Origin of the sequence: Actinomadura coerulea (assembly GCF_014208105.1) — a bacterium.
Lineage (GTDB): Bacteria > Actinomycetota > Actinomycetes > Streptosporangiales > Streptosporangiaceae > Spirillospora > Spirillospora coerulea.
The window spans coordinates 2035630-2091137 of sequence record NZ_JACHMQ010000001.1 but is presented as its reverse complement, the minus strand read 5'-3'; the positions used below and the strand labels follow the sequence as shown (position 1 = coordinate 2091137).

The 55508-nt window shown below is 74.4% G+C and carries 61 protein-coding genes (2 of these 61 only partly in view); 32 read left to right on the top strand and 29 right to left on the bottom strand.

The window, feature by feature from the left end; genetic code table 11:
- The 3 genes from BKA00_RS09685 to BKA00_RS09675 all read left to right on the top strand — a co-directional run.
- Positions 1–73, top strand: partial view of an ACP S-malonyltransferase gene (locus BKA00_RS09685; protein ID WP_185024595.1) — the end only. 959 nt of this gene lie to the left of the window's left edge; only the last 73 of its 1032 coding nucleotides appear in the window; its start codon lies beyond the left edge, outside the window; the stop codon is at positions 71–73.
- Positions 70–1884 carry an acyl-CoA dehydrogenase family protein gene (locus tag BKA00_RS09680; protein ID WP_185024594.1) on the top strand — a complete coding sequence of 605 codons (1815 nt, stop codon included), beginning with the start codon at positions 70–72 and terminating at the stop codon, positions 1882–1884. Before BKA00_RS09685 ends, BKA00_RS09680 begins: the two co-directional genes overlap by 4 nt.
- A 142-nt stretch (positions 1885–2026) precedes the next feature.
- Positions 2027–2602, top strand: coding sequence for a TerD family protein (locus BKA00_RS09675; protein WP_185024593.1), 576 nt, complete (start codon positions 2027–2029; stop codon positions 2600–2602).
- Between the two features lie 79 nt (positions 2603–2681).
- On the opposite strand, the gene BKA00_RS09670 is transcribed toward BKA00_RS09675, so the two are convergent.
- Together BKA00_RS09670 and BKA00_RS09665 are read right to left on the bottom strand one after the other, a co-directional pair.
- On the bottom strand, positions 2682–3101 hold the full coding sequence (locus tag BKA00_RS09670; protein ID WP_185024592.1) for a RidA family protein: 420 nt from the start codon (positions 3099–3101) through the stop codon (positions 2682–2684).
- A gap of 7 nt (positions 3102–3108) precedes the next feature.
- Complete coding sequence (locus BKA00_RS09665) at positions 3109–4896, bottom strand: class I adenylate-forming enzyme family protein (RefSeq protein WP_338072111.1); 1788 nt, start codon at positions 4894–4896, stop codon at positions 3109–3111.
- Positions 4897–5081: 185 nt separating this feature from the next.
- Between BKA00_RS09665 and BKA00_RS09660 the strand changes: the two genes are divergently transcribed.
- Both BKA00_RS09660 and BKA00_RS09655 read left to right on the top strand, forming a co-directional pair.
- The gene (locus tag BKA00_RS09660) at positions 5082–5861 is read left to right on the top strand and encodes an HAD-IIA family hydrolase (RefSeq protein WP_185024591.1); all 780 of its coding nucleotides are present in this window, start codon (positions 5082–5084) and stop codon (positions 5859–5861) included.
- A 42-nt stretch (positions 5862–5903) separates the two neighbouring features.
- Positions 5904–6527, top strand: a complete 624-nt coding sequence (locus BKA00_RS09655; protein WP_185024590.1) for an IMPACT family protein — start codon at positions 5904–5906, stop codon at positions 6525–6527.
- A gap of 21 nt (positions 6528–6548) precedes the next feature.
- Here the strand turns inward: BKA00_RS09655 and BKA00_RS09650 are convergent, their stop codons facing one another.
- The 3 genes from BKA00_RS09650 to BKA00_RS09640 form a co-directional block, all read right to left on the bottom strand.
- A complete protein-coding gene (locus BKA00_RS09650; RefSeq protein WP_185024589.1) occupies positions 6549–7340 on the bottom strand; it encodes an alpha/beta fold hydrolase in 792 nt (263 codons plus the stop codon).
- A 307-nt stretch (positions 7341–7647) separates the two neighbouring features.
- Positions 7648–8607: a GlxA family transcriptional regulator gene (locus tag BKA00_RS09645; protein WP_185024588.1), complete on the bottom strand. Its 960-nt coding sequence runs from the start codon at positions 8605–8607 to the stop codon at positions 7648–7650.
- A 7-nt stretch (positions 8608–8614) separates the two neighbouring features.
- Positions 8615–9181, bottom strand: a complete 567-nt coding sequence (locus tag BKA00_RS09640) for a cysteine hydrolase family protein (protein WP_185024587.1) — start codon at positions 9179–9181, stop codon at positions 8615–8617.
- 181 nt (positions 9182–9362) lie between these two features.
- Between BKA00_RS09640 and BKA00_RS09635 the strand changes: the two genes are divergently transcribed.
- The 4 genes from BKA00_RS09635 (at position 9363) to BKA00_RS40985 (ending at position 12954) form a co-directional block, all read left to right on the top strand.
- Positions 9363–10664, top strand: coding sequence for a carboxylate-amine ligase (locus tag BKA00_RS09635; RefSeq protein WP_185024586.1), 1302 nt, complete (start codon positions 9363–9365; stop codon positions 10662–10664).
- Positions 10665–10678: 14 nt separating this feature from the next.
- The gene (locus tag BKA00_RS09630) at positions 10679–11968 is read left to right on the top strand and encodes an iron-containing redox enzyme family protein (RefSeq protein WP_221493084.1); all 1290 of its coding nucleotides are present in this window, start codon (positions 10679–10681) and stop codon (positions 11966–11968) included.
- A gap of 16 nt (positions 11969–11984) precedes the next feature.
- Positions 11985–12686: a HemK2/MTQ2 family protein methyltransferase gene (locus BKA00_RS09625; protein WP_185024585.1), complete on the top strand. Its 702-nt coding sequence runs from the start codon at positions 11985–11987 to the stop codon at positions 12684–12686.
- 103 nt (positions 12687–12789) lie between these two features.
- Positions 12790–12954: a CDGSH iron-sulfur domain-containing protein gene (locus BKA00_RS40985; RefSeq protein ID WP_221493748.1), complete on the top strand. Its 165-nt coding sequence runs from the start codon at positions 12790–12792 to the stop codon at positions 12952–12954.
- A 41-nt stretch (positions 12955–12995) separates the two neighbouring features.
- Here the strand turns inward: BKA00_RS40985 and BKA00_RS09615 are convergent, their stop codons facing one another.
- The 6 genes from BKA00_RS09615 to BKA00_RS09590 all read right to left on the bottom strand — a co-directional run bounded on the left by BKA00_RS09615 (position 12996) and on the right by BKA00_RS09590 (position 18290).
- Entirely contained in the window at positions 12996–13238 is a 243-nt protein-coding gene (locus BKA00_RS09615) for a hypothetical protein (RefSeq protein ID WP_185024583.1), read from the bottom strand.
- A gap of 107 nt (positions 13239–13345) precedes the next feature.
- Entirely contained in the window at positions 13346–14422 is a 1077-nt protein-coding gene (locus BKA00_RS09610) for an NAD-dependent epimerase/dehydratase family protein (protein ID WP_185024582.1), read from the bottom strand.
- 171 nt (positions 14423–14593) lie between these two features.
- The gene (locus BKA00_RS09605) at positions 14594–15373 is read right to left on the bottom strand and encodes a methylated-DNA--[protein]-cysteine S-methyltransferase (protein WP_185024581.1); all 780 of its coding nucleotides are present in this window, start codon (positions 15371–15373) and stop codon (positions 14594–14596) included.
- Positions 15370–16089, bottom strand: coding sequence for an RNA polymerase sigma factor (locus BKA00_RS09600; protein ID WP_185024580.1), 720 nt, complete (start codon positions 16087–16089; stop codon positions 15370–15372). The genes BKA00_RS09605 and BKA00_RS09600 overlap by 4 nt, the downstream gene beginning before the upstream one ends.
- An 81-nt stretch (positions 16090–16170) precedes the next feature.
- The gene (locus BKA00_RS09595) at positions 16171–16836 is read right to left on the bottom strand and encodes a response regulator (RefSeq protein ID WP_185024579.1); all 666 of its coding nucleotides are present in this window, start codon (positions 16834–16836) and stop codon (positions 16171–16173) included.
- Positions 16833–18290, bottom strand: coding sequence for a histidine kinase (locus tag BKA00_RS09590; protein ID WP_230298841.1), 1458 nt, complete (start codon positions 18288–18290; stop codon positions 16833–16835). Before BKA00_RS09590 ends, BKA00_RS09595 begins: the two co-directional genes overlap by 4 nt.
- Positions 18291–18420: 130 nt before the next feature.
- Here BKA00_RS09590 and BKA00_RS09585 point away from each other — a divergent pair, with 130 nt between their 5' ends.
- Both BKA00_RS09585 and BKA00_RS09580 read left to right on the top strand, forming a co-directional pair.
- A complete protein-coding gene (locus BKA00_RS09585) occupies positions 18421–20190 on the top strand; it encodes a histidine kinase (RefSeq protein WP_185024578.1) in 1770 nt (589 codons plus the stop codon).
- Positions 20187–20855: a response regulator gene (locus tag BKA00_RS09580; RefSeq protein ID WP_185024577.1), complete on the top strand. Its 669-nt coding sequence runs from the start codon at positions 20187–20189 to the stop codon at positions 20853–20855. Before BKA00_RS09585 ends, BKA00_RS09580 begins: the two co-directional genes overlap by 4 nt.
- Positions 20856–20875: 20 nt before the next feature.
- On the opposite strand, the gene BKA00_RS09575 is transcribed toward BKA00_RS09580, so the two are convergent.
- The 4 genes from BKA00_RS09575 to BKA00_RS09560 all read right to left on the bottom strand — a co-directional run bounded on the left by BKA00_RS09575 (position 20876) and on the right by BKA00_RS09560 (position 24401).
- Entirely contained in the window at positions 20876–21700 is an 825-nt protein-coding gene (locus tag BKA00_RS09575) for an ABC transporter permease (protein ID WP_185024576.1), read from the bottom strand.
- A 3-nt stretch (positions 21701–21703) separates the two neighbouring features.
- Positions 21704–22621 (bottom strand): ATP-binding cassette domain-containing protein, encoded by a 918-nt coding sequence (locus BKA00_RS09570; protein ID WP_185024575.1) that lies wholly within the window; start codon positions 22619–22621, stop codon positions 21704–21706.
- A gap of 208 nt (positions 22622–22829) precedes the next feature.
- Entirely contained in the window at positions 22830–23591 is a 762-nt protein-coding gene (locus BKA00_RS39775) for a phosphatase PAP2 family protein (protein WP_185024574.1), read from the bottom strand.
- Between the two features lie 111 nt (positions 23592–23702).
- On the bottom strand, positions 23703–24401 hold the full coding sequence (locus BKA00_RS09560) for a DedA family protein (protein WP_230298840.1): 699 nt from the start codon (positions 24399–24401) through the stop codon (positions 23703–23705).
- A gap of 140 nt (positions 24402–24541) precedes the next feature.
- Between BKA00_RS09560 and BKA00_RS09555 the strand changes: the two genes are divergently transcribed.
- The 3 genes from BKA00_RS09555 (at position 24542) to BKA00_RS09545 (ending at position 28220) form a co-directional block, all read left to right on the top strand.
- On the top strand, positions 24542–25180 hold the full coding sequence (locus BKA00_RS09555) for an HAD family hydrolase (protein ID WP_185024573.1): 639 nt from the start codon (positions 24542–24544) through the stop codon (positions 25178–25180).
- Positions 25181–25273: 93 nt separating this feature from the next.
- Positions 25274–25744 (top strand): helix-turn-helix transcriptional regulator, encoded by a 471-nt coding sequence (locus BKA00_RS09550; protein WP_185024572.1) that lies wholly within the window; start codon positions 25274–25276, stop codon positions 25742–25744.
- An 85-nt stretch (positions 25745–25829) separates the two neighbouring features.
- Positions 25830–28220: an ATP-binding cassette domain-containing protein gene (locus BKA00_RS09545; RefSeq protein WP_185024571.1), complete on the top strand. Its 2391-nt coding sequence runs from the start codon at positions 25830–25832 to the stop codon at positions 28218–28220.
- Positions 28221–28496: 276 nt separating this feature from the next.
- Here the strand turns inward: BKA00_RS09545 and BKA00_RS38760 are convergent, their stop codons facing one another.
- Entirely contained in the window at positions 28497–29543 is a 1047-nt protein-coding gene (locus BKA00_RS38760) for a tyrosine-type recombinase/integrase (protein ID WP_338072110.1), read from the bottom strand.
- Positions 29544–29624: 81 nt separating this feature from the next.
- Here BKA00_RS38760 and BKA00_RS09535 point away from each other — a divergent pair, with 81 nt between their 5' ends.
- Positions 29625–30083: a hypothetical protein gene (locus BKA00_RS09535; RefSeq protein ID WP_185024569.1), complete on the top strand. Its 459-nt coding sequence runs from the start codon at positions 29625–29627 to the stop codon at positions 30081–30083.
- Positions 30084–30119: 36 nt separating this feature from the next.
- A complete protein-coding gene (locus tag BKA00_RS09530) occupies positions 30120–30824 on the top strand; it encodes a DUF72 domain-containing protein (protein WP_185024568.1) in 705 nt (234 codons plus the stop codon).
- On the opposite strand, the gene BKA00_RS09525 is transcribed toward BKA00_RS09530, so the two are convergent.
- Together BKA00_RS09525 and BKA00_RS09520 are read right to left on the bottom strand one after the other, a co-directional pair.
- Positions 30814–31917 carry a serine hydrolase gene (locus BKA00_RS09525; protein WP_230298839.1) on the bottom strand — a complete coding sequence of 368 codons (1104 nt, stop codon included), beginning with the start codon at positions 31915–31917 and terminating at the stop codon, positions 30814–30816. The two genes, BKA00_RS09530 and BKA00_RS09525, sit on opposite strands and share 11 nt — an antisense overlap.
- Positions 31902–32423, bottom strand: coding sequence for a pyridoxamine 5'-phosphate oxidase family protein (locus BKA00_RS09520; protein ID WP_185024567.1), 522 nt, complete (start codon positions 32421–32423; stop codon positions 31902–31904). The genes BKA00_RS09525 and BKA00_RS09520 overlap by 16 nt, the downstream gene beginning before the upstream one ends.
- Positions 32424–32990: 567 nt before the next feature.
- Between BKA00_RS09520 and BKA00_RS09515 the strand changes: the two genes are divergently transcribed.
- The 3 genes from BKA00_RS09515 to BKA00_RS09505 all read left to right on the top strand — a co-directional run bounded on the left by BKA00_RS09515 (position 32991) and on the right by BKA00_RS09505 (position 36051).
- Complete coding sequence (locus BKA00_RS09515) at positions 32991–33428, top strand: nuclear transport factor 2 family protein (protein ID WP_230298838.1); 438 nt, start codon at positions 32991–32993, stop codon at positions 33426–33428.
- Between the two features lie 44 nt (positions 33429–33472).
- Entirely contained in the window at positions 33473–33997 is a 525-nt protein-coding gene (locus tag BKA00_RS09510) for a GNAT family N-acetyltransferase (protein ID WP_185024566.1), read from the top strand.
- 1088 nt (positions 33998–35085) lie between these two features.
- Positions 35086–36051 (top strand): zinc-binding dehydrogenase, encoded by a 966-nt coding sequence (locus BKA00_RS09505; RefSeq protein ID WP_338072109.1) that lies wholly within the window; start codon positions 35086–35088, stop codon positions 36049–36051.
- A gap of 448 nt (positions 36052–36499) precedes the next feature.
- On the opposite strand, the gene BKA00_RS09500 is transcribed toward BKA00_RS09505, so the two are convergent.
- Complete coding sequence (locus BKA00_RS09500) at positions 36500–36967, bottom strand: GNAT family N-acetyltransferase (RefSeq protein WP_185024564.1); 468 nt, start codon at positions 36965–36967, stop codon at positions 36500–36502.
- A 737-nt stretch (positions 36968–37704) separates the two neighbouring features.
- Between BKA00_RS09500 and BKA00_RS09495 the strand changes: the two genes are divergently transcribed.
- From BKA00_RS09495 to cydC, 5 genes are all read left to right on the top strand, one after another.
- Positions 37705–38841: an MFS transporter gene (locus BKA00_RS09495; RefSeq protein WP_185033929.1), complete on the top strand. Its 1137-nt coding sequence runs from the start codon at positions 37705–37707 to the stop codon at positions 38839–38841.
- 122 nt (positions 38842–38963) lie between these two features.
- On the top strand, positions 38964–40214 hold the full coding sequence (locus BKA00_RS09490; RefSeq protein WP_185024563.1) for a cytochrome ubiquinol oxidase subunit I: 1251 nt from the start codon (positions 38964–38966) through the stop codon (positions 40212–40214).
- A gap of 13 nt (positions 40215–40227) precedes the next feature.
- The gene (locus BKA00_RS09485; RefSeq protein ID WP_185024562.1) at positions 40228–40971 is read left to right on the top strand and encodes a cytochrome d ubiquinol oxidase subunit II; all 744 of its coding nucleotides are present in this window, start codon (positions 40228–40230) and stop codon (positions 40969–40971) included.
- A gap of 9 nt (positions 40972–40980) precedes the next feature.
- Complete coding sequence (gene cydD / locus BKA00_RS09480; protein ID WP_230298836.1) at positions 40981–42600, top strand: thiol reductant ABC exporter subunit CydD; 1620 nt, start codon at positions 40981–40983, stop codon at positions 42598–42600.
- Complete coding sequence (gene cydC / locus BKA00_RS09475; RefSeq protein ID WP_230298835.1) at positions 42597–44315, top strand: thiol reductant ABC exporter subunit CydC; 1719 nt, start codon at positions 42597–42599, stop codon at positions 44313–44315. Before cydD ends, cydC begins: the two co-directional genes overlap by 4 nt.
- Here cydC and pdxR read toward each other — a convergent pair.
- Positions 44264–45835, bottom strand: a complete 1572-nt coding sequence (pdxR, locus tag BKA00_RS09470) for a MocR-like pyridoxine biosynthesis transcription factor PdxR (RefSeq protein WP_230298834.1) — start codon at positions 45833–45835, stop codon at positions 44264–44266. The genes cydC and pdxR overlap by 52 nt on opposite strands.
- 28 nt (positions 45836–45863) lie before the next feature.
- Between pdxR and BKA00_RS09465 the strand changes: the two genes are divergently transcribed.
- Entirely contained in the window at positions 45864–46697 is an 834-nt protein-coding gene (locus BKA00_RS09465; RefSeq protein WP_221493082.1) for a class I SAM-dependent methyltransferase, read from the top strand.
- 47 nt (positions 46698–46744) lie between these two features.
- On the opposite strand, the gene BKA00_RS40350 is transcribed toward BKA00_RS09465, so the two are convergent.
- The 9 genes from BKA00_RS40350 to BKA00_RS09420 form a co-directional block, all read right to left on the bottom strand.
- On the bottom strand, positions 46745–47257 hold the full coding sequence (locus tag BKA00_RS40350) for a gas vesicle protein K (RefSeq protein WP_230298833.1): 513 nt from the start codon (positions 47255–47257) through the stop codon (positions 46745–46747).
- The gene (locus BKA00_RS09455; protein ID WP_230298832.1) at positions 47254–47460 is read right to left on the bottom strand and encodes a gas vesicle protein; all 207 of its coding nucleotides are present in this window, start codon (positions 47458–47460) and stop codon (positions 47254–47256) included. The genes BKA00_RS40350 and BKA00_RS09455 overlap by 4 nt, the downstream gene beginning before the upstream one ends.
- The gene (locus tag BKA00_RS09450) at positions 47457–48350 is read right to left on the bottom strand and encodes a GvpL/GvpF family gas vesicle protein (protein ID WP_185024560.1); all 894 of its coding nucleotides are present in this window, start codon (positions 48348–48350) and stop codon (positions 47457–47459) included. The genes BKA00_RS09455 and BKA00_RS09450 overlap by 4 nt, the downstream gene beginning before the upstream one ends.
- Positions 48347–48739 carry a gas vesicle protein gene (locus BKA00_RS09445; RefSeq protein WP_420829671.1) on the bottom strand — a complete coding sequence of 131 codons (393 nt, stop codon included), beginning with the start codon at positions 48737–48739 and terminating at the stop codon, positions 48347–48349. The genes BKA00_RS09450 and BKA00_RS09445 overlap by 4 nt, the downstream gene beginning before the upstream one ends.
- Positions 48740–48745: 6 nt before the next feature.
- Positions 48746–49003, bottom strand: coding sequence for a gas vesicle protein GvpO (gvpO, locus tag BKA00_RS09440; RefSeq protein WP_185024559.1), 258 nt, complete (start codon positions 49001–49003; stop codon positions 48746–48748).
- Between the two features lie 10 nt (positions 49004–49013).
- Complete coding sequence (locus tag BKA00_RS09435; RefSeq protein ID WP_185024558.1) at positions 49014–49265, bottom strand: gas vesicle protein GvpG; 252 nt, start codon at positions 49263–49265, stop codon at positions 49014–49016.
- Between the two features lie 6 nt (positions 49266–49271).
- Positions 49272–50060: a GvpL/GvpF family gas vesicle protein gene (locus BKA00_RS09430; protein ID WP_185024557.1), complete on the bottom strand. Its 789-nt coding sequence runs from the start codon at positions 50058–50060 to the stop codon at positions 49272–49274.
- Entirely contained in the window at positions 50057–50491 is a 435-nt protein-coding gene (gvpJ, locus tag BKA00_RS09425) for a gas vesicle protein GvpJ (protein WP_185024556.1), read from the bottom strand. Before gvpJ ends, BKA00_RS09430 begins: the two co-directional genes overlap by 4 nt.
- 202 nt (positions 50492–50693) lie before the next feature.
- A complete protein-coding gene (locus tag BKA00_RS09420) occupies positions 50694–51101 on the bottom strand; it encodes a hypothetical protein (protein ID WP_185024555.1) in 408 nt (135 codons plus the stop codon).
- Between the two features lie 226 nt (positions 51102–51327).
- Here BKA00_RS09420 and BKA00_RS09415 point away from each other — a divergent pair, with 226 nt between their 5' ends.
- The 7 genes in view from BKA00_RS09415 to BKA00_RS09385 are tightly spaced (at most 14 nt apart) and all read left to right on the top strand, a layout consistent with a single transcriptional unit that may run on beyond the window.
- A complete protein-coding gene (locus tag BKA00_RS09415) occupies positions 51328–51909 on the top strand; it encodes a hypothetical protein (protein ID WP_185024554.1) in 582 nt (193 codons plus the stop codon).
- Positions 51906–52172 (top strand): monovalent cation/H+ antiporter complex subunit F, encoded by a 267-nt coding sequence (locus tag BKA00_RS09410; RefSeq protein WP_221493081.1) that lies wholly within the window; start codon positions 51906–51908, stop codon positions 52170–52172. Before BKA00_RS09415 ends, BKA00_RS09410 begins: the two co-directional genes overlap by 4 nt.
- Positions 52173–52186: 14 nt before the next feature.
- Positions 52187–52480, top strand: coding sequence for a monovalent cation/H(+) antiporter subunit G (locus BKA00_RS09405; protein WP_185024553.1), 294 nt, complete (start codon positions 52187–52189; stop codon positions 52478–52480).
- A gap of 7 nt (positions 52481–52487) precedes the next feature.
- Positions 52488–52919: a DUF4040 domain-containing protein gene (locus BKA00_RS09400; RefSeq protein WP_230298831.1), complete on the top strand. Its 432-nt coding sequence runs from the start codon at positions 52488–52490 to the stop codon at positions 52917–52919.
- Positions 52916–53638, top strand: a complete 723-nt coding sequence (locus BKA00_RS39770) for an MnhB domain-containing protein (protein ID WP_185024552.1) — start codon at positions 52916–52918, stop codon at positions 53636–53638. The genes BKA00_RS09400 and BKA00_RS39770 overlap by 4 nt, the downstream gene beginning before the upstream one ends.
- Positions 53635–53988 carry a sodium:proton antiporter gene (locus tag BKA00_RS09390; protein WP_185024551.1) on the top strand — a complete coding sequence of 118 codons (354 nt, stop codon included), beginning with the start codon at positions 53635–53637 and terminating at the stop codon, positions 53986–53988. The genes BKA00_RS39770 and BKA00_RS09390 overlap by 4 nt, the downstream gene beginning before the upstream one ends.
- Positions 53985–55508, top strand: partial view of a complex I subunit 5 family protein gene (locus BKA00_RS09385; protein ID WP_221493080.1) — the 5' portion only. Its footprint extends 300 nt past the window's final position; only the first 1524 of its 1824 coding nucleotides appear in the window; it begins with the start codon at positions 53985–53987; the stop codon falls past the right edge of the window. The genes BKA00_RS09390 and BKA00_RS09385 overlap by 4 nt, the downstream gene beginning before the upstream one ends.

Below are 55508 nucleotides of genomic sequence, written 5' to 3'. Positions count from 1 at the left end.
CCCCCGCCACGGGCTGACCGGCAAGGCGGCCCCCGGCGTCACCCCCACCGGCGAGCGAAAGGACCCCTCGTGACCTCCGACGCCGACGACCTGCGGCAGTTCGTGCACGGCTCCTCCCTCGACGCCAAGACGCGCGCGCGGCTGGAGGAGGCCGTCCCCGAGGAGTTCTTCACCGTCCCCGGCGGGCTCACCGCGCCCGGCCGGCACGCGCTCACCTACGAGCGGCTGCGCCGCGCCGGGCTGGCCGCGCCGCCCGCCGGTGAACTGCTGGCCGACCCGCCGGCGCTGTGCGCGCTGCTGGAGCGCGCCGCGATCGCCGACCCGCCGCTGTTCCACATGATGCTGCTGCACTACACCCTCGCGCTCGGCCCGATCCTGCGGTTCGGCGCCGGGCAGGAGGAGACGCGGCCGCTGCGCGAGTCGCTGGAGACGATGGACTCGTTCGGCACGCTGCTGATGACCGAGGTGGGACGCAGCAACAGCCATCTGTCGCCCCGCACCGTCGCCCGCCACGACCCCGCCACCGGCGGGTTCGTGCTCAGCACCCCCGACGCGCAGGCCGCCAAGTTCCCCACCAACACCGCTCACCCGGACCTGCCCAAGACCGCCGCCGTCTACGCCACCCTCGTCCACGGCGGCCAGGAGCGCGGCGTGTTCGTGTTCGCCGTGCCGCTGCGCGGCCCCGGCGGCGCCGTCCCGCCCGGCGTGCGGATCGTCCCGGCGTCCGAGACCACCGGCCTGCAGATCGACTACGCCGCCGTCCTGCTGGAGGACGTCCGTGTCCCCTACGGGGCGTGGCTGCGCGACGGAGCGTCCATCGGCGCCGACGGGGCCTTCCACGACCCGCACGGTCCGGCGGCGGCGCGCCTGACCCGCTCGATGGGCATCGCCCCGCCGGTGTGGCGGGGCGTCGTGTCGGCCTCCGCCGCGATCACCCGGGCGGCCGCCGGGATGCTGCTGGCCCACTCGGCGGGCCGCTCCACCCTCGGCCGGCTGGCGCCGCGCCGCCCGCTGACCGACTACCGCAACCAGCAGGAGGCGGTGCTGGGGGCGCTGGCGTCCGCCTACGCCCTCACCGCCGTCGCCGCCCACGTCACCACCCCGCGCCCCCCGGACCACGCGGCGGGCCTCGCCGGGGACGCGGCCGGGGACGAGGGCGGCGGCCCGGCGACCGCGTGGGCGCCGTGGTCGGCGGTCGACCGGGACCTGGCGCTGCTGAAGGCCGCCGCGACGGTCCAGGCGCAGGAGACGGTGTCGGCGTGCCGGCTGCACAGCGGCGCCCCCGGGTTCGCCGCCGTCGAGCGCCTCAACGCCTACCGGGGCCTGACGCACGCCTACCAGAACGCCGGCGGCGACAACGAGCTCATCCTCTACGACACCGCGCGCGCGATGGCCGACCGCGACCGCTACGTCCCGCCCGAACCCGAGCTCGGGCCGCCCGACGACGGCGACCTGGACTCCCCGAGCGTGTGGCTGTTCCTGGCGCGCGACGCCGAGCGCCGTACGCGCGACCGGCTCGCCGGACGGGTCCAGGCGGCCCTGCGCGAGGGGCAGGACGCCTTCACCGCCTGGAACGGCAACCTGGCGCTGGCCGAGCGGACCGCCACCGCCTGCGCCGACCGGATCATCCTGGAGATCCTCGCCGCGGCCGCCGGCGCCGGGCCGCGGGCGCTCGGGCCGGTCCTGCGCCTGCACGCGCTGGACCGGCTGGAGCGCCGCGCCGCCGTCCTGCTCAACGAGGGGGTCGTCCCGCCGGGGATCCTGGACGAGCTGTGGGCCGCGCGGCGCCGCACCTGCGACGAGCTGGCGCCCCGCGCGGAGGAGCTGGCCGCCGCGTTCGATCTTCCCGCCCCCGTCACCGCGCCCGCCGCGTTCCTGGCCTGAGGGGGTACATACGGGAAGAAACGGCACGCCACGCCGCGAATTCGCCAAGGAGGCGGGGGAACCGGCGCAAGGTGACTACCGTTCTCGTTAGACAGACCGCACGCGGGCGACGACGCCCGCAGCCGATACGGAGGTAGACACAGTGGGAGTCAGTCTGAGCAAGGGCGGCAACGTCTCGCTGACCAAGGAGGCCCCCGGACTGACCGCCGTCGTGGTTGGTCTGGGGTGGGACGTGCGGACCACGACCGGTACCGACTTCGACCTGGACGCCAGCGCCCTGTTGTGCTCGGCGGAGAACAAGGTCCTGTCGGACCAGCACTTCGTGTTCTTCAACAACCTCAAGAGCCCCGACGGTTCGGTCGAGCACACCGGCGACAACCTCACCGGTGAGGGCGAGGGCGACGACGAGGCGATCAAGGTGAACCTGAGCACCGTCCCCGCCGAGATCTCCAAGATCGTTTTCCCGGTGTCGATCTACGACGCCGACAAGCGCCAGCAGAGCTTCGGCCAGGTCCGCAACGCCTTCATCCGCGTGGTGAACCAGGCCGACAACAGCGAGATCGCGCGCTACGACCTGTCGGAGGACGCCTCGACCGAGACCGCGATGGTGTTCGGCGAGCTGTACCGCAACGGCGCCGAGTGGAAGTTCCGCGCGGTGGGCCAGGGCTACGCCTCGGGCCTGTCGGGCATCGCCTCCGACTTCGGGGTGAACGTCTGACCGTCCGCGCACGTGGACGGGGCGCCCCCGGGCCGGGGGCGCCCCGTCGCGCGTCCGGCCGGGGTCCCGGGCGGGACCGTCAGCCGGCGGGGACGACGGCGAGGGCCTCGATCTCCACCAGCAGGTCGTCGCGGACCAGGCGCGACACCTCGACCAGAGACGCGGCGGGCGCGACGCCCTTCGGGACGAACTCGGCGCGCACCGCGCGCACGACCGGGGCGCCGCCGGCGTCGCGCAGGAAGTAGCCGAGCCGCACGACGTGCTCCCAGCGGGCGCCGGCGGCGGTGAGCGCGGTCTCCAGGTTGGCGAACACCTGTCGGGTCTGGGCCTCCAGGTCGCCGGGGCCGACCAGGTTCCCGGCCGGGTCCAGCGGGATCTGGCCGCTGATCACCACGAGCCGGCCCGGCACGTCGACGGAGACGGCATGGCTGTATCCGGGCCCGGGCGCCAGGCCCGGCGCGTCGATCTGGCGGTGGGCGGGGGCCGGTTCGTCGCTCATCACAAGATCACGATACCGGCGGGCGGCCGAGCAGCTCCTCGCGCAGCCGCGTCTTGAGGATCTTGCCGCCGGGGTTGCGGGGCAGGCCCTGCTCGCGGAACCACACGTGCGCGGGCACCTTGAACGCGGCGATCCGCCCGCCCAGGAACTCCCGGAGCCCGCTCGCGGACACCGCGGCGCCGGGGCGCGGCACGACGACCGCGCCGACCTCCTCGCCGAGCACCTGGTGGGGGACGCCGATCACGGCGCAGTCGGCGACGGCGGGATGCTCGTACAGGGCGGCCTCGACCTCGGCGCAGTAGATGTTCTCGCCGCCGCGGATCAGCATGTCCTTGGCGCGGTCGACGATGTAGACGAACCCGTCGTCGTCCAGGCGGGCCAGGTCGCCGCTGTGGAACCAGCCGTCCGCGAACGCCGCGGCGGTCGCCTCCGGCCGGTTCCAGTAACCCTTGATGACGTTGGGCCCCTTGATGAGCAGCTCGCCGACCTCGCCGGCCGGCAGCTCCTCCCCGGCGGGCCCCACGACCCTGACGTCGCAGACCGCGACGGGCGGGCCGACGCTGTCGGGCCGCTCCAGGTAGTTCACGCCGCCGTTGTAGGTGGTGACCGAGGAGGTCTCGGTGAGGCCGTAGCCGTTGCCGGGCATCCGCTCGGGCAGCCGCTCCCTGATCTTGTCGACGAGGGCGGGCGCGGCCGGCGCGCCGCCGTAGCTGACGCCGGTGAGGCTGGAGGTGTCGAACTCGGCGAAGTCGGGGGAGGTCAGGACCTGCCAGGCCATCGTCGGCACGCCGCCGAACCCGGTGACCCGCTCCCGCTCGATCAGCTCCAGCGCCCTTCGGACGTCCCACTTGTACATCAGCACCACGGTGCCGCCCTGCAGGGCGCTGGACACCAGCACCGAGTGGCAGCCGGTGGCGTGGAAGAACGGGACGCTCAGCAGCGTCACGCGCGGCTGCGGCGCCGCGAGCTCCTCGACCGTGCGGCCGGCCCGCACGCCCGCCGACATGATCCCGTAGGCGAGGCTCACGGGGTTGCCGGCGATGTTGCGGTGCGTGCCGAGGGCGCCCTTGGGCCGTCCGGTGGTGCCGGAGGTGTAGAAGATCGTGGCCTCGTCCTCGGGGCCGAGCGGCACGTCGGGCAGCGGCATATCGGGCAGAGCGCCGCCGGGCGGGGACGCCTCGGAGGGCGCGGCGGGCGGGCCGCCTGCGGCGTCCTCGAACGCCTCGGCGCCCGCGGGCACGGCGCCGTCCGCCCGCGCGACCAGGCACGCCACGCCCAGGCCCGGCAGGACGCCCGCGAGCCGCTCGGCGCGCCCGGCGTCGGCGACCAGGACCCTGGCGCCGCTGTCGGCCAGCCCGTACTCCAGTTCCGCGGCGCTCCACCAGGCGTTCAGGGGGACCACGACGGCTCCGGCGACGGCGGCGCCGAAGAACGCCACCGACCACTCGGGGTAGTTGCGCATGGCGATCGCGACCCGGTCGCCCTTGGCGATCCCGTACCGGTCGACGAGGGCCCGCGCGAACGCGGCCGCCCGCGCGTGGTGCTCGGCGAAGGTGAGCCGGTCGTCCCCGTAGACGAGGAAGTCCTTGTCGCCGTGGAGGCGGGAGAGCTCCAGGACGTCGCGCAGGGTGTGCGGGGCGTTCTTCCACACGCGGGTCCGCACGCCGCGGATCCGCGCCTCGGCCATCTCGAACGGCTGCCCCGGCGCCGTCATCGCCGCCCGGACCTCGGCGATGCTCGCCAGCGGCCGCCCGGGGCCCTCCTCGTCCCGGTGTTGCACGTCCCGGTCCTGCACGTCGCGCCTCCCGCGGGTGGGCGCACCGCCGGGCGGCCCGTCCGCCGAACACGATTCGGTGCGCCGTTTCCGAAAATGTATGGTCCACGTCACACCCGGGTCAACGCCCCGGCGACGCGGGGCCCCGGGCGGACCGGTGCGGGCCGACGGTCCCGAGGAAGATCCCTGCCTGCGACAATGGGGGCATGACCGAGCGCAAGCCGATCGAGTACTGGTTGTCGGACATGGACGGCGTCCTGGTGCACGAGGGCCGTCCCGTCCCCGGCGCCGAGGAGTTCGTCCGCCGCCTGGCGGCGTCCGGAAAGCCGTTCCTCATCCTGACCAACAACTCGATCTACACCCGGCGGGACCTGTCGGCCCGCCTGGCGGCGGCCGGGCTGGCCGTCCCGCCCGAGGCGATCTGGACCTCGGCGCTGGCCACCGCCCGGTTCCTGGCCGACCAGCGGCCCGAGGGGTCGGCCTACGTGATCGGGGAGGCGGGCCTGACGACGGCGCTGCACGAGGCGGACTTCGTCCTCACCGACATCGACCCCGACTACGTGGTGCTCGGCGAGACCCGCACCTACAGCTTCTCCCAGATCACCCGCGCGATCCGGCTGATCGAGGGCGGCGCCCGGTTCGTGGCGACCAACCCCGACCCGATCGGCCCGTCGCCGGAGGGCTCGCTGCCGGCGTGCGGCGCCGTCGCCGCGATGATCACCCGGGCGACGGGCGTGGAGCCCTACTTCGTCGGCAAGCCGAACCCGCTGATGATGCGCACGGCGCTGAACGTGGTCGGCGGGCACAGCGAGAGCACCGCGATGATCGGCGACCGCATGGACACCGACATCGTCGCCGGCGTCGAGGCCGGGCTGGAGACGATCCTGGTGCTGACCGGCGTCACCCGCAAGGACGAGATCGCCCGGTTCCCGTTCCGCCCGCACCGCGTCGTGTCCTCCATCGCCGACCTCATCGACCTGGTCTGACCCGCCCGCCCGCCCGGCCGCCGCCGTAGACTCGCAGGCGCCATGCGCACGATCAGACAGGGCGGCTCGGTGGAGCTGGAGGTCCGCAGGTCCCGGTTCGTCTGCACGCTCGCCCGCGCCGCCGACGAGGCGGAGGCGGCGGCGTTCATCGCCGCGCACCGGCGCGCGCACCGCGACGCCACCCACAACTGCACCGCCTACGTCGTCGGCGAGCACGGCGAGATCACCAGGAGCGGCGACGACGGCGAACCGGCCGGGACGGCGGGCATCCCGATGCTGGAGGTGCTGGTGCGGCGCGGGCTGACTGGCACCGCCGCGGTCGTCACCCGCTACTTCGGCGGGGTGAAGCTCGGCGCGGGCGGCCTGGCGCGCGCCTACGGGCAGGCGGTCGCCGACGCCCTGGACGCCGTCGGCGTCGTGGAGCTGCGCCCGGTCGTGACGGTCACCGTCGGCGTGGACCACGCGCTCGCGGGGCGGTTCCTGGGCGACCTGCACGCCCGCGGGCACCAGCCCGGCGACGTCCGCTACGGGACGGGCGTGCAGGCCGACGTGGCGGTTCCCGTCCAGGAGCTGGAGGCGTTCGAGGCGTGGGCCGCGCAGGTCACCGCCGGGCGCGCCTGGACGCGGCGCGGCGCGCCCGGCCACATCGAGGTGCCCGTCCCCTGACGGGGCGCGGGCCCGGGCCGCTCAGCCGGTGAGGAACTCCTCCAGGGCAGGGGCGAGCGCGGCGGGGTCGACGTCGTGGGTCTGGCCGTGCAGGGTGCGGTGCGTCCCGGCGGGCAGGAGCTCGGCGGTGCGGTGCGCGATGTCGCGCATCCAGGCGGGGCTGGCGCCGCCGTCCAGCACCAGGGCCGGGACCGGGACGCTCGCGAGCAGGTCACGCGGCAGCTCGGCGCCCGTGGCGGCGTCGTCCATGACCGCCGAGTCGTAGGCGAGGGTGGGCGCGAGCTCCTCCAGCGCGGGCCACATCGGCGCGCCCCTCATCTGGCGGACCGTCTCCTCCGGCATCCCGACGACGGTCATGAACAGGGCGAGGGCGTCCCCGCGGCGCCCGTCGGCGAGCAGGCCGGTCAGCTCGGTGCTGTAGGCGCGGGCGCGGGTGAGGCGGTCGTCGTGGGCGGGGTTGAAGGGCGGCTCGAACAGCGCGAGCCGCGTGATGGGCAGGCCGTGCGCGGCGGCGCGCAGCGCCAGGACGGCGCCGGACGACATCCCGTACACCGCGGCGGACCCGCCGGCGGCCTCGATGACGGCGGCCAGGTCCTCGATCTCGCGTTCGACGGCGTAGGGCGGGGTGTCGCCGCTGTCGCCGCGTCCCCGGCGGTCGTAGGTGAGGACGGTGCGGCGCGGGGCCAGCAGCCCGGCGAGCGCGGCGCCCGAGCCGCGGTCGTTGAGGGCGCCGCCGACATGGATCAGGGCGGGCCCCTCGCCGGTCCGGTCGATGGCGATGCGGGTGCCGTCCTTGGAGTGCGTGATGTCCATGAGGGGTTCCTTCCCAGATGGCTGGCTTTGCGTGGCCGCTCGTCCCCAGCGACGAACGCGCCGAGCCCCGGCGGACACCTCCCGGACGATCTTTTCGGCGGGGCGGTCTGCCGGTGCGGGTGGGCTGGGCGAGGTTGCGGGCGCCGGGGCGCCGGTGGGGGTGCTGCTGAACGGGCTGGTTGCGGGCCGGGTGTTCGGCGTGCTGCTGGGGGCTCTCGTGGCGGCGACGGCGGTGCTGGTGCTGGTGCGGCGCCCGGACGGGCCGTGGGGCTGGCCGGGGCGCGGGGCCGGTCGAAGGGGCGCCGGGTCAGGGGCTGGCGCGCAGGCGGCGGAGCATGCGGGCGTCGGTGAATCCGACGGCGCGGGCGGCGGCGTCGGTGGTGGCGCCCTGCCCGATGAGGTGCTCGGCGCGTTCCAGGCGCAGTTCCTGCTGGTAGCGCAGCGGGGTCAGGCCGGTGGCGGCGGTGAAGCGGCGGGTCAGGGTGCGTTCGCTGACGCCGGCCTCGGCCGCCAGGGCGTGCAGGGGCAGGGGACGGGCGAAGCGGGCGTCGATGAGGTCCTGGGCGCGGTGGACGGCGTCGCTGACGTGGGCGCGGTGCCGCAGCAGGGCGCTGGCCTGGGGTTCGTCGCCGTTGCGGCGCGCGTACACGACCATCGCGCGGGCGGTGCGGGCGGCGGCGCCGGCGCCGTGCCGGGAGGCGACCAGGTGCAGGGCCAGGTCGATGCCGGAGGCGATGCCGGCGGAGGTGATGACGCGGCCGTCGGTGACGTACAGCACGTCGCGCACGACGGTAGCGCGCGGGTGGCGGCGGGCCAGGGCGTCCTGGAGTTCGTGGTGGGTGGTGCAGCGGCGCCCGTCCAGCAGCCCGGCGTGGGCGAGGGCGAAGGCCCCGGCGCAGACGCTGGCGACGGTGCCGCCCGCGGCGTGGTGGGCGGCCAGGCGGCGCGCGGCGCGGGCGGAGACGGGCGCGGCGTGGGGCCGGGCGTCGCCCCAGCGCCATCCGGGGACCACGGCGATGTCGCCCGGGGCGAGGTCGGGCCAGTCGGTGGACGCCTGGAGGGGGACGCCCTGCGCGGTCGGCACGGTCGCGGGCGCGCCGGGGCAGGGCGGCGCGGTCTCCCGCGGGTCCACGGGTGCGGGGTGGTCGGCGACGTAGGCGAGCCGGTAGGGCAGGCCGGCGTCCGCGGCCATGCCGAACACCTGGGCGGGCCCGGCCAGGTCGAGCAGATGCAGGCCGGGCACCAGCAGGAAGACGACGCGGGTCACGATCCGGTCAGCGTACCGGGGCGGGCGCGAGGTCGTCGAGCGAGGCGATCGCCGCGAACCGCCCGGCCAGGGCGTACTCGGTGCGGGCGATGATCTGGTCGGTGGGCAGGGTGGCGGGGTCGGCGAGGATCTCGGCCAGGGCACGGCCGGGCGGGGCGTCGCGGTGCTCGATGGGGAAGGTGGCGGTGGCGTCGGTGACGAAGGTGACGCGGTAGCCGAGGTCGGCGGCCAGGCGGGCGGTGGTCTCGCAGCACTGCTCGGTCTGGATGCCGCAGACGGCGACCTCGCCGACGCCGCGCTCGGTGAGCAGCTGCTGCAGGCCGGTGGTGGTGAACGCGTTGCGGGAGGTCTTGGTCATGACGGGTTCGCCGGGCTCGGGGGCCAGGCCGTCCATCAGGCGCACGTGGCCGAGGCCGGGGTCGAACGCGCCGCCGCTGCCGGGTTCGGCGTGCAGGATCCACACGACCAGGTCGCCGGCGGCGCGGTCGGCGATGTCGGGCGCCGAGACCGCCTCCCAGTTGGGGCGGCGGCGGAAGGACTCTTGGACGTCGATGACGAGGAGCGCTCGGTTCATGGGGTCGATCCTGGCCGGGCGCGGCGGCGCCGGACAGGCACCATCGCGGCGTGATGCGGAACGATCCGGTCAGCGCGGCCGGCGAGGGCGGCGTAAAGGATCTCGGGCGGGGGAGGGAGGGGACGGTCTGGGCGGGAATCCCCCGAGGTGAGGGGGTCTGTGCGAGTGAGGGGGACTCGGTATGGGCGGAGGCGTTGGGGGGCACGCGCCGGGCGTCAGTCTCGGGGTGGAGGAGGAGTTCCTGCTGGTGGACGCGCTGTCGGGCGAGTGCGTCGGGCACGCCGAGGACATCCTGGAAAGGGCCGGGCCGCACCGGTGGCGGGCGTCGGGCGGGTCGTTCCACACCGAGTTGCTGGGGTCGCAGGTGGAGGCGGTGACCGGGGTCTGCCACGACCTGGCGGGCCTGCGCGCGCAGCTGCGGTACGGGCGGGCGCGGCTGGCGGAGGCGGCGCGGGAGGGCGGCGCGCTGCTGGTGGCGTCGGGGACGCCGGTGCTGGGAGGCAGCCCGCCGCAGGCCGCGCGGGGCGAGCGGTTCGCCGCCATCGTGTCCGCCTACGGCGACGTGGTCGAGGACTACCAGGCGTGCGGCTGCCACGTGCACGTCGGCGTCCCGGACCGGGAGTCGGCGGTGGCGGTGGTGAACCACCTGCGGCCGTGGCTGCCGGTGCTGGTGGCGCTGGCGGCCAACTCGCCGTTCGACCGCGGGCGCCCGACCCGCTACGCGGCGCGCCGGATGATGGAGATGGCGCGGTTCCCGGGCGCGGGCGTGCCGCCGTGGTCGGCGTCGGCCGCCGACTACGACGCGCGGGTCGCGGCGCTGGTGGAGTCGGGCGCCCTGGTGGACGCGGCGATGACGTTCTGGCTGGCGCGGCCGTCGCCGCGGTGGCCGACGGTGGAGGTGCGGGCCGGGGACGCCGCGGCGACCGCGGACGAGGCGGTGCTCCAGGCGGCGCTGGTGCGGGGCCTGGTGGCCGCCGCGCTGGCGGAGCTGGCGGCGGGCCGGGAGGCGCCCCGGGTGGACGGGCAGGTGTGCGCGGCGGCGCTGTGGAACGCGGCCCGGCACGGCCTGGACGGCGCGATGGTGGACCCGGTGTCGCGGCGCGCGGTCCCGGCGTGGCGGCTGCTGGACGGCATGGTCGCCCGCGCGGCCCCGGCCCTGGAGGCGGCCGGGGACCTGGACACGGTGTTCACGCTGGTGGAGGGAGTGCGCCGCGCGGGGACGGGCGCCGACCGGCAGTGCCGGGCGGCGCGGCGGGGCGGGCCGCGCGCGGTGGTGGACATGCTGGTCCGGCAGACCGAGTCCGGCGGCCTGGCCCCCGAGGGCACGGGGCCCGGTACGGGGCTTGGCGGCGGGCCGGGCTCCGCGGGCGGGCCGGTGGACGGGGCCGTCGAGGGGCCGGGGGAGCCGCCGGGCGCGACTCCGGGGGCGAAACCGGGCGTATGGGACGCGGGTGAGCGGGTACCGGAGCCGGACGCCCCTTGACGACGGAGGATGACATGACCGTTCATCAGGACCGACCGCCCTCTCGCGGTCCCGAGCCCGGCCCGGGGACCGGCCGCGGGACCGCACCCGCGCCGGGCGCCGGGCCGGACGCCGCGTCGGGTCCCGTGCGGGGTTCGGCGTCCGGTTTCGGATTCGGGTCGTCGCTCGGTCCCGTCCGGGCGCGCGCGGACCGGGCCCCGGCGCTGCCGGCGCCGCACGGGCCGCTGTCGCGGGCCGTGGCGGGCCTCCTGGCCTCGGGCCCGCCCCCCGGCCCCCTCCGCGATGACCCGCCGGGCGTTCCGGGGCTTGCCGGGCTGGTCGCCGAGGCGCGGTCCTGCGACCCCTACGGGGAGGATCTGCAGCTGGCGCTGCACACCTGCTACGAGCTGCACTACCAGGGGTTCGCGGGCGTGGACCCGGACTGGGAGTGGGATCCGGGGCTGCTGCGGCTGCGCGGGGCGATGGAGGCGGTGTTCCTGGCGGCGCTGCGCCGCGACGCGTGGCGGGCCGCCGGTCCGGAGGCGGCCGGGGACGTGCAGGAGGCGCTGGAGGAGCTCCTGGTCGAGCCGGTCGACGCGCGCGGCGTCTCCCACCATCTGCGCGACGAGGGCACCTGGGGGCAGATGCGCGAGTACGCGGCGCTGCGGTCGGTGTACCACCTGAAGGAGGCCGACCCGCACGCGTGGGTGATCCCCCGGCTGCGGGGCCGGGCCAAGGCGGCGCTGGCGGCGGTGGAGAACGACGAGTTCGGCGGCGGCCGTGCGGAGATGACGCACCAGGGCCTGTACGCCGATCTGCTGGACGAGCTGGGCCTCGACCCGTCCTACGGCGCGTACGTGGACGCGGCGCCGGCGGTGATGCTGGCGACGGTGAACATGATGTCGCTGTTCGGGCTGCACCGGTCGCTGCGGGCCGCGCTGGTGGGGCACTTCGCCGCGGCGGAGATCACCACGGCGCCGTCGGCGCGGCGGATGGCGCGGGCGCTGGAGCGGCTGGGCGCCGGTCCGCGCGCCCTGCTGTTCCACACCGAGCACATCGAGGCCGACGCCGTCCACGAGCAGGTGCTGCGCCACGAGGTGATCGGCGGGCTGCTGGAGGCCGAGCCGGGCCTGGCGGGGGACGTGGTCCTGGGGGTCCGCGCGACGGGTCTGCTGGAGGGCCGGTTGGGCGACCATCTGCTGGGGTGCTGGCGGGCGGGCCGCTCGGCGCTGCGGCGCCCGCTCGCCGATGCGGTGGACGCGGGCCCCGGGATCGGGGCCGATGTGGTGGGTGACGCGCCGGCGGCCGCGCCGGTGGCCGGGTGAAGGGGGAGGGCGGGCGATGATGCTTTTCAGGCCGCCGGGCGTGTACCGGCCGCAGGCCGACACCTCGCTGCTGACGCGGGCGCTGCTGAGGTCGCTGTCGCGGGCGGGGGCGCCGCCGGGGGCGCGGGTCCTGGAGCTCGGCACCGGGACGGGCGCGGTCGCGCTGGCCGCGGCGCGGGCGGGCTGCCAGGTCGTCGCGGTGGACGCCTCGTCGCAGGCGGTGCTGGCGGCGCGGGTGAACGCGCGGATGCGGGGGCTGCCGGTGCGGGTGCTGCGCGGGGACATGTTCGCGCCGGTCGCGGGGGAGCAGTTCGACGTGATCGTCGCCAACCCCCCGTACGTGGCCGGGGAGATCGACCCGGAGTCGGTGCGGGGGCGGGCGCGGGCGTGGGAGGCGGGCCCGGACGGCCGGGTGCTGCTGGACCGGATCTGCGCGCAGGCCCCCCGGCATCTGTCGCCGTCGGGGACGCTGCTGGTGGTGCATTCGGCGCTGAACGGGGTGGCGGCCACGCTGGTGGGGCTGCGCCGCGCGGGGATGCGGGCGTCGGTGGTGGCGCGGCACCGCGAGCCGTTCGGGCCGGTGATGCGGCGCCGCGCGGACGTGCTGCGGGCGCGCGGCCTGCTGGTGGACGGGCAGCGGCACGAGGACCTGGTGGTGGTGCGCGCCGACCGGATGGAGGAGGAGGCGGGCGATGAGCGCGACCAGTGGGCTGCCTGAGGCCCGGCCTGAGACCCGGCCTGAGACCCGTTCGGCGGCAGCGGGCCGTCCCGGGGATCCGGCCGGGGAGGGGCCGGGCGGCCGGGAGCGGCGGCGGGTGCGGATGGTGCCGGGCGGGCCGGTCCTGGTGGAGGGGCCGGTGGAGGTCGTGATGGAGGACGGGTCGACGGCGGTGTCGGACCGGTGGCTGGTGGCGCTGTGCGCGTGCCGCCGCAGCCGCGCGTACCCGTTCTGCGACACCAGCCACCGCCGGCGCCGCCGCGACTGACGCGGGCGGCGGGCCCGCCGCGCGCCGTCGCGCGCGGCGGGTCAGCCGCCGAGGCTGTCCAGGGCGGTGTCGAGCCGCTGGGCGAGGGCCTCGATCTGCTCCTCGTTGGCGCCGGTGTCGAGTTCGGCGATGACGGCGTCCCGCGTCGTGATCACCATGGCGTCCTCGTCGCCGCCGGGGCCGGCCGGGACGACGGCGGCGCGTCCGCCGACGACGACGAGTGCGGCTCCCCGGTCGGTGGAGGCCAGCAGGGTGTGCAGGTGCTCGGCTGTGATCGTCGGCATGGGGTGACCTCCGGTTCGGTTGGGCGGCGGATCGGCGCCCGGCCGTCGGGCCGGACCGCGCCGCCGGTCGTGGCGAGGTGGTGGCGGGGCTGGCGGTCGGGGAGCGGTCAGGGTTTGCGGCCGACGCCGGTGGCGAACTCGTGGCCGCGCAGCCGCCCGCCGGTCTCGGGGGACAGCGGCGGGGTGTCGCGGCCGGCGCCGGTGCGCAGCCCTTCCAGGAACTCGGTGATCGCTTCGCGGGCGGTGTGGCGGGGCGTCCAGCCGAGTTCGTCGCGGGCCCGGGCGGTGTCCATGAGCGGGATCTGCAGGGCCAGGTCGAGCAGGGCGGGGGAGGCGGGCACCAGGTGCAGGTTCCAGGCGGCGGCGAGCGCGGCCCGCACGCCCCGCGCGGGCACCCGCACGGTCCGGGCGCCGAGCAGGTCGGCGAGCTCGGCGGCGTCCAGGGCGGGTTCGGCGGCGAGGTTGAAGGCGCCGCGGGCCCGGCCGGTGGCGGCGAGCCGGAACGCCTGCCCGGCGTCGGCGGAGTGCAGGACCTGCAGCCGCAGGCCGGGCAGGTCCGGCACGACCGGGATGAGGTCGGGGCGGGCCAGGCGGCCGGGCAGCAGCGGCCCGGCGAACAGGCGGCGCTGCTCGCTGGCGCTCTGCCGTTCGAAGATGAACCCGGGCCGCAGCCGCACGACGCGGCAGTCGGGGTTGGTGGCCTCGAAGGCGTCCAGGAGCCGTTCGACGTAGGCCTTCTCGCGACTGTAGGCGGCCTCGGGCCATCCGTGGGTGGGCCAGGACTCGTCGACGGCTCGGTCCTTGGGGCCGGGGGAGTAGGCCCCGACCGAGGAGGAGTACACCAGGGCGGGCACGCCCGCGCGGGCGGCGGCGTCGAAGACCCGGGCGCTGCCGACGGCGTTGGAGTCCCAGGTCACCGCGGGCCGGTGGGTGGGCTGGAACAGCCAGGCCAGGTGGATGACGACGTCGGCGCCGCGCATCAGCGGGACCAGGTCGGTGTCGGTGACGTCGGCCTCGGCCCAGCGCAGCTTGCCGGTTCCGGCGGGGTCGGCCTCGCGGGCGGCGCCGGGGCCGGGTTCGCGGCGGGCCAGTCCGATGATCTCGGTGACGGCCGGGTCCTCGGCGAGCGCGCGGACGGTGCTGGTCCCGATGTTGCCCGTGGCGCCGGTGACGACGACGCGCATGGCGATCTCCCCCCTCGTCGGCGGTTCGCCCGCGGGTTCGTCCCCGCAGGTGGACGGCCCCATTCCCGTCCCGCGCCGATGTATGCCCGCCGCGGCGCCGCCCGCCGCCCGGACCCGCGCCGTCCCCCGCGCCGCCGGGCGGTCAGGCGGGGCGGGGTCAGGCGGGCACGGTCAGGCGGGCACGGCGTCGCCGGGGCGGCAGTGCAGGCACGGCCGGTATCCGGCGGCGCGCGCGGCGGCCAGGTCCCGGAACCCGTGCCGGTGGCCGGGGGTGATCCGGCGCGCGTCCGCGCAGGTGGGGTAGCACACGATCCCGGTGGTGTCGGAGCCCACCAGCCGCACGCCGCGCCGCGCCAGTTCGGTCACCTCCTCGACGTCGACGTCCTCGGCGCGCAGCAGCCGTTCCTTGGCGCGGGCGCCGAACACGTAGTCGCCCAGGGATCCGTCCGAGCGGGTCACGCGGTGGCAGGGGATCAGCAGCGGGACGGGGTTGCGGCCCAGCGCCGACCCGACGGCGCGGACGGCCTTGGGCCGTCCGGCGTGCCGGGCCACCCACGCGTAGGGGCGGGTCTGGCCGCGGGGGATCCGCGCGGCGGCGCGCAGCACGGCGGCCTCGAAGTCGCTGAGGCCGCGCAGGTCCAGGCGCAGCGTGCCGAGCCGGCCGGTGCGCAGGGCGGGCAGCAGCCCGGGCGGGGGCCGGTCGGCGGGCAGCAGCGGCCGGGCGAACCGGGTGCGGAACGCCTCGGCGAACTCCCGCTCGTCCATGCCGGCGCGCAGGTAGGCGACGCCGTGGTCGGTGAAGGCGACCTGGAGGCCCTCCAGGGGTCCGGGGACGTGGAGGCGGCGGGCGGCGATGCGGTCCAGCAGGGCCGGGGGCGCGTCGGCGGCCAGCTCCGCCAGTTCACCGGCCAGCGGGTCGGGTGTGCCGCCGGCGGGGTCGGTGCGGTTCATCGGTCGCCCCCTTTCTGCTCGGGGTGGGCTGCGCTCCGGGCTGGTGTGGTGCGGGCTGGCGCTGTCTGGTCGGGTGCTGTGCGGTCGGGGTCGGTGGTTCCGGGTGCGGCGCGCAGGGCGCGCAGGCGGGCCAGGCCGCGGGAGATGTGGGATTTCACGGTGCCCTCGGGCAGGTCCAGGACGGCGGCGATCTCGGCGACGGGCAGGTCGGTGACGTGCCGCAGCACGACCGCGGCGCGCTGCTGGTGGGGGAGCCGGGCGAGCAGGCCGGCCAGTTCGCGGCCGGTCTCGTGGCGGGCGGCGGCGTCCTCGACGCCCTCGCCGGGGTCGGGCGGGTCGGGGGCGTCCTCGATGGGGCCCGGCGGCGGGCGCCGCGCGGCCGTGCGCAGGCTGTTGCGCCACACGTTGGTCAGGATCGTCAGCAGCCAGGCCCGGGGCCGCAGCTCGGCGACGCGCGCCGCGTCGTAGCCGACGAGCGCGCGGTAGGCGCGCAGGAACGCCTCGGCCGACAGGTCCTCGGCCTCGGCCCACCGCCCGCACAGCCGCAGCGCGGTGGAGAACACCGCACCCCGGTAGGCCTCGTAGAGGGCGGCGAACCCTTCGTCGAGGTCGCGGGCGAGGGCGGCGGCGACCCGCGCCCCGGCGGTGTCGCCCGCCGGGGCGTCCCTGCCGTCGCCCGCGGGGGCGTGGGTGAGAGCTTCGTCCGTAACCGTCACATCCGTTCAACACCGCCGTGACCGGCCCGGTTGCGCTCCGCCGGGACGGCCGTGCGGTCGGGCCGTGCCGGGGGCGGATGGTCAGCCGAGCCAGCCGGGGCGGATCATTCCCGTCTCGTAGGCCAGCACCACCAGCTGGGCCCGGTCGCGGGCGCCGAGTTTGGCCAGGATACGGCTGACGTGGGTCTTGGCGGTGGCGGGCGACAGCACCAGCCGCCCGGCGATCTCCTCGTTGGACAGGCCCGCCGCGACCAGCCGCAGCACCTCGCTCTCCCGGTCGGTCAGCGAGTTGAGCTCGGCGGCGGGCGGCGGCGCGGTGATCCGGGAGGCGAACTCGGCGATGAGCCGGCGCGTCACCGTGGGCGCCAGCAGCGCGTCGCCGCGCGCCACGACCCGCACCCCGTGGATCAGCTCGGTCGGTTCGGTGTCCTTGACCAGGAACCCGCTGGCCCCGGCCTTGATCGCGCCGTAGACGTAGTCGTCCAGGTCGAACGTCGTCAAGATCACCACACGGACGTCGGCGAGCCGGGGGTCGGCGATGATCCGCCGGGTGGCCTCCAGGCCGTCCAGGACGGGCATGCGGATGTCCATCAGCACCACGTCGGGCCGCAGCTCGCGGGCCCGCGCGACGGCCTGCTCGCCGTCCCCGGCCTCGGCGACGATCTCGATGTCGTCCTCGCCCTCCAGGATCGACCGGAACCCCGCCCGGACCAGTGTCTGGTCGTCGGCCAGCATCACCCGGATCACGCGTTCTCCTCTGTCTCGCCCAGTGCGCTCATATCGTCCTTGCCGTCCTTGTCCTGCCGGTCGCGGGCAGGGGGTGGCCCGGCGGCGTCGAGCGGCAGCCGCGCCCACACCCGGAATCCGCCCGCCGGGCCGGGGCCGGCGTCCAGTTCCCCGCCGACCGAGGCCGCCCGTTCGCGCATGCCCCGCACCCCGTTGCCGCCCGCGCCGCCCGCGGGGTGCGGGGGCGGGCCGGTGCCGTCGTCGTCCACCCGCACGGTCACCTCGCCGGGGAACACCCGCACCTCGACCGTGACCGCGGCGGCCCCCGAGTGCCGGACGGCGTTGGTCAGCGCCTCCTGCACGATGCGGTACCCGGCCAGCCCGACCGGGGCCGGCAGGTCACTCAGCGCCGCCGTCCCCGGCGCGCCGGGGACGGGCAGGTCGCCGGCGCGGCGGACCGCCAGCCCGGCCGCGGCGGTCTGGTCCAGCAGCTCGCCGACCCGCGCCAGCGACGGGGGCGGCGCCACCGGCCGCTCCGCCGCGCCGGGCCCCTCGTCCTCGGCGTCGACCTGCCGCAGCACGCCCAGGACCCCGCGCAGCTCCCGCAGGGTCTCCTTGCTCGCCGCCTTGATCGCCTCCAGCGCCGTGTAGGCGCGGTCCGGGTCGTCGCGGCGGTGCAGCGCCGCCCCCGCCTGCACGTTGATCAGCGAGATCTGGTGGGCGAGCACGTCGTGCAGCTCGCGGGCGATGCGCAGCCGCTCGGCGACCGCGCGGCGCCGCGCCTCGGCCTCGCGGTCGCGTTCGGCGGCGGCGGCGCGCCGCTCGGCGGCCTCGGCCAGGGCGCGGCGGCCGCGGACGTACTGCCCGATCGCCACCGTGATCAGCAGGCCCAGCGACAGCGACGCCACGCCGCGGGCGTCGGTGATCGCGTCGGGGTCGTCGCCGCTGCCCCGCGCCGACGCCGCCGCCAGGAATCCGGCGTTGACGACGATGACCGCGCCCAGCGGCACCGCCAGCCGGCACTCCACGGCCGCGTTGAACAGCGCCAGCCACAGCACGCCCGCGACGGGCCCGTCGGGGTACCCCAGCGGGTAGTACAGCGGCGGCACCACCACGGCGACGACCAGGACCGCGACCGGGTGGCGGCGCCGCCACGCCAGCGACACCGCCGCCGCGGCGATCAGCGCCAGGCCGCCCGGCCACAGCGGCCGGTCCCCGGGCTTGACCGCCGCCTCGGTCATCGCGACCGACACCACCAGGACCGCCGCCGCCAGCAGGGCGTCGGCCGCCCGCCCGCGCGGCCACCGCGCCCGGCCCGGCGCCCGGCCCGCGATCCTGCCGACGATTCCGGCCCGGGAGGCGGACCCCTGCGGAGGCGCCTGCGGAGGCGCCTGCGCGGGGCGCGGGGTGTCCTCGGCCGCGCCCCGGCCGCGCGCGCCGGGCCGGCGCCGGGGGCGGGGCGGGGTCGCTGTCACGCGCCAACCGTAGTTCAGCCCCGGCCCGCCCCGCGCCCCCATCGAAGATCGTCCCCGGGTGGTTGCGGCCGCCCGCGCCCCTGACTTTCGTCAGTAACGGCCCAGTTCACCGGCCAGTAGCGTGGGCGCCGTGAACGACTCCGCGGCCCCCGGTCTCCCGACGACGCCCGCGCCGCCTCCGCCCTCCCGCCTGCGGGCGCTGGTCCGCCGGCCGTCCCGCGCCGCGCTGGTCAAGGACGTCCTGCTGTACGGGGTCCTAGCGCTCCCCGTCCTGGGCGGCATGCTCTCCCCGCCGCAGCCCGCCCGGGCGTCGTGGTGGCTGCAGGCGGCCGGGCTCGGCGTGCTGGCCGCCGCGATCGCGGCGGGACGCGCCTGGCCGGCCCCGGCGCTGCTCACCGTGATCGCGCTGACCCTCGTCCACGGCAACTTCGTGTTCGCCATGCCCGTCCTGTCCTACCTGGCGGGCCTGCGCAGCGCCCGCGCGCAGCCGCTGCTGTGGGGCTTCCTCGGGGTGTTCGTCGGCGGGGCGCTGCTGTCGGCGGTCCGCGGCACGCAGGTCACCGCCTGGTTCCCCTCCACCGTCTGGCTCGTCCTGCTCGGCGTCCTGCCCTGGCTGGTGGGCCGCTACTGGCGCCAGTACCAGGAGCTGCTGCGCGCCGGATGGGAGCGCGCCGAGCGCCTGGAGCACCAGCAGCGCATCGTCGCCGAACGCGAACGGCTCCGCGAGCGCGCCCGCATCGCCCAGGACATGCACGACTCCCTCGGCCACGAACTGGCCCTGATCGCCGTGCGCGCCGGCGCGCTGGAGGTCGCGCCGGAACTGGGGGACCGGCACCGCGCCGCCGCCGCCGAGCTGCGCACCGGAGCCGCCGACGCCACCGACCACCTCCGCGAGATCATCGGCCTCCTGCGCGACGACGCCGCCGACGCCCCCTCCGGCGCCCCCTCCGACGCGGCGGGGTCCTCGGCGCCGCCGGCGCGGCCCGCCCGCGAGAGCATCCCCGACCTGGTCGACCGCGCCCGCGCCTCCGGCGTCCCCGTCCACCTCACCGGCGACGCCGACGCCCACGCCGGGCTCGGTCCGATGGCCGCGCTCACCGCGCACCGCGTCGTGCAGGAGGCCATCACCAACGCCGCCAAGCACGCCCCCGGCGCCGCCGTCACCGTCGCCCTCGCCCGGACCGGCACCGGCGGGACCACCGTCACGGTCGCCAACGACCCGCCGCCGGACGGGCCGCCGCTGCTGCCCTCCGGCGGCCGCGGCCTGGCCGGCCTCACCGACCGCGTCCGCCTGCTGGGCGGGACCCTGCACGCCGCTCCCACCCCGGCCGGAGGGTTCCTCGTCACCGCCGACATCCCCGCCGCCCCGGACCCGGCCGCCGACCGGTCCCCGGGAGCGCCGACCGCGCGGGACGCGCTGCGCGCCGCCCTCGGACTCACCCCCGCGGCCTCCGCGCCCGCAGCGGGGGAGTGGCCCTCCGAATCGGCCCGGCACCTGGCCAGCGAGCGCCGCCGGGTCCGCCGCGGACTGATCACCGCGATCGCCGCCCCCACCGCCCTCATGGCGGTCCTCGGCGCGATCATGGCCGGGTACTACGTGTTCGTCACCCTCAACTCGGTGCTGCTGCCCGCCGACTACGGGGCGCTGGCCGTCGGCGACCCGCAGCACCGCGTCGAGCGGGCCCTGCCGCCCATGCAGACCCTCGACACCGGCACCGTCCGCGCCGCCGTCCCCGAACCCGCCGGCGCCGACTGCCGCTACTACCGGCCCGACGCCAACGTGCTCGGCGTCGGCCGCATCTACCGGCTGTGCTTCGCCGGCGGCCGCCTCATCGCCAAGAACGACTACGACACCCACCAGCTGGGCGCCCAGCGCGCCCGCGACCAGGAGGACCAGTGATCCGGGCACTGCTCGCCGACGACGAGGCGATGATCCGCGCGGGCGTGCGCGCCATCCTGACCGCCGACCCCGGCATCGAGGTCGTCGCCGAGGCCGGCGACGGCCGCGAGGCCGTCGACCTGGTGCTGCGGCACCGACCCGCGGTCGCGCTCCTGGACATCCGCATGCCGCGCCTGGACGGCCTGGCCGCCGCCGCCGAACTGCGCCGCCTGGCCCCCGCCACCGGCGTCGTCATGCTCACCACCTTCGGCGAGGACGAGTACATCGCCCGCGCCCTGGCCGGCGGCGCCAGCGGCTTCCTGCTCAAGTCCGGCGACCCCCGCGAGCTGATCGCCGGGGTCCGCGCCGTCGCCGGCGGCGCCGCCTACCTGTCCCCGAAGGTCGCCCACCGCGTCATCACCCAGATCGGCGGCGGGCGCCTGGACGGCCGCGCCCGCGCCCGCCGCCGCATCACCGCGCTCACCCCCCGCGAGCGGCAGGTGCTGGCGCTGCTCGGCGCCGGCCTGTCCAACGCCGAGATCGCCGGGCGGCTGCACGTCGTCGAGGGCACCGTCAAGGCCTACGTCAGCGCGATCCTGACCCGCCTGGACGTCCGCAACCGCGTGCAGGCCGCCGTGCTGGCCTACCAGGCCGGACTCGTCGACGGCATCGAGGACCCCGCCTGACCCCGGCACACCCCCGGCCCTCAGGCGTCGCGGCGGCGCAGCACCACCACGCCGCCGCATACCGCCGCCGCCGTCCACGCCACCAGGATCACCAGCCCCACCGCCTGCGGGTAGGGGCCCTCCCCGGACATGAAGTACCGGCCGGCGCTGCTGGGCAGGGAATCCGACACCTTGCGCGCCGGCCCCGACTCGTCCCCGCCGCCCAGCAGCATCGGCACCACCAGCAGGAACAGGAACGCCGTCGTCAGCGACGCCGCCGTACTGCGCAGCATCGCCCCGACCGCCAGCACCAGCACGCTCACCAACGCCAGATACACCCCCGATTGCACCGCGTCGGCGGCGAACTCGGCGGCCCGCAGCCGCCCCCACCGCCCCAGGACCGGATCGGCGACCACGGTCCCGGCCGCGTTCAGCGCGGCCCCGAGCGGGAACGCCACCGCCGCGACCACCACCGCCTTGGCGCCCAGCATCCGGCCCCGCGGCGGCACCCACTGCAGCGTCGCCCGGATGCTGCCCGTCGCGTACTCACCGGTGACCACCAGGATCGCCAGGGCCAGCACGACGAACTGGACCATGTCCAGCGCCCCGACCGCCACACCGCTGACCGACACCACCCCCATGTCGTCACCGGGAAGCGCGTTGGTGTTGTTGGACACCGTCGAGGTCGCCAGCGTGAACGCCATCACCGCCATCAGCGCCACCGCCGACGCCAGCCCCCACCAGGTGGACCGCACCGACCACAGCTTCGTCCACTCCGCGGCGACCGCACCGCGCCACCCGCCGCCCGCGCCGCGGGCCGTCCCCGCGCCGCGCCCCTCGACCGTCCCCGCCCCTGTGACCGCCATCGCTCAGACCCCCGTCCCCGGCATGGCACCGAACTCCACGCTCGCACCCGTCAACTCCATGTACGCCTCCTCCAGGGACGCCTCCACCGCGCCCAGCTCCAACACCGGCACCCCCGCCTCGAACGCGACCAGCCCGACGCGCTCCACCGCCAGCCCCGCCACCCGAAGCTCCTCCTCGCCGGAGCGCCGGACCCGCCCGCCCGCAGCCGTCAGCCGGTCCGCCAGCACACGCGCGCGCGGGCTGCGGACCCGCACCGCGCCGCCCGACCCCGCCGCGATCACCTCGGCCATCGGCGCGTCCGCCAGCAGCCTGCCCTTCCCGATCACCACCAGGCGGTCCGCCGTCAGCTGCATCTCGCTCATCAGGTGCGACGACACCAGCACCGTCCGGCCCTGCGCCGCCAGCGACCGCATCAGCCGCCGCACCCACAGCACCCCGTCCGGATCCAGCCCGTTGACCGGCTCGTCGAACATCAGCACCCCCGGATCGCCCAGCAGCGCACCCGCGATCCCCAGCCGCTGCCGCATCCCCAGCGAGAACGTCCCCGCCCGCCGGCCCCCGACCGCCTCCAGCCCCACCATCGCCAGGACCTCCTCCACCCGGCCCCGCGCGATGCCGTTGCTGCGCGCCATCGCCAGCAGATGCGCCCGCGCCGACCGCCCCGGGTGCACCGCGCCCGCGTCCAGCAGCGCCCCCACCTCCCGCAGCGGCCGCCGCAGCTCCCCGTACCGGCGGCCCCCGACCAGGGCCTCGCCCGCGCTCGGACGGTCCAGGCCCACCACCATCCGCATCGTGGTGGACTTCCCGGCGCCGTTGGGGCCGAGGAACCCCGTCACCTTCCCCGCCGCCACCTCCAGCGACAGCCCGTCCACCGCCGTCCTGTCCCCGAACCTCTTCGTCAGGCCCCGCAACGTGATCACCTGGGTCCTCCCTTCCGTCCCGGGCGACGCTAGAGAGCGGGGGAGGGCCCGCACACCGGCCGGACGCCACCCCCCGGCCCCGACTTTCGTCAGGAACCCGGCATCCGCCGGGCGGGCCTGTTCCCGTCGGCGCATGCGAAAGGGCCGCCCCGGGCGGCGCCGAAGCGCCGTCCGGGACGGCCCGTGAGATCCTGCCCGGCCGGTCCGGTCAGCGGAGGGGGCCCCGGCGCGGCGGCACACCGCCCATCACGTCCGGCATCGTCACCGACGCGTCGTCCATCGGAACGGCCGCGCCCACCATCGGCGCCGCCGCGGCCGCGGGCCGCGGCGACCCCAGCGGCACCTCCAGACCCGGGCCCCGCGGCGCCACCGGGCCCGGCCCGAGCAGCACCGCACCCGCCGCCACGCCCCGCAGCGCCTCCACCAGCGGCCGCGCCGCCAGCACCAGCACCAGCGCCGCCGCCGGCGCCACCACCACGCCCACCAGGAACCCCGCCGCCACGTCGTGCGGGTAGTGCACGCCCACGAACACCCGCGAGAACGCCATCAGCGCCGCCAGCGGCAGCACCAGCGGCGCCATCGCCCGCCACGCCACCACGATCGCCGCCGCCGACGCCGCCGCGATCGTCGCGTGGTTGCTCGGGAACGACCAGTCGCCCTGCGCCGGGCACGCCGCGATGTGCACCGCGCCCGCCACCGCGCGGCACGGACGCTCCTCCTGGATGAAGCTCTTGGACACCTCGCTCACCAGATACGCCGACACCATCGCGAACGGCGCCACCAGCGCCAGCCCCATCGCCCGCGCGTCCAGGCCCCGGGCCCGCCACCAGCCCACCGCGAACAGCACCGCGAACAGCAGCAGCCCGCCGTCGGTGCCCACGTCCGCCGCCTCGTGCACCCACGAGGGCGTGCCCTGCGCGAACTCGGTGATCTCCCGGTACAGATCGGCGCTGAAATCCGGCGCTCCCATGCTCTCCCTCACGCTCGCAGCGGCCCCGTGCCCGTCAACTGTCAGACACCCCAAAGCCCGCTGATGTTCACCTACCGGCCATAGGAGGACAACCCTTTCACCTTAGGGGGATCACTCGCCGGGCATTGGACCCACTCGTGCGGCCGGCCTCCGCCCGCCCGACCCCTCCAGCGACCCCACCGGCCCCGCGTCGGCTACTTCCGCGTCCACGGGCCCGCGCCGGCGCCGCCGCGCGAACCGCACGACCTCCACCGCCGCCGTCACCCCCAAGGCCAGCCCCAGCCCCACCGCCACGCCCTTCAGCGGATCGTCCTCGAACGCCACCCCACCCACATACCCCAGCAGCGCCCCGTACAGGGCCCACGACACCGCCGCCACCGCCGCGAACAGCGAGAACGACCGCAGCCGGAACCCGACCGCCCCCATCGTCAACGTCACCGCCGTCCGCCCGCCCGGCACGTACCGCGCCACCACCAGGATCAACCCGCCCCGCTCGGCCATCGTCCGCCCCGCCCACCCCAGCGCCGCATGCCGCCGCGTCCCGGGACGCGCCGCCCGCACCAGCCGCCCGCCCGCCCGGCGCCCCACCAGATACGACACATGATCGCCCAGGAAGGCGCCCGCCGCCGCCAGCGCCACCACCGGCGCCAGCTCCGGCTGCCCCGACGCCGCGTACACCCCCGCGGTGATCACCATGCTCTCGCTCGGCACCACCGGGAAGAAGCCGTCGATCGCCGCCACCGCGAACAGCACCAGATAGAACCACGGCGACGTCACCGCCGTGTCCACCATGCCCATGAGCCCGTCCATGGGCACGACGCTAAGGACGTCCTACCCCCGGGCGTATCCCGCGTAAGACCCCGCTCACCCCCGACTTTCGTCAGGGGGCGCCCCCCGGCCGCAAAAACCGATTCGCGTCCCGGGCCCGCCTCCACCACACTTCACCTTCTGTGGGACACCTGCACATCTTCGACATGGACGGCACCCTGCTGACCGGCACCACCGCCAACCTCGAAATCGCCCGCCACCTCGGCACCCTCCCCGAACTGCACGACCTCGAGGCCCGCTTCGCCGCCGGCACCCTCGACACCCGCGGCTTCTCCACCGAGATCCACCGCCTGTGGCGCCACCTCACCCCCGCCGTCGTCGCCACCGCCTACCGCGCCGCGACCTGGCTCACCGGCATCACCGACGTCTGCGCCGACATCCGCGCCCGCGGCGAGCACTCCGCCGTCATCACCATGTCGCCCGACTTCTTCGCCCGCCACCTCCTCGACCACGGCTTCGACGACATCGTCGCCTCCCGCTTCCCCCCGATGCCCTTCACCGGCACCCTCGACCCCGCCGGGATCCTCACCCCCGCCGACAAGGTCCGCATCGCCGACGCCCTGCTCGCCCGCCACGGCCTCACCACCGACCAGTGCACCGCCTACGGCGACTCCATGTCCGACGCGCCCCTGTTCCGCCACCTCACCAACACCGTCGCCGTCAACGCCGACCACCACCTCGCCGGCATCGCCGCCCTCGACTACCGCGGCACCGACCTGCACGCCGCCTACACCCTCGCCCGCGCCCTCCACCCCGCCTGACCCACCCCACCAGGCCGCTGACCTGGGGGAGCGAGCCGACAACACCCGCCCCGGCACACCCCGCACCCCGCCCCGCATGGCACGATCACCCAGGTGAGCAGCACACCCGCCGACCCTCACCACCTGCGCGACCTCGCGCTGCTGCGCCGCGTCCGCGACCGCATCGACCGCGAGTACGCCCAGCCCCTGGACGTCGAAGCCCTGGCACGCGGCGCGAACATCTCCGCCGGCCACCTCAGCCGCCAGTTCCGCCAGGCCTACGGAGAATCGCCCTACTCCTACCTGATGACCCGCCGCATCGAACGCGCCATGGCCCTGCTGCGCCGCGGCGACCTCAGCGTCACCGACGTGTGCTTCGCCGTCGGCTGCTCCTCCCTGGGCACCTTCAGCACCCGCTTCACCGAACTGGTCGGCATGCCCCCCAGCGCCTACCGCCGCCAAGCGGCCGACGCCGCGGCCGGGCTCACCTCCTCCGGAACCGCCGCCGGCGTACCTTCCTGCCTGGAGAAACAGGTCACCAGACCGATCAGGAATCGAGAAGCCCCCACCGGGCCCACGCCCTAACCTGGCACCCACCGGCACCACACCCGCACCGCGCTTCGGGTAGACAGATGCCACCGCCACGCCCCACACAGGGAGACACGACACGATGAGCATGGCCACGAGCACGGACGCGAACCCGCCCGCGCCCCACGCCGCCGACAGCCACGACCTGATCCGCGTGCACGGCGCACGCGTGAACAACCTCAAGGACGTCGACGTCACTCTCCCCAAGCGCCGCCTCACCGTGTTCACCGGCGTCTCCGGCTCCGGCAAGAGCTCCCTGGTCTTCGGCACCATCGCCGCCGAATCCCAGCGCATGATCAACGAGACCTACAGCGCGTTCGTCCAAGGCTTCATGCCCACCCTCGCCCGCCCCGACGTCGACGTCCTCGAAGGCCTCACCACCGCCATCATCGTCGACCAGCAGCGCATGGGCGGCGACGCCCGCTCCACCGTCGGCACCGCCACCGACGCCAACGCCATGCTGCGCATCCTGTTCAGCCGCCTCGGCGAACCCCACATCGGCTCACCCCAGGCCTTCTCCTTCAACGTCGCCTCCATCAGCGGATCCGGCGCCGTCGCCTTCGAACGCTCCGGCAAGACCGTCAGGGAACACCGCAGCTTCAGCGTCACCGGCGGCATGTGCCCCCACTGCGAGGGCACCGGCACCACCAACGACTTCGACCTCACCGCCCTCTACGACGACACCCTCTCCCTCAACCAGGGCGCCCTCACCGTCCCCGGCCACAGCATGGACGGCTGGTACGGCCGCATCTTCCGCGGCTGCGGCTTCTTCGACCCCGACAAGCCCATCCGCGACTACACCCCCGCCGAACTCCACGACCTCCTCCACAAGGAACCCACCAAGATCAAGATCGAGGGCGTCAACGTCACCTACGAAGGCCTCATCCCCAAGATTCAAAAATCGGTCCTCAGCAAGGACCGCGCCTCGATGCAGCCCCACATCCGCGCCTTCGTCGACCGCGCCGTCACCTCCACCCCCTGCCCCGACTGCGGCGGCACCCGCCTCAGCGACACCGCCCGCTCATCGAAGATCAAAGGCATCAGCATCGCCGACGCCTGCGCCATGCAGATCAGCGACCTGGCCGCCTGGGTCCGCGCCCTCGACGCCCCCTCCGTCGCCCCACTCCTCAAAGCCCTCGGCGACACCCTCGACTCCTTCGTCGAGATCGGCCTCGGCTACCTCTCCCTCGACCGCCCCTCCGGCACCCTGTCCGGCGGCGAGGCCCAGCGCACCAAGATGATCCGCCACCTCGGCTCCTCCCTCACCGACGTCACCTACGTCTTCGACGAACCCACCATGGGCCTGCACCCCCACGACGTCCAGCGCATGAACGACCTCCTGCTGCGCCTGCGCGACAAGGGCAACACCGTCCTGGTCGTCGAACACGAACCCGAGACCATCGCGATCGCCGACCACATCGTCGACCTCGGCCCCGCCGCAGGCACCGCAGGCGGCACCATCTGCTTCCAGGGCACCCTCGACGAACTGCGCACCAGCGGCACCCTCACCGGCCGCCACTACGACGACCGCACCCCCCTCAAGACCGACCTGCGAACCCCCACCGGCACCCTGCAGATCCGCGGCGCCAACGCCCACAACCTCCAGGACGTCGACGTCGACATCCCCCTCGGCGTCCTCGTCGCCGTCACCGGCGTCGCCGGCTCCGGCAAGAGCTCCCTCATCCACAGCTCCATCCCCAAGGGCGCCGGCGTCGTCTCCGTCGACCAAAGCCCCATCCGCGGCTCACGACGCAGCAACCCCGCCACCTACACCGGACTCCTCGACCCCATCCGCAAGGCCTTCGCCAAGGCCAACGGCGTCAAACCCGGACTGTTCAGCGCCAACTCCGAAGGCGCATGCCCCAACTGCAACGGCGCGGGCGTCATCTACACCGACCTCGCCATGATGGCCGGCGTCGCCACCACCTGCGAGGAGTGCGAAGGCCGCCGCTTCCAGGCCCACGTCCTCGACTACACCCTCGGCGGCAAGAACATCAGCGAAGTCCTCACCATGCCCGTCGACCAGGCCGAACAGTTCTTCGCCACCGGCGACGCCCGCACCCCCGCCGCCCACCGCGTCCTGCGCCGCCTCGCCGACGTCGGCCTCGGCTACCTCACCCTCGGCCAGCCCCTCACCACCCTGTCCGGCGGCGAACGCCAGCGCCTCAAACTCGCCACCCACATGGCCGAGGACGGCGGCGTCTACGTCCTCGACGAACCCACCGCCGGCCTCCACCTCGCCGACGTCGAACACCTCCTCGGCCTCCTCGACCGCCTCGTCGACGCCGGCAAGTCCGTCATCGTCATCGAGCACCACCAGGCCGTCATGGCCCACGCCGACTGGATCATCGACCTCGGCCCCGGCGCCGGCCACGACGGAGGCCGCGTCGTCTTCGAAGGCACCCCCGCCGACCTCGCCGCCACCCGCTCCACCCTCACCGGCCAACACCTCGCCGCCTACATCGGCACCTGACCCTTACGCCACGACCACGCAGAAGCGGCACCGACCAGCATCAGAACGAGAAGCCACGCCAGCGTCGATCCAGTCGACCGCCCACCGCGGCCTCTCGTTCTGATGCGCCCGGCCCCCTCGCGTCCTGCCCGAGCCGCCCGCGCAACGCCACCCGATCGGCGTCGGACATTGCAGCCCCTACCGCCGACGGTCCACGGTGATCTCCGAGTCGGACCTACGACGGGACCACTGGTGCACCGACGGGCGGGGCCTGCCGCCCCCGCGACGGCGGCCCCGTCAACCGCCCCGCCGGCCCTCCACCGGACCCAGCAGCGGATGCACCCGCATCGCCGCCTCCAACTCACCCGGAAGCTCATCGCGATACCGGCCCAACGTCGACAGATCCGCATGCCCCAGCACCCGCCGCACCGCATCCATGTCCGTCGCCGCCGCCAGAAGATGCGTCGCCGTCGTATGCCGCAACCCATGCGGCGTCACACTCCGCCGCCGCCCCGCATCCACCCGCTCCAGCACCCGGTCGATCACCCCCTGCACATCACCCCGCGCCAACCGCCGCCCCCGCCACGACAACAACAGCGCCTTCCCCTCCCGCCCCCGATCCAGCAACCCCCGCCCCTCCGCCAGATACGCGTCCAGCACCTCCGCCACCGGACGGGGGAGCGGCACATCCCGCGTCCGCCCACCCTTACCGAAGATCCGCCAATACCGCGTCCCCCCGTTGACGAAGAAGTCCTCCACATTCGCCGCCGTCAACTCCGACACCCGCGGCCCCACCGCCGCCAGCAACAACACGATCAACCCGTCCCGCAACTCCGTGCGCTGATCAGCCCGCCGCCGCACACCCGCCCCACCCGAACCCGCATCCGGCGCATCCACCAGACCACGCGCCGCCCCCAGCAGCCCCTCCGCCTGCTCCACCGTCAACGCACGCCGCTCAGCCCGCAACCCGCCCCGCTGCTTCGGCCGCACCGTCACCGCCTGCATCGGATTCAACTGCACCCACCCCGCCACCACCGCATGCCGGAAGAACGCCGACACCGAACGCCGGAACCGCGCCTGCGACGCGGCACTCTGCGACGGCGCACCCCCCGCCACCACAGGCCGCGCCCCCCGCCGACGCCGCTCATCCGGCTTACGCGCGAACCTGAGCAGAACCTCATCGACGTCCTCACCCGTCAGATCGTCCAGCACCCGGTCCTCACCCGCCAGCGCCCCGAACGTCACCACGTCCCGCACGTACACCTCCGCGGACGCCGGCGCCAGCGCACCCGTCGACGCCTTCGCCCGCACCACCTCCGCATAGCGATCCACACACTCGGCCACGGACACACGCTGAACATCGGCAGGACGCACCCGCCGGACGCTACCCCCCACCACCGACAGAAGCCCCGTAAGATCGACAACATGGGGGAGCGGGCACTGTTCGACCAGATCGGCGAGATCATCCGCGGCGCCACCCCGCCCCGCCTCGGCCACCCCCACATCCACACACGCCACAACGGCGTCAAAGCCTGGTTCGGCGACCCCGCACCCCAGCGCGAGCACTACGAAGCCCAGATCATCCCCGCCGCACTCGCCCCCGGCGCCCAGCACCACGCCATCGAGATCGGCTACCATGCCGAACACCCCGCCGAAGCCGACAACGAGGCCGCCCTCACCCGCCTACTCACCACCGAAGCCGCATGGCGCGCCGACCTCGGCGACGAACCCCGAACCGGCACCTTCCTCGGCCGCACCACCTGGCGCCGCATCTCCGAAACCTGGCCCGACGCCGACCTCACCGGCCCCGACATCCCCTTCGAGATCGGCGTCCGCCTCGTCGACTACATCCGCGCCCTGGAACCGCACCGCAAACGGGTATGACCACCCCCACGCGTCCACCGGACAGGGGAGGGGCCCGTGCTCATCGGCACATCGGGATGGCAGTACACCGACTGGCGCGACGTCCTCTACCCACCCGGCCTCGCCCAACGACGCTGGCTGCGCCACTACGCCGACACCTTCACCACCGTCGAGAACAACAACGCCTTCTACCGCCTCCCCGCCCGCGAGACATTCGAGCTCTGGCACGACAACACCCCGCCCGGCTTCGTCATGGCGGTCAAGGCCAGCCGCTACCTCACCCACATGAAACGCCTCAAAGACCCCGCGGAGCCGGTCGCGCGCCTCATGAACGCCGCCAACGGCCTGGGGGACAGGCTCGGCCCCGTCCTCCTCCAACTCCCGCCCACCCTGCAAGCCGACACCGACCGCCTCACCGAGTGCCTGCGCCACTTCCCAGACGGCACCCGCGTCGCCGTCGAACCCCGCCACCCCTCCTGGTGGACAGACCAGACACGCCGCATCCTGGAGAAACACAGCGCGGCCCTGTGCTGGGCCGACCGACTCGGCGAGGCGCAGACACCTCTATGGCGCACAGCCGACTGGCTCTACCTCCGCTTCCACGAAGGCCCCGCCGACCCCTGGCCGGAATACGACGACGAGACCCTCCAGCACTGGGCCGACAAACTCAGCGGAACACCCGACGCCTACGTCTACTTCAACAACGACCCCGGCGGCGCCGCCGTCCGCAACGCCCTGCGCTTCACCGACCTCACGAACTGAACTCCGCGGCCGTCAGATCCGCGAGCCGCCGCGCGGTGTCGAAATGGGGCGTCAGCCGAGTCTTGGTCATGGCGAAAGACGTACCGGTGGCGACGTCGGCATAGACGCAACTACCGCCACCACCCACCCAACCGAACGTCGTCGGCGTCTCATCCGGCTCGGAACCGATACGGCCAAGCGGATAACCCAAGCCCAGCCGCACAGGGTTCCCGAAGACCTGATCAGTGCCCTCGAAAGCCACCGCCGCCAGTTCCTCAAGCCGACGCGAATCGATGAGCCGACCATCGAGAACCGCCGCGTTCATCGCAGCGACTCCACGCGCCGTGAAGGTGCCGACCGACGGGACGTCCGCCTGCAGGAACTCATGGCCGTTACCCATGGCAGCGACCGGCCGCAGTTCCCAGGGCGCAAGAACGGCATCGCCACCAGGCGGGACGACCGTAACCGGCGCGGCATCCTCAAGCCGCGCCAGCCGAGCCAACTCGGTCCGAGGCACACCGAAGAACAGCTCGCCATCGAGACCCAAAGGCGCGGCGACCCATTCGCGCAAGAGCTGCCGCATCGGTTTCCCCGTGGCCCGGCGTGCGATTTCACCCACCAGGAAGCCATAGGTGAACGAGTGGTACCCCGTCTCGGTCCCCGGCCGCCACCGGGGCTCGGCACCGGCGATCGCCGCGCAGACCCGCGACCAGTCCGTCAGATCATCAGGGCCGATCCCATCAGGCATCGCAGGGACGCCGACCGAGTGCGTGAGCACGTGGCGAAAGGTCGCGACCGCCTTGCCGTGAGCACCGAACTCCGGCCACAACTCGACCAGCGGCATGTCATATCCGACAGCACCGTTCTCGACGAGCAGGTGAGCGATGAGCGACGTCATGACCTTGCCCGCAGAGAAACTGAAGAAGGGAGTCTCCGGGGTCACCCCGCGCCCGGTCTCTGCGTCGGCGACCCCGGCGACAGCGTCCACGACGAGAGCACCGCGATGGAGAACGGCAACCTGCAAGCCGGTCTCGGCTCCGTCCTCGACGAGCTCGTCGAGGACGCTTTGAACCTGCTGCTGCAGCGAAGGCATCACCGTCACTGGCTCGACCACCTGTAGCGAGTCTGGCTCGCCGTCGGCAGCTTGCCGAAAGCGAATCCAACGGTCGGCGCTACCCGATACAACCTGACATCGCCGGCGACGACCGCCTCACCCAACCCATACCAGGTGCCCTCGGGGCTGGTCAGATGCGCACCGTACTTCCGCTCGAAGTCGGCGACAGCCTGCTCCCGTTCCGAGCGCCCCTCGATCACGGACGCGAGACCCTCGATGACGACGTCCACACCGGTCAGCACATTCGCGCCAGTCGTCAGAACACAATGCTGATTGTGCTCGAGGTTCCGCGCCTTGCGCTCCTGAGCGCCCGTGGTGAAGCACATGCCCCCCAGGCTCCAGAACGCCAGCAACGGCGTCACATGCGGTCGCCCGTCAGGCCGTACCGTGGAAAGCCAGAACACCTCCGCCTCACCGACGACCGCCAACGCCGACGCCCACGGCGTCGCCTGCGCGCCCGGAGACGAGAACGGGCCCAGTTCGACATCCGGTTCACTAGCGGACATGACACATCCTTCAGTCGACGGGGCATGGTCAGCCGACCGGCACCGGTGAAGCAGCGACGGCAGGTCGGCCCGTATGCCCTCCGGTCAAGTACTACGCGCCGTCCTGAACATGACCCGAACTCGCCGAGAAACTCATCGGTCCGCACGCACCCGGTTCAGACCACCGGCCCTGACGCTGATCGCCGCGCCACCGGGGGAGCGGGTGCGACCCACGCCGGCGAGGGCCTCGCCGGCTTCGCTGCGATCGTCGATCCGGCGCGCAACCCGTCCAGCAGCGGCCGCCGCCGGCGCACCTGAGCCCGCGCAGCGCCCCCGGGCCAGGGACGCGATTCCGTCAAGACCATGCCTCAACGAGCCCAGAAAGCCCGCTGAGACTTCGTGATCAAACCAGACAGAATCCACCTTCTGTCTTGTTTGAGGTGAAATAGGGCGCGAGGGTCTCGCGCGGAGGAGGGCAGGGGTCCCACCTGATCCATTACCCGGGAGGTCATCGACGCGGTGCGGAAGACGCTGGCAGGGTTGCTGACCTCGCCGACCGCGCATCACGCGCATCAACGGAGGTCACCCATGTCCAGAACCGCCATGTCATCGAGCACGCGCGCCGTTGTGGAGGACCTGCTGCGCCGGATCGGCGAAGGCGATCCCGACCGCATCGCCGCCCTCTACGCCGAACACTGCGATTGGAAGCTGGACTGGCCCGAGGCGGAGCACGGCCGCGCCGCCACGCCCTGGATCCGGCACCGGTCCGGGCGCGCCGATGCCGCCGCGCATTACCGGCAGCTCGCCGAGCACCACGTGCCCGAGAGGGTGGACACGCAGGTGGAGCGAATCCTGGTGGACGGCGACGACGCGGTGGTGATGGGCGAGATCCGGCAGACGTCGCGGTCCACCGGACGCGCCTATCGCGCCCGGTTCGCCCTGCACCTCACGGTCGAGGACGGCCTGGTCGTCCGGCACCACATCTACGAGGACAGCCTCGCCGTCGCCCAGGCCTTCGCGTCCTGACGGAGACAACCCGGTTCCGTCACGGGCTGGGCCAGACTGGCCCGGTGGATGTTCTCGCCTGGCCGCCGCGACTGGCGCCGCCCACGACGGCGGTGCGCGAGTCGTTCCTGGCCGGGGAGAGGGCCGACCAACTGGCGAGCGGCGCCCCGGCGGACTGGCTGGACGAGGCCCACCGCGACTTCGAGGCGTTCGTGTCGCGCCGGCGCGGCGTCCAGGAGCGCTGGGGCGTCCCGTGCACGACGTTCTGGTACGTCTCGGGCGAGCACTACATCGGGACTCTGATCGTGCGGCATCGCCTGACGCCGGAGCTCGCCGAGCTCGGCGGGCATATCGGATATCACGTCGTGCTCCCGTGGCGCAGGCGCGGCCACGCCACGCGGATGCTCGCGGCGGGATTGACGGAATCCCGCCGGCTCGGCCTGGACCGGGTTCTGCTGACGTGCGCCGCCGACAACGAGCCTTCCCGGCGGGTCATTCTCGCCAACGGCGGCGTGCACGGCGGGCGCGTCCGCGGCGAGGACCGTTTCTGGATCGAACTCACCGCCGAGCCCGCGGCGCACCCCGCGTGAACGGCTCCGGAGTGTCCCGATCGCCCCGCTCTCACCAGGTTTGCTCGTTGATCGATAATGAACATTATGTTAAGTAGAACGAGGCGGATCGCAGACGGTGTCGCAGTGGCACCAAGTCTCAGGCGTTGTCCTCGCCCACTCCGGCGATCGCCCTGATGTCCGCTTCGGCCAGCCCCAACGCCACGGCGATCTCCTCGGCGAAAGCGCAACCCGGCGAAGTCGTCCGCGCCGCCTCCACGCCGCGGCCCGGGACGTGGAGCTAGTGGGTGCTGTTGGCGGGCTTCGCGGTGGCACGCACTGCCGAGGTATGCGGCCTCACGGTCGCTGACCTGGCCGACCTGGTCCGAGATGTCAACGGCTGCCTGCTGCGGCTATACGGCGAGGGGCCGCAGCCCGCAACGTCCCCATCGCGGTCGATGGGGTCGACGGCTTCCTCACCGATCGTGATCAACGCCTCGGGACTGTGGACCTCAGCGACCCGCTGTTCATCGCACTGAACGTCTCCCCCATCACCCTCAGACATGATCGAGTACCGCATCGACCTGTGATGCCGCTGGGCGGTGTCCCCCGGGGTGCTGCGCAACGACGGCGGCTTGAACGTTTCCAGGTGACGCTCTGACAGAGCCCCACGAAGCCTCTCCCCCGCGTTTCCCTGTTCGAGGACGTCTCGGCATTTCGGCTGGTCTCTCTGCAGCGCCAGATCCCATCCGCGCGCCGCGGCGACTGGTACGGGGCGGTCGCCGTCTGCGGAGCAGCCGCGGAGCCCTCCCCCGGCGTCGGACACGACGGGCATCGAGAAGGCTCCGCCCTTTGGAGACGTCGGCGTCCGGGATCGTCCGGCGGCTCGGCGCCGCGGTCAGCTCGACCTTGTACATGCTGGCGGCGCACTTGGCCGCCCCTGGACGCTCCCGTCGGGCGGCCAACGACTTCGCTCCGGGGTCCCGCGACGAACTCCGTACCAGGGAGGGACCGTTCCGACATCACCCGGTTCTGATGGTGGTTGGGCTGGCACCTTGATCTCAAGTGTGGTCGAGGTTGCATGCTTGCATTCCTTGTCAGTGAACGGTTAGGGGGTGGTGGGTGTGCGGGTGGTTCAGGCGCTGCGGTTCGGCGGTCCGGAGGCGCTGGTGCTCGGTGAGACGCCGGATCCGGTGGCTGGGACGGGCCAGGTCGTCGTCGATGTGGCGGTTGCGGGCATGACGTTCGTCGAGACGCAGATCCGGCGTGGCGTCGATAAGTGGCATGCCAGGCCGTCGTTGCCGTATGTGCCGGGTGGTCTGGTGGCCGGTCGTGTGAGTTCGGTCGGAGCGCGGGTGGAGTCGACTTGGCTTGGGCGCCGTGTCATCGCCGGTACCGGAGAGACCGGTGGGTTCGCCGAGCGTGCCGTGAGCAAGGTCGAGGAACTGTTTGCAGTGCCGGATGGGCTGGGCCTGGCGGAGGCCATCGCCCTGCACAGCGACGGCAGCACTGCGCAGGGCCTGGTCGAGAAGGCCGGCATCGGCGCCGGTGAGTGGGTGCTGGTCGAAGCGGCGGCCGGTGGTGTCGGCAGTCTGCTGGTGCAGCTCGCCCGTTCGGCGGGCGCTCGGGTCGTCGGGGCTGCCCGCGGGGCGCGCAAGCTCGACCTGGTCCGTGAACTGGGCGCCGAGGCCGCGGTCGACTACTCCGAGCCGACCTGGACCGAGCGGGTGCTCGAGGCGACCGATGGGGCGGGACCGGACGTGGTGTTCGATGGTGTCGGCGGACAGATCGGGCGGGCCGCGTTCGAGGTGACGGCTCGCGGTGGCCGGTTCTCGGTGCATGGAGCCTCCAGTGGCGAGGTCACGCTCATCGACTCCGTGGAAGCCCGGTCCAAGGGGGTTGAGCTGATAGGTATCGAGCAGCTCTTCGGTTTCGGGCCGAACGTGACGCGGTGGGCGGAGGAGATGATGTCCCAGGCTGCGGCAGGGCTTGTCCGGCCGGTCATCGGGCAGACCTTCCCGTTGGAACGCGCTGCTGACGCGCACGCCGCGATTGAGGATCGCACCGCCGTGGGGAAGACCCTGTTGCTCATCTGAAAGCCGTGTGCCAGAAGCGTCAGCCGAGCCGCTGGTAACGCGGCGTCTCCACGTCGAACGCTCTGAACGGACCTCAACAGGCATCGAGTTTTGTACGTTCACGGGTACTCGGACTGCGGGCAGACGGCGTGGCGGAGTGATGAGTGAAGGGCGGGTCGCCGCGCGGTCCCGCCCTTTGGTGAGCTGTGGTCAGCTGGGGGTCTGGTCGCGGGCGGGGGTCTGGGCGAGCCGGTGGGAGTCGGTGCCGGTCTGGATGTTGGTGCCGCAGAAGGTGAGGCGGCCGCCGGATGGTGGCTTACTGCGACGCTGGTTGCTTGATCGGAGAACCGCGCGCGACGGGCTTTCTTGCCATTGCGGGCATCCTTGGGACATGGCAATGCTCGCCGTTCACTGCCCGACGCTGATGTCGGGAGCTTTTGAGGCAGGGTCGCGCTGGCGGCGCGTCTGGCTACAACAGGAGAGCCATCGCGTACTCGTCGCGCGGAATCCCGTCCACGATGACTGCGTGCTTGCGTACGCCCTCGATCGTGAACCCCAGCCGCTGGTACAGCCGGTGCGCTGGGTTCTCGACGGCGACGTTCAACTGCAGCCGGGTCAGGCCCCGTTCGGGGGCTTCGTGCTTGATGAGCGTGTGCAGCAGGCCGGTCCCGATTCCTTGTCCTCGGTGTGAGGGCAGCACTCCGAGGACGAGGTGCCCGCAGTGCGCGACCCGCTGGAACCGCCCGACGGCCACGCGCAGCGCGCCGAGTAGCGGGGTGCCGCCGGCCACGAGCTCGAACGATCGATCCTCCATCGGGGCGGTCCTCTCGCCGGGTTCGGCGAGCATGAACTCGGCGTCATTCTCGACCCTTCGCCACAGCTCCGCCACGGCTGGCCGTTCCGTGGCGCCCGCGACCCTGTAGATGACGTCGGCCATGCGGACCCCCATTGACGTTCGCCCGGACGGCTTGGCAGCTGGCAGATCTGCTTCGACCTCGGCAGATCCTCATCGTGTCAGGGCAGAGGCGCTGTGCGGCGGCGGTGCGGACCTCGGACGTTTCCATGGGGTCGTCGCGCAGGTAGTGCAGGCGTGTGCGCGGGTGGGGTCGGCGAGCTGGACGTGCGCGGCGGCCCGTTCTCGGACGTCGGCCTCGCAGTCCCACAGCGCCTCGAACAGTTGCTTCAGCCGCGGCATGATCTGTGCCGCTCGGTCGCCTCCGATGCGGGTCAGCCCCGCGACCAGGTCGCGGTAGCACCGGCCGAGGCCCCTATCGCGCGTATGCACCCGGCGCACGGCCTCCAGCAAGGCTGGAACATCACGCTCGTCGCCCGTCCTGGCCAAGACCCAGACGGAAAGCCAGTACTGGGGGTGATCGGGTATCGCTGCCCACCGGCGGGCCTGCGCCAGTTCAGGATCTGCGGCCGGCTCGGACAGCGGGCGGGCAGGGCCGCACCGTTCTCGTCGTCCTCGGGTGGTGTCTGGTCCAGCACCGCCAGGAGGCGGTCGATCGGGATCTCCAGGTCCCGGACCAGGTGAGCCAGATAGACGATACGGGCTCTGTGCCGCAGGGCTCCTTGGTGGATTTCCTGGTGCGTGGGTGGATGTGTGCGGGTTAGGGTGCGGGCATGCGCCGACGACATTGATCTTCACCTGAGGCGGGGCTCGCGCGGAGGCTGTACGGCTACGCGTTCCTCAAGGATTTCGTTCTTCTGTACCCGGTCTACGCGGTGCTGTTCTCCGAGACCGGGCTCTCCCCCGCCGCTGTTTCGTCGCTGTTCGTGATCTGGTCGGTCACGGCGTTCGCGCTGGAGTTGCCGTCCGGTTTGTGGGCGGATGTGTTCTCGCGGCGGTTGCTGCTGGTGGTCGCTCCCCTGCTGCCGGGCGCGGGTTTCGTGCTGTGGGCTTTCTTTCCTTCGTATCCGGTGTTCGCGGTCGGGTTCGTGCTGTGGGGCGCGGGGTCGGCGCTGTGTTCGGGGACGATGCAGGCGCTGGTGTACGAGGAGTTGCAGCGGGTGGGGGCGCCGGGCGCCTATGCGCGGTTGGTCGGGCGTTGTGAGGCGGTGTCGCTGCTGGCGGTGGTGGCGGCGTCGGCGGTGGCGTCTCCGGTGCTGGCGGTGTGGGGGTACCGGGGGCTGGGTGCGGCGAGTGTGGCGGCTTGCGTGGGTTGTGCGGTGGTGGGGTGGTTCCTGCCGGAGTCCAGGGGTGGCGGTGGGGACGCGGAGGAGCCGTCGCTGGGGTCGGTGGTGCGTCAGGGGTGGGCGCAGGTGCGGGGTGAGCCGGCGGTGCGGCGGGCGCTGGTGCTGGTGGTGGTTCTGGAGGGTGTGACCGCGCTGGATGAGTATGTGCCGCTGCTGGTGCGGTCGACGGGTGTGGCGGCGTCGGCGGTGCCGTTGCTGGTGCTGTTGGTGACGGCGGGTGATGCGGCGGGCGGTTGGGCGGCGGGGCGGGGTGTGCGGTGGCTCGCGCCGGTGCTCGGGGTGGGTGCGGTGTGTCTGGCGGTGGGGTCGCTGGGTGGTCGGCCGGGTGGGCTGGTGCTGGTGGCGGTGGCGTTCGGGGTGTTCCGGTGGGCGATGGCGGGGGCGGACGCGCGGTTGCAGGAGCGGGTGGGTGATGGGGCGCGGGCGACGGTGACGTCGGTGGCGGGGTTCGGGGCGGAGGCGGTGGCGGTGCTGGTGTACGGGGGGTATGCGGTGGGGTCGCGGTGGGCGGGTGCGGGGGTGTTGATGGGGGTGGCGGCGGTGCCGTACGTGGTGGTGGCGGTCGTGCTGGGGTTGGGGGCGCGGCGGGGCCGTGTACATCCGGAGTCGTAGGCGGCGGGTGGCCGGTACGCGAAAGGCGCATTGCGGTTGAACGCTTTGGCCGGATTCGTTGGCGGTGGGTGGGGGCCGAGGATCGTGGGGTCGTTGCGGATCGATTCTTGGAGCGTGTGCTGATGGGTGCGGACCCGCTGGACTTGGCGCGGGTGCAGTTCGCGTTGACGGCCGGCACGCATTTCATGTTCGTGGCGCTGACGCTGGGGTTGGCGACGCTGGTGGCGTTGACGCAGACGCGGGCGGCGGTGTCGGGCAGTGCGGTGCATGCGCGGATGGTGCGGTTCTGGGGGCAGTTGTATGTCATCAACTATGCCGTGGGGATCGTCACCGGGTTGGTGATGGAGTTCCAGTTCGGGATGAACTGGTCGGGGCTGTCGCGGGTGACGGGGAACGTGTTCGGTGCGCCGCTGGCGCTGGAGACGATCGTGGCGTTCTTCGTGGAGTCGACGTTCCTGGGGTTGTGGATCTTCGGGTGGGATCGGCTGAACCGGTGGGTGCACCTGGCGCTGATCTGGGTGGTGACGTTGACGGCGTATCTGTCGGCGTACTTCGTGCTGGTGGCGAACGGGTGGCTTCAGCGTCCGGTGGGGTTCGTGATGGTGGACGGTGTGGCGCGGCTGGACGATGTGGGGGCGCTGCTGGCGAATCCGACGGCGTTGCTGGCGTTCTTTCATGTGCTGTTCGGGGGGTTGCTGACGGCGGGGTTCTTCATGGCGGGGGTGAGCGGGTTCCACCTGCTGCGGCGGACGGCGGAGGTGGAGTTCTTCCGGCGGTCGATGCGGATCGGGTTGCTGACGGTGATGGTGTCGGTGATGCCGGTGGTGGTGTTCGGGGGGATGCAGTTCCAGTACGCGCAGCCGACGAAGACGGGCGGGCACAAGGCGGCGGCCGCGGTGGCGGACTTCACGGCGCGGTTCGGGCCGGACGACTACCGTCCGCCGGTGCTGGCGGGGGTCGGCGAGGCGCTGATGATGACGATGTGGATGTTGATGCTGCTGGTGGCGGCGGTGGCGCTGGTGAAGTTCCCGTTCGGGCGGTGGCTGGTGCGGGGGCGGGTGTTCCACGTGCTGATGATCGCGGCGGTGCCGCTGCCGTATGTGGCGATGGTGGCGGGGTGGGTGTTCCGTGAGGTGGGGCGGCAGCCGTGGATGGTGTACGGGGTGCTGAAGACGCGGGACGCGCTGTCGCCGGGTGTGGGGTCGGGGACGGTCACGGTGTCGTTCGCGGCGTTCTCGGTGCTGTTCGCGGTGCTGTTCGGGGTGAACGCGTGGCTGCTGGCGCGGTTCGCGCGGCGGGGTCCGGAGGGGGTGGGGCTGGGTGCCCCTCCCCCGGCGGAGCCGGCCGCGCCGGTGATGAGCCCGACGTTCTGACAGGAGCCTGGTGATGGATTCTCTCGCGGTGGTGTTGCTGGCGGTGTTCTCCGCCGGGTATCTGGTGCTGGCGGGCGCGGATGTCGGGGTGGGGATGCTGCTGCCGTGGCTGGGGCGGGACCAGCGTGAGCGGCGTTTGGTGATCGCGTCGTTCGCGCCGTTCTTTCTGGGCAACGAGGTGTGGTTGGTGGCGGCGGCGGGTCTGGTGGCGGGCGCGTTCCCGGGGTTGGAGCACGGGTTGCTTGAGGAGTTGTATCCGCTGTTCGCGGTGCTGCTGTTCGGGTGGGTCGTGCGGGACATGGGGTTGTGGTTGCGGGGCCGGGTGGACGCGGCGCGGTGGCGTGGCGGGTGTGACGCGGCGATCGTGGCGGGGAGTTGGGCGCTGGCGCTGGCGTGGGGGTCGGTGCTGGGTTCGGTGTTGGCCGGTGGCGGGCTGGGTGTGGGGAGTGTCGCGGGGTTGCCGTTGGCGGTGGTGTTCGCCTGGCACGGTGCGGGTTTCGCTCGGTGGCGGCTGCCGGTGGGGTTGGCGGAGCGTGCGAGGCGGGTTCCGGCGCGGTACGGGTTGTCGGCGCTGGTGTTGGCGGGGGCGCCGGTGGTGGCCGGGGTGCAGGTGGAGTGGTCGCGGGTGGTGGCCGAGGGTGCGGGGTTGACGATGACGGCGGTGGTGACGGTGGTGGTGCTGCCGTTGCTGTTGGCGTCGCAGGCGCTGGTGTGGTGGACGTTCCGGGGGCGTGTGGAGTCGCCCTCGTACCTGTAGGGGGCCGGGGTGAAGGGTGTCGAGCGGCGTCTGCTGCGGTTGGTTCCTGGCCGGGTGATGGTGCTGCTGGGGGTGCTGGCGGCGGGTCAGGGCGTTCTGCTGGTGGTGCAGGCGGAGTTGCTGGTGCGGGCGGTGGCGGGCCTGGACGCGGGGCCGTTGCCGTGGGTGGCGGTGGCGGTGGCCGGGCGTGCGTTGCTGGCGTGGGTGGTGGCGCTGGTGGCGGGCCGGGCGGCGGCGCGGGTGAAGGCGGGGCTGCGGGGTGGGCTGCTGGAGCGGGCGGCGGGTGATGCGGGCGCGCGGGTGACGTTGCTGACGCGGGGGCTGGACGCGGTCGATCCGTTCTTCACGGGTTATGTGCCGCAGGTGGTGGCGGCGTGTGCGGTGCCGGTGGTGGTGCTGGTGCGGCTGGTGGCTGCGGATTGGGCGTCGGCGCTGGTGGTGGTGGTGACGGTTCCGCTGGTGCCGGTGTTCGGTGCTCTGGTGGGGATGCGGACGGCGGCGCTGACGGGGCGGCAGTGGGGGCTGCTGCACCGGCTGGGCGGGCATTTCCGGGACGTGGTGGCGGGGCTCGGGACGTTGCGGGCGTTCGGGCGGACGGGTCATCAGTCGGTGGTGGTGCGGGAGCTGGCGGGCGAGCATCGGCGGGCGAGCGTGCGGGCGCTGCGGGTGGCGTTCCTGTCGTCGCTGGTGCTGGAGCTGGTGTGCGCGTTGTCGGTGGCGGTGGTGGCGGTTCCGGTGGGGTTGCGGTTGCTGGGCGGGGAGATGGCGCTGGCGACGGGTCTGCTGGTGCTGGTGCTGACGCCGGAGGTGTATCTGCCGTTGCGGGCGATGGGGCAGCGTTTCCATGCCAGCGCGGAGGGGGTGGCGGCGGCGCGGGAGGTGTTCGCGGTGCTGGACGCGCCGGCGGTGTCGGGGTCTGGTGGCCGGGTGGTGGGTGAGGGGGCTCCGGAGATCGTGCTGGAGGAGGTGACGGTCCGGTATCCGGGTGCGGCGGAGGCGGCGTTGGACCGGGTGTCGCTGCGGGTGCGGCCGGGTGAGCGGGTGGCGGTGACGGGGCCGTCGGGGGCGGGCAAGTCGACGCTGCTGCTGGTGCTGGCGGGGTTGGTGCCGCCCGATTCGGGGCGGGTGCTGGTCGACGGTGTGGATCTCGCGGAGCTCGAGGTGGCGGCGTGGCGGGCGCGGGTGGGGTGGGTGCCGCAGCGGCCGCATCTGTTCGCGGCGTCGGTGGCCGACAACATCCGGCTGGGTGATCCGGCGGCGGGGGCGGAGCGGGTGCGGGAGGCGGCGCGGGCGGCCGCGGCGGACTTCGTCGAGGAGTTGCCGGAGGGGCTGGCGACGGTGCTGGGTGAGGGCGGTGCGGGGTTGTCGGCGGGGCAGCGGCAGCGGCTGGCGATCGCGCGGGCGTTCCTGTCGGGGGGCCCGGTGATGCTGCTGGACGAGCCGACTGCGCGGCTGGACCTGCACAGTGAGCGGGTGCTGGTGGATGCGGCGGTGCGGTTGCTGGCGGGGCGGACGGCGGTGCTGGTGGCGCATCGTCCGGCGTTGCTGCGGGCGGTGGACCGGGTGGTGCGGTTGGAGGGCGGCCGGGTGTGCGGGCGGCCGGGCCTTGTCGGTGAGGAGGCGGCGTGAGGGGCGCGTCGGGGGTGTGGGGTGCGGTGCGCCCGCACGCGGTGCGGCTGGTGGCGGCGGGGGTGGCGGGTGCGGCGGCGGAGCTGTGCGGGCTGGGGTTGATCGCGGCGGCGGCGTGGCTGATCGCGCGGGCGTCGCAGCGTCCGGAGCTGGGGGCTTTGTCGGTGGCGATCGTGGCGGTGCGGGGGTTCGCGCTGGCGAAGGGGTCGCTGCGGTATGTGGAGCGGCTGGCCGGGCATGACGCGGCGTTGCGGGCGCTGGCGGAGTTGCGGGGCCGGGTGTTCGACGCGTTGGCGGCGGCGGGGCCGGGTGCGCGGCGGGTGCGGGACGGCGACGCGCTGACGCGGATGGTGTCGGATGTGGATGCCGTGCAGGATCTGCTGTTGCGGTGCGTGCTGCCGGTGGCGGCGGGGGTGGTGTGCGGGGCCGCGGGGGTGGCGGTGTGCGCGCTGGTGGAGGCGTCGGCGGCGGTGGTGTTGGGGGTGGGTCTGCTGGTGGCGGGGGTGGTGCTGCCGGTGGTGGCGGCGGTGGCCGGTGGGCGTGCGGCGGTGCGGATGGCGGAGGGGCGCCAGGTGTTGGCGGTGCGGTCGCTGGACGTGCTGGAGGGTGCGCGGGATCTGGCGATGTTCGGTGCGTCGGGGCGGTTCGCGGAGCGGGCGCGGGACGCGGTGCGGGGGTTGGAGCGGGCGGAGCGGTCGGCGGCGCGGGTGTCGGCGGCGGTGTCGGCGGCGGGTTTCGTGGTACAGGGCGTGACGGTCGCCGGGGTGGCGTGGGCGGGGTTGCGGGCGGGCGTGGACGAGGTGGGTGCGGCGGTGGTGGCGTTGACGGCGCTGGTGGCGGTGGAGTCGGTGCTGCCGCTTGCGGGTGCGGCGCAGCGGTTGCGGGAGGTGGCGCCGGCGGTGCGGCGGGTCGGGGCGGTGCTGGCCGCTCCCCCGGCGCCGTGTCCGGCGCGTCCGGTGGCGGTGCCGGGGGGCCCGCTCGGGGTGGAGTTGCTGGGGGTGCGTGTCGCCTACGGGGAGGGGGTGGCGCTGGACGGGGTGGATGTGCGCGTGGAGCGTGGCCGGCGCGTCGCGGTGGTGGGGGCGAGCGGCGCGGGCAAGAGCACGCTGCTGGCGGCGGTGTCGGGGGATGTGCCGGTGGCGTCGGGTGCGGTGCTGCTCGGTGGGCGGGACGTGGGAGGGTTCGCGCCTGGGGATGTGCGGGCGGCGGTGCGGGGGCTGGCGCAGGACGCGCACGTGTTCGCGGCGTCGGTGCGGGCGAATGTGCTGCTGGCGCGTCCGGACGCGGACGAGGCGCGGTTGTGGGCGGCGGCGGAGCGGGCGCGGTTCGCCGAGGTGGTGCGGGAGTTGCCGGACGGGTGGGACACCGTGGTGGGGGCGGGTGGGCGTGGCCTGTCGGGCGGGCAGCGGCAGCGTCTGCTGCTGGCGCGGGCGCTGCTGGCCGATCCGCCGGTGCTGGTTCTGGACGAGCCGACGGAGGGGTTGGATCCGGTGGCGGCGGACGCGGTGACGCGGGAGCTGCTGGAGGCGCCGGGGGGCGGGACGCTGCTGCTGGTGACGCATCGGCTGGCGGCGTTGGGCGCGGCCGACGAGGTGGTGGTGCTGGATCGGGGTCGGGTGGTGCAGCGGGGGCGGCACGAGGAGTTGCTGGCGGTGCCGGGCGCTTACCGCGATCTTTGGGAGGCGGAGCTTCTGGCGGCTCGGGCGGCGGCGTGATGTTCGGCGTGATGTTCGGTGTGGTGGAGGGCCCGGGCGAGGGCGGCGATGGCGTCGGTGATGGCTGAGGCGGGGACGGCGGCGTAGCCGAGGACGAGCCCGGGCGGGTGGGGGCGTTGTGCGTGCCATGACAGCGGGTGGGTTTTGACGCCGTGTTCCAGTGCGGCCGCGGCGAGGGCGGTGTCGTGGAGGGTGCCTGGGCGGCCGGGGAAGGTGATGGTCAGGTGCAGTCCGGCGGCGGCGCCGTGGACGGCGGCGGTGGGCAGGTGCGCGGCGATGGCCTCGATCATCGTGTCGCGGCGTCGGCGGTGGCGGCGGCGCAGGAGCCGCAGGATGCGTTCCATCTCGCCTGAGTTCATGAGTTCGGCGAGGACGAGTTGCGGGAGGGCGGCGTTGCCGAGGTCGGCGAAGCGTTTCTCGGCGATGACGGCGTCCAGGTGCTGGGCCGGGGGCAGGATCCAGCCGGTCCGCAGTGCCGGGGCGAGGAGTTTGGAGACGCTGCCGAGGTAGAAGGCGCGGTCGGGGAGCATGGAGCGCAGGGCGGGGACGGGGGGCCGGTCGTAGCGGTGTTCGGCGTCGTAGTCGTCTTCGATGACCAGGCCGCCCGCGGCGGCCCAGCGTGTGAGGTCGCGGCGGCGGTCGCCGCCGAGCACGGCGCCGGTGGGGAACTGGTGGGCGGGGGTGAGCAGGACGGCGGGGGCTCCGGTGGCGCGGAGGCGGTCGACGCGGATGCCGGCGGTGTCGACGGGGACGGGCGGGGTGGTCATCCCCCAGTGCGCCAGGTGCTGGCGGACGCCGAGGGAGCCGGGGTCCTCCACGGCGATCCGGTCGATGCCCTCGCGGGCCAGGACGCGGGCGACGAGGCCGAGGGCTTGGGCGGTGCCGGCGACGACGACGATGCCGGCGGGGTCGGCGCTGATGCCGCGGTAGCGGGCGAGCCAGGCGGCGACGGCGGTGCGCAGGGCGGGGGTGCCGCGCGGGTCGCCGTAGCCGAGGCCTGCGGCGGGCAGGTCGCGCAGGACGGTCCGTTCGGCGCGCTGCCAGGCCGCGCGCGGGAACGCGGCGAGGTCGGGCAGGCCGGGTGACAGGTCGATGCGGGCGGGCAGGTCGCGCAGGACGTCGAATATGTCGGGGCCGGGGTGCGTGGGGAACGAGGCGGAGGGCGCCGGGGTGGTGGCCGCCCGGCTGGGGCGTTCGGGCAGGGGCACGGGGGCCGGGGTGAGGGGGGCCGCGACGACGATGGTGCCGGCTCGGCCGCGTCCGGCGAGGTGGCCTTCGTCGGCCAGCCGCTGGTAGGCCTCGGTGACCGCGCCGCGGGAGACGCGCAGTTCGGCGGCCAGGACGCGGGTGGCGGGCAGGCGGGTCCCGACGGGCAGGCGGCCGTCGGCGACGGCGTCGCGGAGGCGTCCGGCGAGCCAGTCGGCGAGCCCGCCGGGCGGGGCGTCGGCGGGGTCGAGTTGCAGGAAGTCCGACCCCGGCGTTACGGACCTGTTCGGTTCGCCGTCTTTGGACCTGTTCACCGGGCCATTGTGCGGCCACGGTGGTCGCATGGAAACCACGATGACGGACGGTCCCGGCGGCTATGTGCACGGGTACTCGGGACGGGAGTCGCGGCGGCTCGGCGACCAGGCCGACGCGCTGGCCGCGTTGGTGCACGACGGGACCGCCTATCCGGCGGGCAGCCGGGTGCTGGAGGCCGGCTGCGGGGTGGGGGCGCAGACGGTGCATCTGGTGGCGCGCTCCCCCGGCGTGCGCCTGACCGCCGTGGACCTTTCGCGCGCCTCGCTGGAGCAGGCGCGTGCCCGCGTCGAGGCGTCCTCCCCCGCGGCGCGGGTGCGGTGGCGGTGCGCCGACCTGCGGGACCTGCCGTTCGGCGACGCGGAGTTCGACCACGTGTTCGTGTGCTTCGTGCTGGAGCATCTGCCCGACCCGCGCGCCGTGCTGGCGGGTCTGCGGCGGGTGCTGCGGCCCGGGGGGACCCTCACGGCCGTCGAGGGCGACCACGGGTCGGCGTTCTTCCACCCTGACAGCGCCCACGCGCGCGCCGCGATCGCCCATCAGGTCGCGTTGCAGTCCGCGGCGGGCGGCGACGCCCTGCTCGGGCGGCGGCTGGGGCCGCTGCTGGCCGAGGCCGGGTACGCGCGGGTCGGCGTGGTCCCGCGGACCGTGTACGCCGACCGGGCGCGGCCCGATCTGCGGCGGGCCTTCACCCGCGACACCTTCACCGCGATGATCGAGTCGGTGCGCGGCGAGGCCGTCGCGGCGGGGCTGGCCGCCCCGGCCGACTTCGACCGGGGGGTCGCCGACCTGCACCGCGCCGCGGACGCCGACGGAACGTTCCACTACACGTTCTTCAAAGCCACCGCCGTGAACCCGGAGTGAGAGCCGCCCCCGGGGCCGGGCCAGAAGCGGCCCGGTCGGTGGGCCGCTCAGTTGTCGGGCAGGAGCGGGCCGAGCGGGCCGAGGTCGAGGTTGAGGTCGTGGTCGTCGAGGTCGAAGTGGTCCTTCAGGCGGGTCATCGCCTCGTCCAGGCGCATCAGCGCCAGCCCCAGATCCTCGATCTGCTGGTCGGTGAGGTCGCCGCCCTCGGCGCGGCGCAGCGCCTGCCGCTCCATGAGCTGCCGGATCAGTTCGACCAGGGTCAGCACCAGCTTCACCAGGTCCCGCTCGACCGTCTCGGGGTCGGAGCGCAGCCGCTGCATCGTGCGCGAGGACCGCTCCCGCAGGTCCGCCTCGCGCACCGGCGCGGCGCGCACCGGGGCGTCCCCGTGGGAGGACTCGGTGCGGCCGGCCAGGATGTCGTCGGTGAAGGGGTCGCCGACGGCGGGGTCGCGCACCGACACCTCCCCGCTCACCGGTTCGCGGCTCCCCCGCTCGCGGTCGCCGCGCGCGGCGGGCCCGGCGCCGGTCGGGCCGGGGGGCCGGCGGTCGGGTCGGGTCACGGTCGTTCCTCCTCGGGCAGCAGCTCGTCGCGGACGGAGGTGATCAGCGCCCGCAGGGACACCTCCACCAGGTCCACGCCCGCGATCGAGATGACCAGGTCGCCGGTGATGACGACGCCGCCCGCCAGCAGCCGGTCCAGCAGGTCGACCAGGGCGATCCGCTCCATCGGGACGTCGCGGCCCTGGTCCAGGACGGCCGTCACGCCGCCCCCGGCTCGATGAAGGAGTAGGGCGGCCAGGGCCCCGTCACCTCCACCTCGATGCCCGCCAGCCTCTCGCCGGCCGCCCGCGCCACCGCCAGGAACCCCTCCACCTGCTCCTCGTCCAGCAGGTAGGCGACGTTGAGGATCTGGGTGTCCGCCCGGCCCGACAGGCGCGGGTCCTGCGGCGGGTGGTGCCGTGACGCCACGGCGTGGTCGGCGAGTTCGGCGTGGACCGCGTCGGCCTGCTCGCCGACCCGGCGGCCGGCGTCGGCGCGGCGCCGGCGCTCCTGCTGCCGGCGCCGCAGGTACGCCGCCCCCGGCCCGGCGGGGGCCGTACCCGCGGCGCCCTGGTGGGGGCCGGTGAGGGACTCGGCGCCCGGCGCGAGCCCCCCACCGGGGTCGGGGCCGTCGCGGCCGGTGTCGCCGCGCAGCAGTGCGGGGTCGGCGTAGGCTTTCACGCCCCACTCGGAGCGGCCGTCGATCAGGTCGAGGACCTCGGTGAACCGTCCGCCCTCGTCGGTGAGCACCTCGGCGACGCGGGCGTCGTCGCGGTAGATGGTCGCGATCCGCACCGGCGCGGTCGGGGCGGCGTGCGCGGCCCGGTCCACCACGTCGTGGTGGGCGCGGGCGGTGGCCTCCAGCCACTCCAGGTCCTCCAGGTTGGCGCGCAGCGCCGACTCCCCGTACTCGTCGAGCCGGACGGTGCTGACCAGCGCGGTCAGCCCGGCCGCGACCACGCCGCGCACCGGCGCGCCCGCCACCCCGGGGGTGTCGCCCAGCGCGGCCGGGTCCAGGCCCCGCGCCACTCCGTACAGGTAGACGCCGGTGCCGGCTGGCTCGGCGGCGCCGTGGGCACCGGCGGCCCGGTCGGCGAACCCGGGGGCGGTCATGATGGCTCCTTCCCGTCTCCGGTGCGTTCGGCGGTGCCCTCGGCGCCCGCCTCGAGGGCGGCCAGGCGCTCGCGCAGCCGCCGGTTCTCCTCCAGCAGCTCGCGGTCGCCCTGGCCGTCCAGCTCCTTCTGCCGGGCCTTGGACGACAGGGACGGGTCGTGCTCCCACCAGTCGATGCCCATTTCCTTGGCCCGGTCCACCGATGCCACCAGCAGCCGAAGCTTGATCGTCAGCAGTTCGATGTCCAGCAGGTTCACCCGGACGTCCCCGACGATCACGATCCCCTTGTCGAGGATGCGTTCCAGCAGGTCGGCCAGGTTGGCGCCCTGCCGCTCCCCGGCCACCGACCGCGCCGGCGAGCGCTGGCCGGTCCAGGAGATCTCACTCACAGCCGCTCAGTTCCTCTCCACTCGTCCGCGGGCGTAGCGGCCGGCGCGCCGGTAGCTCACCAGCTCCCCCTCGGCGTCCACCTCGGTGTCGTAGACCGCGAGGATGTCCGCCGAATCGGGGATGCGGTGGGTCTCCACGACCTCCACCTTGACGCGCCAGCCCTCCTCCGTGCGCTCCATTCCCACGACGCTCTCGGCCCTGCGGCCGGTCATCGCGGTGACGTGCTCGACCGCCAGCGCGGCGGCCTTGGACGCGGACAACATCACGGGCCTCCTAGCCGCCCGGCTGGTAGCCGCGTGCGCGGCCCTCGTTCAACCGGCGGATCAGCTCCTCCTCGCGCTCGGCGGCCTCCTCCTCGGTGATCTCGCCGGCGGCGGCCTCGTCGGCCACCTGCTGCATCTCCGCGGCGATCCGCCCCGGGTCGTACAGCTGCGCCTCGGCCTGCTCGGTCAGGGTCTCGGCCAGCCACATCACGCCCTTGACGGGCGCCAGGGGCGCGGTGACCAGCCCGGAGAAGAATCCCATCGCCTGTTACGCCTCCGGAACGAAGTCGTAGGGCGGCAGCGGGCCGATCAGCCGGATGCGGATCCGGTCCCCGTGCTGCCGGCCGAGCTTCTCCACGGCCTCCTCGAACGCGGCGCGGCGGTCGGCGCTGACCAGGAAGGAGGCGTCCAGGACGTCCTCCTCGCGGGCCGGGGTCTTGCGCGTGAACGCCTCGGCGGCCGACGCGGCCCCGTCCAGCAGGACCTGCTCGTCGCTCTCCCGGAGCCGCTGCATCGACTGCGCGATCAGCTCGCCGAGCCGGACCCGGTCGTAGTAGACCGCGTCGGCGGCGTCGGCCGGGACCTCCCGCAGCCGCTGCGCGAGCTCGGCGACCTCCGGGTCGTTCTGCATGATCTCGCGCAGCACCGCGTCCTCGACGTAGGTGCCCTTGAGGCGCAGCTCGACGCGGCCCTCCAGCTGGTCCAAGACCTGCGCGAAGCGCTCGGTGTTGTCGGCCAGGAGTTCCTTCTCCACCGCGCCGCGGTCGGCCAGGGCGGCCCCGAACCGGAACGGCAGGACCACGGTCCCGGCGTCGACCAGCGCGTTCAGCACTCGCTGGTGCGCGACCAGGTCGGCGCGCTCGCCCAGGGCCCGGTCGGCCGGCAGGTCGCTGACGACGGCGGCGGCAGTGCCTCCGTTCTCCACCAGCGACACCGGGCGGTCGTCGAGCCCGGCCAGGTCCGGGGGCAGCGCCACGCCCGACCGGGTCACCCCGTACACGTACTGCGGGATCCGGTCCCCGGCCTCAGAGCCGCCGGGGGTCTGAGGCGTGCTCATTCTTCCTCGTCCTCCTTCTTGCGCGACGAACGGCGCCGTGCGGGTTCCTTTTCCTCTTCGTTGTCGGAGTCGCCGCCGAAGGTCTCCTTCAGCCGGTCCTGCGCCCCTTCCAGGGCACCGCGCGTCTTCTTCTTGGCGCCCGACTCCTGCATTCCGCCAACGAACTCCGGCAGGCCCTGCGAGGTGCCGTCGTGAGCGATGTCCAGACGGTTCACCGCCTCGGCGAACCGCAGGTAGGTGTCGACACTGGCGACCACGATCCGCACGTCGATCGTGAGGATCTCGATTCCCACCAGCGAGACCCGCGCGTACAGGTCGATGACCAGACCCTTCTCCAGGATCAGGTCGACCACGTCGGCGAGGCCGCTGCCGGAGCCGCCGCGCTGCACGACATTGCTGCCCGAAGTCTGCTGGGCGATCGGCCCAGTCATGTGATCGCTCCTTCTCGGGGTTGACCCGTTAGGGGGTGAAGCATGAACCCCGGTGTACCCGTCTCGGTCTGCCTAAACAGGAGATCTGTTTCCGGTTATGACCCGGTCAAGACGAAATGTCCGTCCAAGCGCGTGCGACGCCCCCGCAGAACGGGTTCTGCGGGGGCGTCGCCCTCTCCACGAACTTCCCGGGTGCCGGGGCTCAGCGCTTGCGGGCGGTCAGGCGCCCGACGACGATCCCGGCGACGGCCGCGCCCGCCACCGGCACCGCCCGCAGGAACCGGCCGAGCGTGAGGAGCTTGGCCACGCCCGCCACACGGCCCGGCAGCGCCGCCACCTGGCCGCCGGCCCGCGCGACGCCCGTCCCCGCCGTCTTCGCCGCACCCTGCGCAGCGCCCTTGGCGCCCTGCGCAGCGCCCTTGGCGGTGCCCGCCGTGCCCTTGGCCGTGCCCTGCGCGGTGTCCTTCGTGCCCTTCGCGGTGGTCTTGGCGGTGTCCTTGGCGCCCGTGCCGGCGGCCTCGGCCGTGCCCGCCGCCTTACCCGCCGCCCTGCTCACGTTCTTGCTCGCCTGTCCGGACCCGTTGCCCGGGACCGAGGGGGTCTCCATCATCCGTCCTTCCGTCGGGGGGATCTTCCTGCCGAACCCGCGGGCCGCCGCGCCGGGCGCGGCGGCCCGCAGGGGAAGAATCGCGTTCGTCGGCCGTACCGCGGCCTACCCCACCCGGCCACCGCAAACATGCCGGCCGCCCGCGGCGGTGTCCCGGCCCCGCGGACCGCGACACCGCCGGCGTCCGGTGCCGACGGTTGGAACCCTCGCTCCGGGTATGCCGAACCCCATGCCACCCGATGAGCCGCCGGGCGCGCCGCCACCGCGGCCGCGACCCGGCCCCGCCCGGCGCGCCGCCGAGCCGCTGGGCTGGTGGACGGCGCTGCTGGCGGTGTACCTGGCCCTGGTGTCGACCATCTCCATCACCGAGATCACCCTCGGCGCGCTCACCGCCGCCGCGGGCGCCGCGGCGGCGGTCGCCGCGCGCCGGGCCCTGCTCACCACCGGCACCGCCCGCACCGCGGGCGGGGACGGGACCGGCCGCCCGGCCGCGGCCGGGCGGCTCCTCGCGCCCCTGGCCCGGCTCCCCGCCCAGATCGTCGCCGACACCGCCCGCATCACCCTGCGCGGCGCGTCCGGCGGGGACTGGACGACGCTGGCCTGCCCGCCCGGCCCCGCCGGGCGGGGCGCCGCGACCCTGCTGATGTCGACCTCCCCCGGCACCTACGTCGGCGGCGCCGACCCCGAACGCGCGCTGCTGCGCGTGCACCGCCTGACCGGCCCCTCGCCGTTCGAGCGGAGCCTGCGGCGCGCCGGGCTCGTCGGCGACCCCGCCCGGCCCGCCGGGCGGCACCGGGCAGGGCCGCCGTGAAGACCGACGCCGCGGGCACCGCGATACCCGCCCTGGCCCTCATGATCGGCGCGCTGCTCCCGGCGCTGCTGGCCACGCTGCGCGGACCGCCCGCCCGGCGGCTGGCCGGCCTGATCGTCACCGGGCCGCTGGTCACCCTCGTGCTGGTGCTGCTGGCCGCCGCCTACGGCCGGCCCGCCTACCTCGATGTCGCCCTGGTCCTGGCGCTGCTGTCGTTCGCCGGATCCCTGGTGTTCGCCCGGTTCCTGAGCCGGACCCTGTGAAAGGGAGGGCCCCGATGAGTCTGGACCTGCTCGCCGACACGCTGACGTGGGCCGGGACCGCCATCGCCGTCGCCGCCGGGCTGCGGCTGCCCCGCACCCGCGGCGCCGCCGCCCGCCTGCACGCCGTCGCGCCCGTCACCGCCCTGGCAGCGCCGCTGCTCATCGCCGGGCTGGCGCTGCGGCCCTGGTCGTCCTGGCACGACGTCGCCAAGCTCGCCGTCATCGCCGTCCTGCTCGCCGCGACCGGCCCCGCCACGGTCGCCACCGCCGGGCAGGCCGTCGAACGCACCGCCGGCCGATCGGAGTGAACCCGCCGTGACCGCCACCCTCACGCTCGCCGCCGGGATCGGCGCCGGGACCGCGGCGGCGCCCGACGCGCTGTCCGGGCCGCTCGCCGACGCCCTCATCGCCGCCGCCCTCGCCCTCGCCGCGCTCATGGCCACCGCCGTCGTCCTGACCCGCGACCCCGTCCGCCAGGCGATCGTGCTGTCGGGGTACGGGATGGTCCTCGGCCTGCTGTTCCTCATCCTCCAGGCCCCCGACGTCGCGATGTCCCAGATCGGCGTCGGGACCGTCCTGGTGCCGCTGCTGGTCGTGCTGGCCCTGCACGCCACCCGCCGCTACCGCGACACCGACAAGGACAGGAGCGGAGCAGAACGCGCCGAGCCCCGCCGCCAAGGCGCGAGCGGGCCCAGCACGGACGGGCCCAGCGGGGGCCCGCACGACGGCGGGCAGGCGCGCCGGTGAGGCCCCGCACCCGCGTCACCCTGTTCGCCGCCGGCGCCGCCGGGACCGCCGCCCTGTTCACCGGCGGGACCCTCGGCCTGCCCGCGTTCGGCGGCTCCCTGCACCCCTACGCCGACCGCGCCGTCCACCACGCCGTGCTGCGGGGCACCCCCAACGTGGTCTCCTCCGTCAACTTCGACCAGCGCGCCTTCGACACCCTCGGCGAGGAGCTCATCCTGCTGTCGGCGGCGATCGCCGCCGTGGCGCTGCTGCGCGTCGTGCGCAGCGAGGACGAGCGCGGCGGCGCCACCCACCGGCACGGGCCCGCCGAGGTCTCCGACGCGCTGCGCATCGTCGGTCACCTGCTGCTCCCCCTCACCCTGCTCACCGGCGTCTACATCGTCGCGCACGGCGCCCAGTCCCCCGGCGGCGGCTTCCAGGGCGGCGTCATCCTCGGCACCGCGATCCACCTGCTCTACCTGGCCGGCGACTACCCCGCCCTGCAGCGGCTGCGGCCCATCCCGGTGTTCGAGTCCACCGAGGCCGTCGCCGCCGCCGCGTTCGTCCTGCTGGCCCTGGCCGCCGCCGGCGCCTCCCCCGCCGGGCGCGTCCCCGCCCTCAACACCGCCGTCGGGGTGGAGGTCGGCTGCGCGCTGGTCCTGCTGCTCGGCAAGTTCTTCGAACAGGCCCTCCTGATCCGCGAACACCCCCCGGCCGGCGACCCGCGGGAGCCCGCGTGAGCACCGTCCCCTACCTCACCGCCGGCTGGATCATGCTCGCCGGCCTCTACGGCATCGTCACCACCCGCGACCTCGTGCACGCCGTGGTGTGCCTGTCGGTCACCCAGTCCGGCACCTACGTGCTGCTGCTGGCCATCGGCTACCGCTCCGGCGCCACCGCCCCGGTGTTCTCCGACCGGCCGCCGCCCCCCGCCGGCGGGCCCGTCACCGACCCCGTCGTCCAGGCCATGACCCTCACCGACATCGTCGTCGGCGCCACCGTCACCGCGCTGCTGCTCGCCCTGTCCGTCCAGGTCGCCAAACGGCGCGGCACCCTGGACCCCGGCGCCCTGCGCCCCCTCGAACCGTGATCCTTCAGGCCACCGTCGCGCTGCCCGTCCTGGTCGCCGCCCTGCTCGCCGCCACCGGGCGGCGGCTGCCGCGCCCCGCCGTCGACGTCACCGCCCTGGCCACCGCCGCCGCCGTGACCGCCCTGACCGCCCTCACCCTCGCCCGCGCCCCCCACCGCCCCCAGGTCACCTGGCTCGGCGGCTGGGGCCCCGGCACCGGCGTCGGCATCCCCCTGGCCGCCGACCCCCTCGCCGCCGCGCTCGCCTGCGTCGCCGCCGCCCTCACCCTGGCCGCGCTGGCGTTCTCCTGGCGCTACTTCACCGAGATCCAGGCGGTCTTCCACGCGCTCATCCTGCTGTTCCTGGCCTCCATGTGCGCGTTCGTCTACACCGGCGACCTGTTCGACGCCTTCGTGTTCTTCGAGCTGATGAGCGTCGTGGCGTTCGCGCTCACCGGCTACCGCTCCGAGGAGCCCGCCACCGTCCACGGCGCGCTGAACTTCGGCATCGTCCAGTCCCTGGGCGCCTACCTCACCCTCGCCGGCATCGCCCTGGTCTACGGCCGCACCGGGCAGCTCGGACTGGCCGCCATCGGCCGCCACCTCACCGGCACCGGAGCCCACGGCCGCCCGGGCGCCCTGATCACCGCCGCGTTCGTGCTCATCTGCACCGGCTACCTGGTCAAGGCCGCCGCCGTCCCCTTCCACTTCTGGCTCGCCGACGCCCACGCCGTCGCCCCCACCCCCGTCTGCGTCCTGTTCTCCGGCGTCATGGTCGAACTCGGGGTCTACGGGGTCGCGCGGACCTACTGGGCGGTGTTCCCCGGGCTGGTGCCGCTGCGCGCCGTCGCCGTCCTCGGCGCCGCCGCAGCGATCCTGGGCGCGGTCATGTGCGTCCTGCAGCACCACGTCAAACGGCTGCTGGCCTACTCCACCATCAGCCACGCCGGGCTGCTGCTGGTCGGCGTCGCCGCCGGCACCCCCGCGGCGCTGTCGGGCACCGCCTACTACCTGGCCGGGCACGCCGGCGTGAAGGGCGCGCTGTTCCTCGCCGCCGGGGCGCTGCTGAACCGGTACCAGACCGTCGACGCACGCGACCTGCGCGGACGCGGACGCGTCATGCCCGTCACCGGCGCCGTCGTCCTCATCGGAGCGCTGTGCCTGGCCGGCCTCCCGCCGTCGGGGCTGTTCGCCGGGCACTCGGTCACCGAGCACGCCGTCCTGGAGCGGGGCTGGTGGTGGTTCACGCCCCTGTCCATCGCCGCCGGCGCCGTCACCGCCGGCGCCGTCCTGCGCGTGTGGCTGGTGGTGTGGCGCGGCATGCCCCTGCGCCGCGACCCCGGCGAGACCGGCCCTCCGGAAGCGGGCGCGCAGGAGGGCGAGCACGAAGGGCCCGAGACGCCCGGCATCCTCGCGTCCCTCCCCTGGGTCATGGTCGCGCCCGCCGTCGCGCTGCTGGCCGCCGGCCTGGCCGTCGGGCTGCTGCCCGGCGGGCCCGTCGCCGACGCCGCCGCGCTGTTCGCCGACCGCGACGCCTACGCC

Coding starts and splice junctions, on each gene's coding strand:
- BKA00_RS09490 (WP_185024563.1), top strand. CDS start 38,964: ATGGGTGCGGACCCGCTGGACTTGGCGCGGGTGCAGTTCGCGTTGACG.
- BKA00_RS09430 (WP_185024557.1), bottom strand. CDS start 50,060: ATGAGCACGCCTCAGACCCCCGGCGGCTCTGAGGCCGGGGACCGGATC.
- BKA00_RS09515 (WP_230298838.1), top strand. CDS start 32,991: ATGTCCAGAACCGCCATGTCATCGAGCACGCGCGCCGTTGTGGAGGAC.
- BKA00_RS09465 (WP_221493082.1), top strand. CDS start 45,864: ATGGAAACCACGATGACGGACGGTCCCGGCGGCTATGTGCACGGGTAC.
- gvpO (WP_185024559.1), bottom strand. CDS start 49,003: ATGTTGTCCGCGTCCAAGGCCGCCGCGCTGGCGGTCGAGCACGTCACC.
- BKA00_RS09405 (WP_185024553.1), top strand. CDS start 52,187: ATGAGTCTGGACCTGCTCGCCGACACGCTGACGTGGGCCGGGACCGCC.
- BKA00_RS09660 (WP_185024591.1), top strand. CDS start 5,082: ATGACCGAGCGCAAGCCGATCGAGTACTGGTTGTCGGACATGGACGGC.
- BKA00_RS09435 (WP_185024558.1), bottom strand. CDS start 49,265: ATGGGATTCTTCTCCGGGCTGGTCACCGCGCCCCTGGCGCCCGTCAAG.
- BKA00_RS09625 (WP_185024585.1), top strand. CDS start 11,985: ATGATGCTTTTCAGGCCGCCGGGCGTGTACCGGCCGCAGGCCGACACC.
- BKA00_RS09655 (WP_185024590.1), top strand. CDS start 5,904: ATGCGCACGATCAGACAGGGCGGCTCGGTGGAGCTGGAGGTCCGCAGG.
- BKA00_RS09450 (WP_185024560.1), bottom strand. CDS start 48,350: ATGACCGCCCCCGGGTTCGCCGACCGGGCCGCCGGTGCCCACGGCGCC.
- BKA00_RS09500 (WP_185024564.1), bottom strand. CDS start 36,967: ATGGCCGACGTCATCTACAGGGTCGCGGGCGCCACGGAACGGCCAGCC.
- BKA00_RS09575 (WP_185024576.1), bottom strand. CDS start 21,700: ATGGCGGTCACAGGGGCGGGGACGGTCGAGGGGCGCGGCGCGGGGACG.
- gvpJ (WP_185024556.1), bottom strand. CDS start 50,491: ATGACTGGGCCGATCGCCCAGCAGACTTCGGGCAGCAATGTCGTGCAG.
- BKA00_RS09520 (WP_185024567.1), bottom strand. CDS start 32,423: ATGTCCGCTAGTGAACCGGATGTCGAACTGGGCCCGTTCTCGTCTCCG.
- BKA00_RS39775 (WP_185024574.1), bottom strand. CDS start 23,591: ATGGGAGCGCCGGATTTCAGCGCCGATCTGTACCGGGAGATCACCGAG.
- BKA00_RS09545 (WP_185024571.1), top strand. CDS start 25,830: ATGAGCATGGCCACGAGCACGGACGCGAACCCGCCCGCGCCCCACGCC.
- BKA00_RS09560 (WP_230298840.1), bottom strand. CDS start 24,401: ATGGACGGGCTCATGGGCATGGTGGACACGGCGGTGACGTCGCCGTGG.
- BKA00_RS09630 (WP_221493084.1), top strand. CDS start 10,679: ATGACCGTTCATCAGGACCGACCGCCCTCTCGCGGTCCCGAGCCCGGC.
- BKA00_RS09650 (WP_185024589.1), bottom strand. CDS start 7,340: ATGGACATCACGCACTCCAAGGACGGCACCCGCATCGCCATCGACCGG.
- BKA00_RS09615 (WP_185024583.1), bottom strand. CDS start 13,238: ATGCCGACGATCACAGCCGAGCACCTGCACACCCTGCTGGCCTCCACC.
- BKA00_RS09535 (WP_185024569.1), top strand. CDS start 29,625: ATGGGGGAGCGGGCACTGTTCGACCAGATCGGCGAGATCATCCGCGGC.
- BKA00_RS09640 (WP_185024587.1), bottom strand. CDS start 9,181: ATGAACCGAGCGCTCCTCGTCATCGACGTCCAAGAGTCCTTCCGCCGC.
- BKA00_RS09610 (WP_185024582.1), bottom strand. CDS start 14,422: ATGCGCGTCGTCGTCACCGGCGCCACGGGCAACATCGGGACCAGCACC.
- BKA00_RS09415 (WP_185024554.1), top strand. CDS start 51,328: ATGCCACCCGATGAGCCGCCGGGCGCGCCGCCACCGCGGCCGCGACCC.
- BKA00_RS09605 (WP_185024581.1), bottom strand. CDS start 15,373: ATGAACCGCACCGACCCCGCCGGCGGCACACCCGACCCGCTGGCCGGT.
- BKA00_RS40985 (WP_221493748.1), top strand. CDS start 12,790: ATGGTGCCGGGCGGGCCGGTCCTGGTGGAGGGGCCGGTGGAGGTCGTG.
- BKA00_RS09635 (WP_185024586.1), top strand. CDS start 9,363: ATGGGCGGAGGCGTTGGGGGGCACGCGCCGGGCGTCAGTCTCGGGGTG.
- BKA00_RS09420 (WP_185024555.1), bottom strand. CDS start 51,101: ATGATGGAGACCCCCTCGGTCCCGGGCAACGGGTCCGGACAGGCGAGC.
- BKA00_RS09670 (WP_185024592.1), bottom strand. CDS start 3,101: ATGAGCGACGAACCGGCCCCCGCCCACCGCCAGATCGACGCGCCGGGC.
- BKA00_RS09485 (WP_185024562.1), top strand. CDS start 40,228: ATGGATTCTCTCGCGGTGGTGTTGCTGGCGGTGTTCTCCGCCGGGTAT.